Source organism: Amycolatopsis sp. NPDC089917 (genome assembly GCF_040684635.1).
Taxonomy (GTDB): Bacteria; Actinomycetota; Actinomycetes; order Mycobacteriales; family Pseudonocardiaceae; genus Amycolatopsis.
Window position 1 is genome coordinate 1 of record NZ_JBFBGL010000050.1, and the last position, 57,671, is coordinate 57,671.

Annotated in this window: 44 protein-coding genes (1 of these 44 running past the window's edge); 22 read left to right on the top strand and 22 right to left on the bottom strand. The window is 69.6% G+C overall.

Features of this window, described 5'->3' with window-relative positions; translation table 11 throughout:
- Nucleotides 1-261: 261 nt before the first annotated feature.
- The gene (locus AB0N89_RS29705; RefSeq protein ID WP_364211046.1) at nucleotides 262-1,074 is read right to left on the bottom strand and encodes an SAM-dependent methyltransferase; all 813 of its coding nucleotides are present in this window, start codon (nucleotides 1,072-1,074) and stop codon (nucleotides 262-264) included.
- Nucleotides 1,075-1,246: 172 nt separating this feature from the next.
- Between AB0N89_RS29705 and AB0N89_RS29710 the strand changes: the two genes are divergently transcribed.
- The 5 genes from AB0N89_RS29710 to AB0N89_RS29730 all read left to right on the top strand — a co-directional run bounded on the left by AB0N89_RS29710 (nucleotide 1,247) and on the right by AB0N89_RS29730 (nucleotide 9,376).
- The gene (locus tag AB0N89_RS29710) at nucleotides 1,247-2,590 is read left to right on the top strand and encodes a cytochrome P450 (RefSeq protein WP_364211049.1); all 1,344 of its coding nucleotides are present in this window, start codon (nucleotides 1,247-1,249) and stop codon (nucleotides 2,588-2,590) included.
- Between the two features lie 76 nt (nucleotides 2,591-2,666).
- Nucleotides 2,667-3,716, top strand: a complete 1,050-nt coding sequence (locus tag AB0N89_RS29715; protein WP_364211052.1) for an alpha/beta hydrolase — start codon at nucleotides 2,667-2,669, stop codon at nucleotides 3,714-3,716.
- A 105-nt stretch (nucleotides 3,717-3,821) separates the two neighbouring features.
- Nucleotides 3,822-5,936: an EAL domain-containing protein gene (locus AB0N89_RS29720; protein ID WP_364211055.1), complete on the top strand. Its 2,115-nt coding sequence runs from the start codon at nucleotides 3,822-3,824 to the stop codon at nucleotides 5,934-5,936.
- 102 nt (nucleotides 5,937-6,038) lie between these two features.
- The gene (locus AB0N89_RS29725; protein WP_364211058.1) at nucleotides 6,039-7,622 is read left to right on the top strand and encodes a substrate-binding and VWA domain-containing protein; all 1,584 of its coding nucleotides are present in this window, start codon (nucleotides 6,039-6,041) and stop codon (nucleotides 7,620-7,622) included.
- 8 nt (nucleotides 7,623-7,630) lie between these two features.
- A complete protein-coding gene (locus AB0N89_RS29730; RefSeq protein ID WP_364211061.1) occupies nucleotides 7,631-9,376 on the top strand; it encodes a hypothetical protein in 1,746 nt (581 codons plus the stop codon).
- Here the strand turns inward: AB0N89_RS29730 and AB0N89_RS29735 are convergent.
- The gene (locus AB0N89_RS29735) at nucleotides 9,370-10,074 is read right to left on the bottom strand and encodes a class I SAM-dependent methyltransferase (protein WP_364211064.1); all 705 of its coding nucleotides are present in this window, start codon (nucleotides 10,072-10,074) and stop codon (nucleotides 9,370-9,372) included. The two genes, AB0N89_RS29730 and AB0N89_RS29735, sit on opposite strands and share 7 nt — an antisense overlap.
- A 39-nt stretch (nucleotides 10,075-10,113) precedes the next feature.
- Between AB0N89_RS29735 and AB0N89_RS29740 the strand changes: the two genes are divergently transcribed.
- On the top strand, nucleotides 10,114-14,052 hold the full coding sequence (locus tag AB0N89_RS29740; RefSeq protein ID WP_364211066.1) for an alpha-(1->3)-arabinofuranosyltransferase: 3,939 nt from the start codon (nucleotides 10,114-10,116) through the stop codon (nucleotides 14,050-14,052).
- On the opposite strand, the gene AB0N89_RS29745 is transcribed toward AB0N89_RS29740, so the two are convergent.
- Both AB0N89_RS29745 and AB0N89_RS29750 read right to left on the bottom strand, forming a co-directional pair.
- Nucleotides 14,020-14,955 carry a hypothetical protein gene (locus tag AB0N89_RS29745; RefSeq protein WP_364211069.1) on the bottom strand — a complete coding sequence of 312 codons (936 nt, stop codon included), beginning with the start codon at nucleotides 14,953-14,955 and terminating at the stop codon, nucleotides 14,020-14,022. The genes AB0N89_RS29740 and AB0N89_RS29745 overlap by 33 nt on opposite strands.
- Nucleotides 14,956-15,068: 113 nt before the next feature.
- Nucleotides 15,069-16,265: a polysaccharide biosynthesis protein gene (locus AB0N89_RS29750; protein ID WP_364211071.1), complete on the bottom strand. Its 1,197-nt coding sequence runs from the start codon at nucleotides 16,263-16,265 to the stop codon at nucleotides 15,069-15,071.
- Nucleotides 16,266-16,335: 70 nt separating this feature from the next.
- Between AB0N89_RS29750 and AB0N89_RS29755 the strand changes: the two genes are divergently transcribed.
- Both AB0N89_RS29755 and AB0N89_RS29760 read left to right on the top strand, forming a co-directional pair.
- Nucleotides 16,336-18,027: a hypothetical protein gene (locus tag AB0N89_RS29755; RefSeq protein WP_364211074.1), complete on the top strand. Its 1,692-nt coding sequence runs from the start codon at nucleotides 16,336-16,338 to the stop codon at nucleotides 18,025-18,027.
- Between the two features lie 3 nt (nucleotides 18,028-18,030).
- Nucleotides 18,031-18,210 (top strand): hypothetical protein, encoded by a 180-nt coding sequence (locus AB0N89_RS29760; protein ID WP_364211077.1) that lies wholly within the window; start codon nucleotides 18,031-18,033, stop codon nucleotides 18,208-18,210.
- A gap of 925 nt (nucleotides 18,211-19,135) precedes the next feature.
- Here AB0N89_RS29760 and AB0N89_RS29765 read toward each other — a convergent pair.
- Nucleotides 19,136-20,368 carry a glycosyltransferase family 4 protein gene (locus AB0N89_RS29765; RefSeq protein WP_364211165.1) on the bottom strand — a complete coding sequence of 411 codons (1,233 nt, stop codon included), beginning with the start codon at nucleotides 20,366-20,368 and terminating at the stop codon, nucleotides 19,136-19,138.
- 163 nt (nucleotides 20,369-20,531) lie between these two features.
- Between AB0N89_RS29765 and AB0N89_RS29770 the strand changes: the two genes are divergently transcribed.
- A complete protein-coding gene (locus AB0N89_RS29770) occupies nucleotides 20,532-21,227 on the top strand; it encodes a class I SAM-dependent methyltransferase (RefSeq protein WP_364211168.1) in 696 nt (231 codons plus the stop codon).
- Here the strand turns inward: AB0N89_RS29770 and AB0N89_RS29775 are convergent.
- Nucleotides 21,224-22,258 carry a DUF3068 domain-containing protein gene (locus AB0N89_RS29775; RefSeq protein ID WP_364211079.1) on the bottom strand — a complete coding sequence of 345 codons (1,035 nt, stop codon included), beginning with the start codon at nucleotides 22,256-22,258 and terminating at the stop codon, nucleotides 21,224-21,226. The two genes, AB0N89_RS29770 and AB0N89_RS29775, sit on opposite strands and share 4 nt — an antisense overlap.
- Nucleotides 22,259-22,495: 237 nt before the next feature.
- Here AB0N89_RS29775 and AB0N89_RS29780 point away from each other — a divergent pair, with 237 nt between their 5' ends.
- Nucleotides 22,496-22,879 carry a hypothetical protein gene (locus tag AB0N89_RS29780; RefSeq protein WP_364211082.1) on the top strand — a complete coding sequence of 128 codons (384 nt, stop codon included), beginning with the start codon at nucleotides 22,496-22,498 and terminating at the stop codon, nucleotides 22,877-22,879.
- Here the strand turns inward: AB0N89_RS29780 and AB0N89_RS29785 are convergent.
- The 5 genes from AB0N89_RS29785 to AB0N89_RS29805 form a co-directional block, all read right to left on the bottom strand.
- The gene (locus AB0N89_RS29785) at nucleotides 22,876-24,054 is read right to left on the bottom strand and encodes a helix-turn-helix domain-containing protein (RefSeq protein ID WP_364211084.1); all 1,179 of its coding nucleotides are present in this window, start codon (nucleotides 24,052-24,054) and stop codon (nucleotides 22,876-22,878) included. The genes AB0N89_RS29780 and AB0N89_RS29785 overlap by 4 nt on opposite strands.
- A 146-nt stretch (nucleotides 24,055-24,200) precedes the next feature.
- Entirely contained in the window at nucleotides 24,201-24,971 is a 771-nt protein-coding gene (locus AB0N89_RS29790; RefSeq protein WP_364211087.1) for a hypothetical protein, read from the bottom strand.
- Between the two features lie 95 nt (nucleotides 24,972-25,066).
- Nucleotides 25,067-25,756: a sigma-70 family RNA polymerase sigma factor gene (locus tag AB0N89_RS29795; RefSeq protein WP_364211090.1), complete on the bottom strand. Its 690-nt coding sequence runs from the start codon at nucleotides 25,754-25,756 to the stop codon at nucleotides 25,067-25,069.
- 144 nt (nucleotides 25,757-25,900) lie between these two features.
- Nucleotides 25,901-26,410 (bottom strand): hypothetical protein, encoded by a 510-nt coding sequence (locus AB0N89_RS29800; RefSeq protein WP_364211093.1) that lies wholly within the window; start codon nucleotides 26,408-26,410, stop codon nucleotides 25,901-25,903.
- Between the two features lie 202 nt (nucleotides 26,411-26,612).
- Entirely contained in the window at nucleotides 26,613-27,482 is an 870-nt protein-coding gene (locus AB0N89_RS29805) for an alpha/beta hydrolase (RefSeq protein ID WP_364211096.1), read from the bottom strand.
- Between the two features lie 116 nt (nucleotides 27,483-27,598).
- Here AB0N89_RS29805 and AB0N89_RS29810 point away from each other — a divergent pair, with 116 nt between their 5' ends.
- The gene (locus AB0N89_RS29810) at nucleotides 27,599-30,682 is read left to right on the top strand and encodes a BTAD domain-containing putative transcriptional regulator (protein WP_364211099.1); all 3,084 of its coding nucleotides are present in this window, start codon (nucleotides 27,599-27,601) and stop codon (nucleotides 30,680-30,682) included.
- Between the two features lies 1 nt (nucleotide 30,683).
- Here the strand turns inward: AB0N89_RS29810 and AB0N89_RS29815 are convergent, their stop codons facing one another.
- From AB0N89_RS29815 to AB0N89_RS29825, 3 genes are read right to left on the bottom strand one after another with little or no spacing between them, the layout of a single operon-like run.
- Nucleotides 30,684-30,980 (bottom strand): hypothetical protein, encoded by a 297-nt coding sequence (locus AB0N89_RS29815; protein ID WP_364211102.1) that lies wholly within the window; start codon nucleotides 30,978-30,980, stop codon nucleotides 30,684-30,686.
- Entirely contained in the window at nucleotides 30,977-34,372 is a 3,396-nt protein-coding gene (locus tag AB0N89_RS29820) for a TM0106 family RecB-like putative nuclease (protein WP_364211104.1), read from the bottom strand. Before AB0N89_RS29820 ends, AB0N89_RS29815 begins: the two co-directional genes overlap by 4 nt.
- A gap of 52 nt (nucleotides 34,373-34,424) precedes the next feature.
- The gene (locus AB0N89_RS29825; protein ID WP_364211107.1) at nucleotides 34,425-35,135 is read right to left on the bottom strand and encodes a GntR family transcriptional regulator; all 711 of its coding nucleotides are present in this window, start codon (nucleotides 35,133-35,135) and stop codon (nucleotides 34,425-34,427) included.
- 121 nt (nucleotides 35,136-35,256) lie between these two features.
- On the opposite strand from AB0N89_RS29825, the gene AB0N89_RS29830 reads away from it, so the two are divergent.
- The 3 genes from AB0N89_RS29830 (at nucleotide 35,257) to dgt (ending at nucleotide 38,554) form a co-directional block, all read left to right on the top strand.
- A complete protein-coding gene (locus tag AB0N89_RS29830; protein ID WP_364211110.1) occupies nucleotides 35,257-36,171 on the top strand; it encodes a glycoside hydrolase family 16 protein in 915 nt (304 codons plus the stop codon).
- Nucleotides 36,172-36,205: 34 nt separating this feature from the next.
- Entirely contained in the window at nucleotides 36,206-37,069 is an 864-nt protein-coding gene (locus tag AB0N89_RS29835) for a sigma-70 family RNA polymerase sigma factor (RefSeq protein WP_364211113.1), read from the top strand.
- A gap of 126 nt (nucleotides 37,070-37,195) precedes the next feature.
- The gene (dgt, locus tag AB0N89_RS29840; protein WP_364211116.1) at nucleotides 37,196-38,554 is read left to right on the top strand and encodes a dGTP triphosphohydrolase; all 1,359 of its coding nucleotides are present in this window, start codon (nucleotides 37,196-37,198) and stop codon (nucleotides 38,552-38,554) included.
- 49 nt (nucleotides 38,555-38,603) lie between these two features.
- Here the strand turns inward: dgt and AB0N89_RS29845 are convergent, their stop codons facing one another.
- The 3 genes from AB0N89_RS29845 to AB0N89_RS29855 form a co-directional block, all read right to left on the bottom strand.
- Nucleotides 38,604-39,851: a DUF222 domain-containing protein gene (locus tag AB0N89_RS29845; RefSeq protein ID WP_364211118.1), complete on the bottom strand. Its 1,248-nt coding sequence runs from the start codon at nucleotides 39,849-39,851 to the stop codon at nucleotides 38,604-38,606.
- 174 nt (nucleotides 39,852-40,025) lie between these two features.
- The gene (locus AB0N89_RS29850; protein WP_364211121.1) at nucleotides 40,026-40,238 is read right to left on the bottom strand and encodes a hypothetical protein; all 213 of its coding nucleotides are present in this window, start codon (nucleotides 40,236-40,238) and stop codon (nucleotides 40,026-40,028) included.
- A gap of 147 nt (nucleotides 40,239-40,385) precedes the next feature.
- Entirely contained in the window at nucleotides 40,386-40,859 is a 474-nt protein-coding gene (locus AB0N89_RS29855; protein WP_364211124.1) for a GNAT family N-acetyltransferase, read from the bottom strand.
- A 115-nt stretch (nucleotides 40,860-40,974) separates the two neighbouring features.
- Here AB0N89_RS29855 and AB0N89_RS29860 point away from each other — a divergent pair, with 115 nt between their 5' ends.
- A complete protein-coding gene (locus AB0N89_RS29860; protein ID WP_364211127.1) occupies nucleotides 40,975-41,751 on the top strand; it encodes a cyclase family protein in 777 nt (258 codons plus the stop codon).
- On the top strand, nucleotides 41,748-43,358 hold the full coding sequence (locus AB0N89_RS29865; RefSeq protein ID WP_364211129.1) for a thiamine pyrophosphate-binding protein: 1,611 nt from the start codon (nucleotides 41,748-41,750) through the stop codon (nucleotides 43,356-43,358). The genes AB0N89_RS29860 and AB0N89_RS29865 overlap by 4 nt, the downstream gene beginning before the upstream one ends.
- A 2-nt stretch (nucleotides 43,359-43,360) precedes the next feature.
- Here the strand turns inward: AB0N89_RS29865 and AB0N89_RS29870 are convergent, their stop codons facing one another.
- From AB0N89_RS29870 to AB0N89_RS29880, 3 genes are read right to left on the bottom strand one after another with little or no spacing between them, the layout of a single operon-like run.
- Nucleotides 43,361-44,623: a class I SAM-dependent methyltransferase gene (locus AB0N89_RS29870; RefSeq protein ID WP_364211132.1), complete on the bottom strand. Its 1,263-nt coding sequence runs from the start codon at nucleotides 44,621-44,623 to the stop codon at nucleotides 43,361-43,363.
- 24 nt (nucleotides 44,624-44,647) lie between these two features.
- Nucleotides 44,648-46,033 carry an FAD-binding oxidoreductase gene (locus AB0N89_RS29875; RefSeq protein WP_364211135.1) on the bottom strand — a complete coding sequence of 462 codons (1,386 nt, stop codon included), beginning with the start codon at nucleotides 46,031-46,033 and terminating at the stop codon, nucleotides 44,648-44,650.
- 58 nt (nucleotides 46,034-46,091) lie between these two features.
- Nucleotides 46,092-47,312 (bottom strand): SGNH/GDSL hydrolase family protein, encoded by a 1,221-nt coding sequence (locus tag AB0N89_RS29880; RefSeq protein ID WP_364211138.1) that lies wholly within the window; start codon nucleotides 47,310-47,312, stop codon nucleotides 46,092-46,094.
- Nucleotides 47,313-47,424: 112 nt separating this feature from the next.
- Between AB0N89_RS29880 and AB0N89_RS29885 the strand changes: the two genes are divergently transcribed.
- From AB0N89_RS29885 to AB0N89_RS29900, 4 genes are all read left to right on the top strand, one after another.
- The gene (locus AB0N89_RS29885) at nucleotides 47,425-47,796 is read left to right on the top strand and encodes an MmcQ/YjbR family DNA-binding protein (RefSeq protein WP_364211141.1); all 372 of its coding nucleotides are present in this window, start codon (nucleotides 47,425-47,427) and stop codon (nucleotides 47,794-47,796) included.
- A gap of 112 nt (nucleotides 47,797-47,908) precedes the next feature.
- On the top strand, nucleotides 47,909-49,075 hold the full coding sequence (locus AB0N89_RS29890; protein ID WP_364211144.1) for a histidine kinase: 1,167 nt from the start codon (nucleotides 47,909-47,911) through the stop codon (nucleotides 49,073-49,075).
- Entirely contained in the window at nucleotides 49,072-49,734 is a 663-nt protein-coding gene (locus AB0N89_RS29895) for a response regulator transcription factor (protein ID WP_364211147.1), read from the top strand. Before AB0N89_RS29890 ends, AB0N89_RS29895 begins: the two co-directional genes overlap by 4 nt.
- A 20-nt stretch (nucleotides 49,735-49,754) precedes the next feature.
- A complete protein-coding gene (locus AB0N89_RS29900) occupies nucleotides 49,755-52,640 on the top strand; it encodes a BTAD domain-containing putative transcriptional regulator (protein ID WP_364211150.1) in 2,886 nt (961 codons plus the stop codon).
- Here AB0N89_RS29900 and AB0N89_RS29905 read toward each other — a convergent pair.
- Both AB0N89_RS29905 and AB0N89_RS29910 read right to left on the bottom strand, forming a co-directional pair.
- Nucleotides 52,612-53,052, bottom strand: a complete 441-nt coding sequence (locus AB0N89_RS29905) for a hypothetical protein (protein WP_364211153.1) — start codon at nucleotides 53,050-53,052, stop codon at nucleotides 52,612-52,614. The genes AB0N89_RS29900 and AB0N89_RS29905 overlap by 29 nt on opposite strands.
- Before the next feature lie 420 nt (nucleotides 53,053-53,472).
- Nucleotides 53,473-54,129: a helix-turn-helix domain-containing protein gene (locus AB0N89_RS29910; protein WP_364211156.1), complete on the bottom strand. Its 657-nt coding sequence runs from the start codon at nucleotides 54,127-54,129 to the stop codon at nucleotides 53,473-53,475.
- A 116-nt stretch (nucleotides 54,130-54,245) separates the two neighbouring features.
- On the opposite strand from AB0N89_RS29910, the gene AB0N89_RS29915 reads away from it, so the two are divergent.
- Nucleotides 54,246-56,945, top strand: a complete 2,700-nt coding sequence (locus tag AB0N89_RS29915) for an MMPL family transporter (RefSeq protein WP_364211159.1) — start codon at nucleotides 54,246-54,248, stop codon at nucleotides 56,943-56,945.
- Nucleotides 56,945-57,671, top strand: the 5' end (the start) of a protein-coding gene (locus AB0N89_RS29920; RefSeq protein WP_364211162.1) for a YhgE/Pip domain-containing protein. It continues 1,334 nt past the right edge of the window; the window shows 727 of its 2,061 coding nt (coding positions 1-727); its start codon is at nucleotides 56,945-56,947; its stop codon lies beyond the right edge, outside the window. Before AB0N89_RS29915 ends, AB0N89_RS29920 begins: the two co-directional genes overlap by 1 nt.

A 57,671-nucleotide genomic window follows, 5' to 3' on the forward strand; every position in this document is an offset into this window, starting at 1 on the left:
CCCGCCGCTGTTCCGTTCGCCCCTCCCCCCGGGCGTGGGGTGTGGGGGCGGCCGGGGTGCGCCGCCACCCCCACTTTCGGGACATCTGACGTCCCGAAAGTGGCTTTCGCGACACCGAGGGCGATGGGAGGCAAGCGGCAGAACACGCGCGCGTGATAAGGCAAGCGGCAGAACACGCGCGCGTGATGAGGCGCCGCACACTCGAGTGCGGTGTCGAGTCACGCGAGTCACGCCCCGGATCGTCACTCGCGAGGCACGCCGCTAAGGCTTCCGGCCCACCCCGGCGTACGGCAGCGAGTTGATCTCCGGATCGTTCGACATGTCACCGGCGCCCTGGGGGTTCCACATCGCGCAGCCGACGACGCCGGGCTCGACGACGTCGAAGCCGTCGAAGAACGAAAGCACCTGGTCGTGGGTCCGGGGGATGGGGTCGTTCTGGGTGCTCTTGTACGCCTCGATGGCCTCGTCGAGTCCACTCGAGTCCGCGTCGGCGGCGACGTGCGAGAGGGCGAGGAAGCTGCCGGGGGCGATGCGTTCCCGGTACCGGGCCAGGATCGCGTGCGGATCCCAGGAGTCCGGCACGAAATGCAGCAGCAGCAACATGAACAGCCCGATCGGCTGGTCGAGGTCCAGCAGTTCCCGGGTTTCGGGCGCGTCGAGGATGTCGTTGGCGTCGCGCAGGTCGGCCTGGATCGCCGCGCACCGGTCGTTGCCGCGTAGCAGCAGTTGGGCGTGCGCCACGGCGACCGACTCGCGGTCGACGTAGACCACCCGGCACGTCGGGTCGATCTGCTGGACGATCTCGTGGAGGTTCCCGACGGTCGGGATCCCGGAGCCGATGTCGAGGAACTGCCGCACCCCCGCCTCCACCATGTGCAGCGCGGCGCGGCGCAGGAAGGCGCGGTTGAGCCGGGCCGCGTCGCGGATGCCCGGCATGATCTTCAGGATCTGTTCGCCCAGGTCACGGTCGGCCTGGAAGTTGTGATCGCCGTTGAGCCAGTAGTCGTAGACCCGGGCGGGATTCGGCACCGTCGTGTCGACCTCGGGAGGTACCCAGCTCAGGTTCGAAGTCACCGTGGTCGCCGCCGTTCGGTTGGGAATCCGTTGGGGCACAGGAGTCTATCCGGTCTCGGTGAAGCGCCTGCCATCGTCCGATCGTGTGGATGTGCGGCGGCGGAACCCCGTCGGCGGCCACCCGGTCCTAAGGTGACCGGGTTCAGCGTCCAGGCACCGGGAGACGAGCACGATGGCACCACCTCCGGACGTCGCTGTCGCACCGGGCCGCTGGCCGCTGCTCGGGCACACCGTGCCGATGCTGCGTGACCCGCTGAAACTGCTGTCGTCACTGCGATCCCACGGCGACGTCGTCCGCCTCGACTTCGGTCCGATGCCGGTCTATCTCGTCACCACCCCGGAACTGGCCTGGCGGCTGCTCGCCGTCGACGCGGGGAAGTTCGACAAGGGCATCGTGTTCGACAAGATGCGGCCGTTGTTCGGCGACGGGCTCGCGACCTCCAACGGCGCCTTCAACCAGCGGCAACGGCGGATGATGCTGCCCGCCTTCCAGCGAAGCCGCATCGCGCTCTACGCCGAGACGACGATGACGAAGCTCGCCGCCGACCTGGCCGATTCGTGGAAACCCGGTGAAGTGGTCGAATTCGACCGCCGGATGCAGGACCTCGCGCTGACCATCTCCGGGCGCACGCTGTTCTCGACCGAACTCGGCGACGAAGTGCTCGCGGAGATCCAGCGGTCGATCCCGATCATGCTGAAGTACGTCATGGTCCGGGCGTTCTCGCCGAAGTTCGTGGAACGGCTGCCGATCCCCGCGAACCGCGAGTTCGACGCCGCGGCCGCGCGGCTCCGGCGGGTTATCGGCGACGCCGTCCTCAAGGCACGCGAGAAGGGCGGTGATCAGGGCGATCTGCTGTCGATGTTGTTGCTGGCCAAGGACGACGAGACCGGTGAGAAGATGACCGACCGTCAGGTGGAGGACGAGGTCATCACGATCCTCACCACCGGCGCCGAGACCACCGCCGTCGCGCTGGCCTGGTTCTTCCACGAGATCGGGGCGCGGCCGGACATCGAGCGCAGGTTCTACGCCGAGGTCGACGAGGTGCTGGACGGCGGCCCCGCGCGGTTCGAGCACCTGTCGCGGTTGGTCTACACGCACCGGATCGTCAACGAGGTCGTCCGCCGGACCCCGCCGGTGATCCTGATGCGGCGCGCGCGGGAGGACGTCGAACTAGGCGGTGTGCGGATCCCCGCCGGTACCGAGGTCGCGGTCAGCCAGCACACGCTGCATCGCGATCCGCGCTGGTTTCCCGTTCCCGAGCGGTTCGACCCGGATCGCTGGGAGCCCGAGCGTGCCGCCGGACTGCCGAAGGGCGCCTTCATCCCGTTCGGCGCCGGCGCCCGGTTGTGCCCGGGACATCAGTTCGCTCCGACCGAGATCGCTTTGGTCGCGGCGACGATCGGCGCGCGATGGCGGCTGGAGCCGGTACCAGGGGTGAAGGTCTTTCCCAAGATCAAAGCGACGATGCAGCCGAACCGGTTGCCGATGACCGTGGTGCCGCGAACCTCAGCCTGACGGTGAGCGTTCGGTTACCAGGTGTAGGGTTCGTGCTCCTTCCGAGCGTTCCGATTCCGGAGAGGGTTCTGTGAGAATGCCGCTCAAACTGGCCACCGCGGTGGCCGCGTGCTGCGCGCTCCTCGGTGGTTTCCTGGTGGCCGCCCCGGCGGCGGCCGTCGAAATCCGGTGCACCGACGTGGATCTGCCGGTCACCGGACCGCTCGGCGAGCCCGCCACGGTGCACGGCCGGTTCTGCCTGCCCGGCGGCCCGACGCCCGACGCCGTCCAGCTCCTGGTGCACGGCGGCACCTACAACAGCGCCTACTGGGACCTGCCCTACGACCCGGATCGCTATTCGTACCAGCGAGACATGGCCAAGCACGGCTACGCGACCTTCGCGGCGGATCAGCTCGGTTCGGGCGGGAGCAGCAAACCGCCCAGTCTCCCGCTCCTGCTGCCGGCGCTCGCGCGCTCGATGCACGAGGTGGTCGGTCACCTGCGCGCGGGACGGGTCGGCGGCACCGCCTTCCGGAAGGTCGTGATCGTCGGGCATTCGGTCGGTTCCGGCATCGTCGCGGCCGAGGCGTCGACGTACCAGGACGTGGACGGCGTGATCCTCACCGGCATCACGCATCTGCCTTCGGTGCCCGCCTTGACCCTCGGCGTGCTCTTCGGTCTGCAGCCCGCGTTCGCGGACGACCGGCTCGGTTCGCTCGGCAGTGATCCGCTTTATTTCACGACGAAACCGGGGGCGCGCGCCGGGCTGTTCTACGCGAAGGAAGATTCCGACCAGCAGGTCATCGACGCCGACGAGGCGACCAAGGATCAGGTTTCGGTCCCGGGAATGGGGACCGTCGCGGTGTTCGGGATCATTCTGCCCGCGACGAAAGGGATCCGGGTACCCGTTTTCCAGGCGGTCGGGGAGAAGGACATCCTGTTCTGCGGTTTGTTCGCGCTCCGGGACTGTTCGAGCGGGGAGACGCTGCGTCCGGCGGAAGCTCCGTACTACGGGCCCGGGGCCGAACTTTCCACGTATGTTCTGCCCGGTGCCGGACATTCGCTGGCACTGCACCGCAACGCGTCGCTCTATCGGGACGCCACACGCGATTGGCTGAGGGATAAGGTCGGTGTTGCGGTACCGTAGCGTTACCACCCGATTGGGTGGCCGGTAAACCGTGAGTAAGGCCAGGGAATCGTGGAGGATGTTCCTCCACCACGGAATGCGAAAACGACCACAGGACCGGCGGACGTGACTGTCCCACTTCCGAACGGCGATGAGTTCTCCGTATCGCCGGACGCCCCGGAGAGAACTGCATCCTCCGCATCTCCGAAGCGGAAGAACGCCGCGCCGACCAGGGCCACGCTTGCCCGCAAATGGGCGTACCTGGTCACCGGAACGGCGTATCTTCCGTACACCCATGCCCAGATCGAAGAGCATTTCTCCGCTCTGCTGGACGAGGTCTTCGCGGCGATGCTGAGCGACGACGCCGAGCCCGCGCAGGCCACCGAGGCCGGCGCGCGGCTCGTTGCGCTCAGGTGCGTCGGGCCGGACAGCCTCCGCCGCACGATGGAGGTACTCGGCAAGGGGCTCCTGCACGAACCGGAGTTGCGGAGCGTGAGGTCGCTCCCCGAACGGGTGTTGCAGGTACTGGGCGCGCTCGCGTCCGGCTACGGCGAAGCGCTGCGCGAGAGCATCCAGACGCAGCAAGAAGATCTGAGCCGGACGCTGGTCACCCTCGAACGCGAGACGCGGCGCGAGCTGGTGCTCACGCAGGCGCGCTTCGAGCAGCTGTTCGCCGGGTCGAAGACCGGGGTGGCCGTCACCAGGGTGGACGGCCGCGTGCAGCGGGTGAACCCGGCGTTCGCCGACATGCTGAACCGGCCCGTCGCCGATCTGAGCGGGCTCAACCTCTACGACCTGGTCCATCCGGAAGACGCCGACGGCCTGCGCGAGGGCTACCGGAAGCTGCTCGACGGCGAGAGCCATCGGCTCGAGCTGACGCGAAGACTCGTCACCGACGACGAGGAGCCGACGTGGGCGGGGTTCACCGGCGCCGTCATCCGCGATCCGGCGGGTGAAGCCCAGCAGCTGATCACCCTGGTCGACGGCGACACCGACGTCTCCCTGCTCCAGCGGCAGCTGAGCCGTCAGGCTCTGCACGATCCGCTGACCGGCCTGCCGAACCGGCAGTTCTTCGGCACCCGCCTGGAGCGGGCGCTGCGGCACGCGGACCCGTCGTTCGGCGTCACGGTCTACCACCTCGACCTCGACGGGTTCTCCCTGATCGCGGCCGGTCTCGGCCAGAAACAGAGCGACGACCTGCTGAAGAACGTCGCCGCGAAGCTGCGGGCCGTCGTGGGCGGCGAGGACGCGCTCATCGCCAGGATCGGCGGGGACGAGTTCGGCATCCTCATCCAGAACACCGCCACCAGCCCGGACGTCGCCACCGTCATCGGCATGATCAACCAGGAGCTGTCCGAACCGGTCTACCTCGAAGGCGGCAGCGGGGTCGCGGTCTCGGCGTGCGTCGGGGTCGTCCACCGGCCGCCCCGCGACATCGCGCCGAACGAGCTGCTGCGCGTCTCCGACATGACGCTGCGCCGGGCGCAGGTCAACGGCTACCGGCAGTGGGCGCTGTCCGACTCCGCCCTCGACACCAGGGAACGGCACGAGTTCGGCTTGGCCGTCTCCATGGCGGGTGCCTGGGAGACCGGCGAGATCGAGGTCCACTTCCGGCCGCTGACCTGGCTCGAAGACAGCAAGCCCGCGGGCATCGAGGCGCGGCTCGCGTGGAACCATCCGCGCCACGGCCGGATCGGGCACGACACCTGCGTCCGCTTCGCCGACGAAACCGGTCTCATCATCCCGCTCGGCGAATGGCTCATCCGCACCGCGTGCGAGGAATCGGACGCCAGGCTCCCGATGGTCGTGAGCCTGACGCCGCACCAGGCCGCCGATCCCGACCTCGTCGGGTCGGTGCGGAACGTGCTCACCGCGACCGGGCTCGGGCCGTCCCGGCTGCGGCTGGGTTTTCCGGCCGGCGCCGTGCTCGCCGAACTCGGGGAGACCGTCGACAACCTGCACCTCCTCGCCGAGATCGGGGTCGACGCCGAATTGCAGGACTTCGGCGTGGCCGGTGACGTCGTCTGCCTCGTGGACGTGCCCGTGCGGACGGTCCGGATCGCGCCCCGGCTCGCGGAGCGGCGGACGGAACCCCTGGCGGAACGTGCGCTGCGGAACCTCATCGAGACCGCGAACATCGCGGGCGCGACGGTGATCGCGGACGGGATCGATTCGACCGGCGACGCCGGATGGTGGAAGTCGGCCGGTGCCCACATCGGGGCCGGCCGCTACTTCGGTTAGGCCATTCGCCGCACCGGAGGGCGCTAAGTTACCCGAGGGTTGACGTGCGCGGGCTGATTGGGCAACATCCCAGATCCCGTACCGCACCTCGGAGGCAGGCACATGCAGGTAGGCCCGAGGCGTGGTGGGCGTTTCACCGCGCCCGTCGTCGTCCTGAGCCTGTTGCTGGTGATCGCGCTCGGTGCCTGGTGGGGCGTCGACTACCTCCGCGCCCGGTTGGCGGGCAACGATTGTGACGCCCTGACGCCGGTCCGGATCACCGCCGCGCCCGATGTCGCCCCGGTGCTCACGCGGCTCGCGACGACCGTGCCGCAGGAGGAATGCTTCAGCGTCGACGTGACCGCGAGCGAGTCGGCCAAGACCGCCGACCTGCTCGGGACCACCACCTCCGGCGGACCCGACGTCTGGGTCCCCGAGTCGAGCACGATGTTGTCGCAGGCCAGGGACGCCGGGGCGTGGAATCTGCCCGAATCCGGTCAGTCGGTGGCGAATTCCCCGGTGGTGCTGGGACTTCCCGACGAGACCGCGCGGCGCTTCGGCTGGCCGGGGAAAACCCCCGGCTGGCAGGAGGTCCTCGACGGCTCCCCGGTCGGGATGCCGGATCCGGCGCGGGATCCGCTGGGTGTCGCCACGCTGCTCGGACTGCGGAAGCTGACCGAGAAGGCGCCCGATCCCGCGGCGGCTTTCACCGCCGCCTTGCGGAAACTGAATCCGGCGCCCGGTCAGTTCCCGGCCGCTTTCCCGGTGACCGAACAGTCCGTCCTCGCCCGGAATCTCGTGGCAGCGTACCCGGGTGTCCCGGCGCAGGGGTTCGACTACCCGTATGTCGTGCTGCCCAAGGCTTCGGAGGCGTCAAGAGGTGCGGCGGAACGTTTTCTGCGGCTGCTGCTCGACCCGCTCGCCGCCGCGACCTTCTCCGACGCGGGATTCCGCGCGCCCACCGGCCAGTTCGCCGTTCCGCGGGCGCGGGACAGCCGGACGGACCCGGCGCCGCGTCCGCCGGGGCCTCCGCCCGTGACGGATCTGTACGCCGCGTTGCAGGCCTGGGCGGGGACGAACCTGAGCGCCCGGGTCCAGGTGCTGCTCGACGTCTCCGGTTCGATGGCCGCCGCCGTGCCGGGGACGGGGAAAAGCCGGATGGAACTCACCCTGCAGGCCGCGACGCAGGGCCTCGGGCTGTTCAAACCCACCACGGAACTGGGGTTGTGGCTGTTTTCGACCAAATTGGACGGTGACAAGGACTACCGGGTCCTGTTGCCGATGAAGACGATCGCCGAGCAGACGGCCTCGGGTGGTGTCGAACAGTTGCAGGCGGTGCGGCCGAAAGCGGGCGGGGCGACCGGGCTCTACGATTCGATCCTCGCCGCGTACCAGAACGCCAGGCAGAACTGGAAACCCGGCCGGATCAACCTGGTCGTCGTCCTCACCGACGGACGCAACGAGGACGACGACACGATCGGGCTGCCGCGGTTGCTTCAAGAGCTGGGCGAACTCCAGGACCCGCGGAAACCGTTGCCGGTCATCGGGATCGGCATCGGACCGGACATCGACGCGTCCGAACTCCGGCAGGTTTCGGCCGCCACCGGCGGGGAATCGTTCACCACCCCCGATCCGCGGAAGATCTCGGACGTCTTCTACCAGGCGCTGAGCAAGATCATGTGCCAGCCGCCGACCTGCAAGAATTGAGGCCAGCCTTGGTTGTCCCGGGGAAGAGACCTGCGCCGGTCACGATCGCCGCGATCGTCGCCGGCGTGATCCCGTTCGTCCTGCACGGATGGGCGGCGCTGCGCGGCAGCCTCGCGCAAGACGATTTCGTCATCACCTACCACGCCGCGAAGTCCGGCCCGTTCGACCTCGGCTACTTCTTCCAGGACTACCACGGACACTTGGCGCCGGGCGGATTCCTGCTCGCGGATCTGCTGACCGCGTGGGCTCCGCTGAACTTCGCCGTGCTGATGGCGCCGGTCCTGGTGATGCAGGCGGCGGCCTCGGCGCTGTTGTGGTCGGTCCTGGTGCGCTGTTTCGGGCGCCGCTGGGGGATCCTCGTCCCGTTCACGCTGTTCACGACGTCGACCTTGCTGCTCGTCCCGACATTGTGGTGGGCGTACGCGATTCAGCTCGCGCCCGTCCTCCTGGCCGCCACCGCCGCCCTGCACGCGCACGTGCGATACCTCGCCGACGGCGGCCGCTGGGCGATCGCCACCGTGGCCTGGACCGTCTTCGGCCTGGCGTTCTACGAGAAAGCGGTGTTCATCCCGGTGCTGGTCGCCGGGATCACCGTGCTGCTCGGTGTTTCCCTGCGTCGCCATCTCGTGCTCATGGGCGTCTTCGTCGTCGTCCTCGCCGGCTACGCCGCCGCGTTCCTGGCGCTGACCACGAGCCAGGTCGGGCAGGGCGGCGGCCCGGTCACCGTCGGCACGGTCGCGGACCTGACCGGCCGGATGCTCGGCGACACCTTGGTGCCGGGACTGGCGGGAGGTCCTTGGTCAGGCCCGGGGCCCGGTGCGACGTTCGCGGCTTCCCCTGTCGTGGTGCGGGTTCTGCTGCTGCTCGTGGCCGTCGCGGTGCTGGTGCTCGGGATCCGCGTGGGTGGGGTCCGGGCGCGGAAGGCGTGGGTGCTGCTGGCGCTGGTGTTCGCGGCGGACGTCGGGCTTTCGGCGGCCACGCGGCTCACCGAGGTCGGTCCCGAACTGGGCAGCGATCCTCGCTATGTCGCCGATCTGACGCTCGTCGCCGCGCTGTGTCTCGCTTTCGCCTTCCTGGAACCGAAACCGTTCGACCGGCCTTCGGAGCCCGTGCCGTCGACGGCGAAACGTCCGCTCGCCCTGGCGTTGTGTCTTGCCCTGATCGCGAGTTCGGCCGTGGGTTTCTCCCGCCTGGCGCCGGGATTGCGGTTCGAGCACTCCCGGGAGTTCCTCGCCAACGCGCGGGCGTCGATCGACCGGGATCCCGATCTCGTCCTGTACGACACGACGGTGCCGAACGACATCCTGCACGGCTGGTTCGGCGAGAACGCCCGCGCCTCAAGGGTCGTGGGCCTCATTCCGGGCTTCCGGTTCGACCAGCCGACCGGCCGGATCTCTCTTCTGGACGATTCCGGCACCGCGAAGACGATCACCGGCGTGGAATCGATTTCCCGCGGCCTGCCCGGTCCCGTGACGGGCTGCGGGTACGCCGTCGGCGAGCAGCTCGTCCGGGTTCCGCTGGACGCACCCGTTCTCGGCCGCCATCTCCTGAGGATCGACTACTTCACCTCGGACGGCGGTGAGGGTGTCGTGGATCGGGACGGAACGCGCGTGCCGGTGTGGTTCCAGCCCGGTCTGCACACGATGTACCTGCCGATCGAGGGCCTGTTCGACAAGGTGGGCTTCCAGTTGTCCGCCAAGGGGGCTCCCGTCTGCCTCGCGAAGATCGACGTCGGGAGGCCGCTCACTCAGTAAGGGTCGTACGGGCTGTCGTGGCCGAAGATCTTCGCCACGGGCGCCAAACGCAGCCGCAGCAGGATCTTGATCCCGACGTTGCGCAGGAACCACGGCAGCTGGGCGAGCACGCGCAGCCTGTCCTTGGCCGACGGCGGGGTGAGCCTGAACCTCGCCATCGACGTCGCGCGGTCGAGATAGGTGTAGCGCCGTCCGAAGAGGACTTTCGCGATCGTGCCCAGGGTGACACCGATCGAGGAAAAGCAGTCGTGGACCAGGATTTCCTTACCGTCGTCCAGGTTCGTCGACCAGCGCAGGTCGTCGGTGTAGGTCCAGTAGTCGTGTTTGCCGTCGATGTAGAGCAACTGGATCGGACGGTCCCAGCGAGGCCGCAGTTTCGTGCTGTACTCCGCCACGAGTTCCACGACGTCCTCGACGCCCGCCTTCTTCAGATTGGCCTCGAACCGTTGGCGGGTCGGGGATCCGCCGAACAGCCGTCCGTCGACGAACGGGTCGACCGCGACCACCCGCGCGCCGACCGTGCGGGCGGCACTGGCGAGCACGATCGTCGAACGGCCCTGATGGCTGCCGATTTCGACGATCAGATCGCCCTTTTCCAGCCGGGACGCCGCGTTCCACAAGGACAGGCCCTGATCCCGCGTCATCCAGCCCTTGACGGGTTCGGCGAGCGACCACGCTTCTGCGAAACCGTCTGTCATAGGCGCATAGTAGCCACGTTTCCGCCTAGTATCTACCGGATGGTAACCCCCGGCGCCCTCGCGAAGAAGCCGAGCACGTGGATCGTGCTGGCGCTGACGGTACTGTCCTTTTTGCAGCGTCCTGGCAGGACGACGTTCGACACCAAACTCGACCTCGCCGTGGATCCGCTGGCGTTCCTCGGCCGCGCGCTGCACCTGTGGAATCCCCAGGCGACGGCGGGGGAGTTGCAGAACCAGGCGTACGGCTACCTGTTCCCGATGGGGCCGTTCTTCGCGGTGTGCCAGGCCGTCGGGATACCGGTGTGGATCGCGCAGCGGCTGTGGTGCGCGATCCTGCTGTCGGTGGCGTTCGGGGGCGCGCTGCTGGTGGCCCGCGCGCTGAAAATGGGGAACGAACGGACTCGGCTGATCGGAGCAGTCGGTTACGCCCTCGCGCCGAGGATGGTCACCGAAATCGGTTCGCTGTCCTCGGAAATGCTTCCCGCCGTCCTGCTGCCGTGGGTGCTGCTGCCGCTGATCCTCGCCGATCGGATCGGCTCGCCGCGTCGCGCCGCCGGACTGTCCGCGCTGGCCGTGCTGTGCATGGGCGGGATCAACGGCGCGATGGTCGTGATGGCGCTCGTCCTGCCCGGTTTGTGGCTGCTGACCCGGAAATGGCGGAGCACGCACGTCGAACTCGTCATCTGGTGGTTCGTCTTCGTCGCCGGTGTGATGCTGTGGTGGATCCTGCCGCTGGTGCTGCTCGGCCAGTACAGCCTGCCGTTCCTGGACTACATCGAATCCGCGACGAACACCACGGCGCCGATGTCGTTGTTCGAGGTGCTGCGGGGCACGAACCAGTGGGTCGCCTACGTCGTCCAGGGGACGCCGTGGTGGCCGTCGGGCTGGGCGCTGATCGACAATCCCGTGCTGATGGCGGCCACCGGGATGGTGGCCGCGGTCGGGTTGTTCGGCCTCGCGTGGCGCGGTCTGCCGGAGCGGCGGTTCCTGGTGCTCGGCGTCCTGGCCGGGTTGACGCTGCTGACCGTCGGCTATGTCGGGACGCTCGACAGCCCGCTGGCGGAACCCGTGCGGCATCTGCTCGACGGACCGCTCGCGCCACTGCGGAACGTGCACAAGTTCGAGCCGGTGCTGAGGCTCCCGCTGATGCTGGCGTTCGTCCACGGCATCACGAGCGCCGCGCCGGCACTGCGCCGCCATCTGCGGCCGGCGCTGGGCGCGCTGCTGGTCGTGGTGATGGCGGCGCCGGTGTGGCTGCTCACGTTGCGGCCGGGGCCTGGCTGGGACGAGGTGCCCGGGTACTGGTACGACGCGATGGGGTACGTCGCCAAGACCGACGCGACGGCGCGCACGCTGCTGCTGCCCGCGACCGGGTTCGGCGAGTACGACTGGGGCCGCACGGTGGACGAACCGGCGCAGGCCATCGCGGACAGCCCGTGGGCCGTGCGCAACCAGGTCCCGTTGGGGTCTGAGGGCAACACTCGCCTGATGGACTCGGTCGACGCGGCACTGGCCGACGGCAGAGGCGATCCCGGGCTCGCCGCCCTGCTCGCGCGTTCGGGCTACCGGTTCCTGCTGCTGCGCGGGGACATCGACCGCGCCAAGGTCGGTGCCCCCGACTTCACGACGTTGCGCGCCGGGCTGGCGGGTTCACCGGGGATCGAGAAATCGGCCCAGTTCGGGCCTTTGGAGATCTTCGAGGTGAAACGGCCGGTTCCGCTGGTCACCGCGACGTCCACGAAGGACGTGCCGACGGTGAGCGGCGGCCCGGAGAACCTGCTGCCGCTGATGAACTCCGGGCAACTCGATCCCGGCACGCCGACGGTGCTGACCGGGGACGGCGGTTCGCCGACCGGACCGAGACTGGTCACCGACGGGCTGCGCCGCGCCGAACGCAACGTCGGCGGGGTGCGCGACAATCTGAGCCAGACGCTGACCGCCGGGGAGTCGCCGCGACAGCAACGAGCGGCGCTGGACGTCCTGCCGTTCCCGGGCGAGCAGCACCAGACCGTGGCCGCTTACCGGGGGATCCGTTCGGTGACCGCGTCGACGGCGGCGTCGTTCGCGGACGCTTTCGGCGGTTCGGATCCCAGTCGTCAGCCGTTCGCCGCGCTCGACGGGGATCCGCGCACCGCTTGGCATTCCTCGAGTTTCACCGGTCCGATCGGGGAATGGCTCGAAGTCGAACTGGACACCCCGCGGCTGGTGAACACGGTCGATCTCGCGATGGTCGACGACATCCGCGTCGGCTGGCCGCCGACCCGGATCCGGATCACCACGGACAACGGTTCCGTCGATCACCAGGTCGTCCGGGGCGAGGGAGCGCACACCTACCCGGCGCCGGCGGGAGTGACGCGCAAGGTGCGGATCACGCTGCTGTCGCTCGTGGTCGGCAGGCAGGACGGGAACGTCGGGATCTCGGAGCTGAAGATCCCGGGCGCCGAACCGCAACGCGCTCTCGAAGTCCCGGCGGATCTGGGGCCGGGCACCGCGCCGGGGTTCGCGTTCACCCGGGGCCAGCAGCCGAGGTACGCGTGCGTGCCGGACGACGGGCACGTCCGGTGCGACGCGTCCGCCGCCCGCGACGGCGAGGAACCGGACGGGATCCGTCGGTTGTTCTCGACGACGTCGCAGAGCGCCTACGAGTTCGGCGGTACCGTGCTGCCCGCCGGAGGTGGCCGCGTTCCGGTGACGCTTCCCGGCGTGCAGGTGTCGGCGACTTCGCAACTGGGCGGCGACCCGGCTGCGAGCGCGTTCGCCGCCGTGGACGGGAATCCCGCGACGGCCTGGCAACCCGACATCACCGATCTGCGGCCGGCGATGACCCTGGACTGGGCGAAACCGCAGACGATCTCCGGGATCCGCGTCGCTGCCGATTCGCGCGCGCCCAAGCGGGTGGAACTGACCACACCGACGTCGAGCCGCTCCGTCGAACTCGACGCTTCCGGCGCGGCCACCTTCCCGCCTCTGGACACTTCACAGCTGAAGATCGCGTTCGCCGGACTCGACGACGACCAGCGGACCCGGAACTCGCTGGGAATCGAGAGCCTTTCCCTGACCGGCGCCGAACTTCCCGCTCCCGCCACGGAGTTCACGCTGCCGTGCGGATCGGGTCCGAACGTCCGGCTGGACGGCCTCGGCTACGACACCTCCGTGCGCGGCACCCTCGCCGATTTCACCGCGCACCGGCCGTTGAAGCTGTCCGCGTGCCCCGACTCCCAGGGCGGCGTCGAGCTGGCCGCGGGCGGACACGAACTGCGCACCGACCGGTCCGAGTCCTTTGTGGTCCAGGACCTGTGGCTCAAGCCCGCCGGTGTTGTGCGGGCTCCCGCCGGACATCGCGCCGTCACCGTGGATTCCTGGGAGGCGACGTCCCGATCGGTCACCGTCGCGGGTGGCGACGAGTCCGTCCTGGCCGTCCCGGAGAACGCCAACGCGGGCTGGACCGCTTCGCTGAACGGGACCCCGCTGGTGAAGACGCGCGTCGACGGCTGGCAGCAGGCGTGGATCCTGCCCGCCGGTTCGGGCGGTGTCGTGCAGCTGGAGTTCACCCCGGACTGGAAGTACCGGTCGGGCCTGCTGATCGGCGCCGTCGCGATCCTGGCGGTGCTGATCGGCGTGCTGTGGCCGGTCCGCCGTCGCCGCGTGTCCTCCGAGCCCGGCTCGGGGCGGGTGGTCCCGGTGGTGCTCATCGGGCTGCTGGCCGTCCTGGGCGGGATGCTGCCGATCGTCCTGCTGATCGCCGTCCTGCTGGCCCGCCAATTCAGCGAACGCGCGCCGCGGTATCTCGCTTTCGGCGGGATGGTCGTGGGGACGCTCTTCGCGGTCGTGGGGCGGCTGCTGGGGCACGGTCAGGAGTGGGCCTACGGGCCGGTGACGCAGGCTTCGCTGCTGCTGGCCGCGGCGGCGATGGTGGCGATGTGCGTGCCCTGGTTCGCGGGGCGGTCACCTGAGACGGACGTCGGGACGAGGTCGTAGTCGCGCGCTGTCCAGCGCCGCCCGGAGTTCGGCCACGACCTGGCCGGGCTCCGAGCGCAGGCGTGAGGGCAGCGTCTGGAGAACGACGATCCCGGCCGCGGCATAGCGGGCGTTGCGGGCGAGTGTGTCGCGGAAGCCGTCGTCGCCCGCGTGGTAGCCGAGGGAATCGATTTCCCACGCGAAAGCGAGCTCGTCGCACCAGCCGTCCGGTTGCGCGATGTAGTTGCCGTTCGCGTCGAAGATCTTGACGTTCCATCGGCACTCGGGAAGGTCGGACCGCTGCCACAGGTTCCATGCGTCGGCTTCGGCGACCGAACGGGCGCCGCCGAGGATCGGGACAAGGGCGCTTCGCAGGCTGCTTCCCCGGCGAACTTCGTCGAGTTCGTCGGCGAGGGCCCGCGGCAGGCAGAAACCTCGCTGGACGGACTCGGCCATCATCGCCGTCACGCCGTCTCTGTCCAGTGTTCTCCGAGCCGCGTCGATCACCGCCCGAGGGACCGGGGCGGTCGGGATACCGGACCTTACGCGTGCTCTCGGCAAGCGGCGCGATCGCTCGATGTGGGCGAATCCGCTGTCGGCGACCGACCGTTCCGCGGGAACGAGAACGTGGACCTCTTCGGCGTCCGGAAGGTTGCGTAGCCCGTATCGCTCCAAGGCGCGCACCCCTGTCAGGATCGAGTCTTCACCGGCGTGGAGAAGCGCGGCTTGGATTTTCTGTTCGTCCGCCGGCTCGCCGTTCCGGAGCAGCACGACGCCGGGCAGCAACATCCGCCAGGCCCCGCCGGGCTCGCAGCGTCGCGAGATCGTGCTGCGTGCCATGCCGATGGCTTCGAGTTGCTTCGCCGCGATCACCGGCGAACCGGTGGTGATCAGCGGGTGGCGCGCCCAGTCTCCTCTTCGCACCGACGCAGCATGGAATCGATCACCGACAAACCCGGCGGTCCAGTCTCGTGAGCGGACCTTTCGTGCGTGACTGTGTGGATTTTGGAGCGTTGGACGCAACAAAATTCACACGGTCACCGGCGCGACCGGAACTCCAGCACGGCCCCGGACAGCGCCAAACTCCCGGCACAGCAAGCGGCCACCGTCACCACCTGAGCGGCCGAAGCGTGCAGCCAAGTGGTCACCAGCACCGTTTCGACGACGACGGTCGCCCACATCAGCACGGTCACCCGCCGGTCGCCCGCGGCGAGGCGTGAGAACAGGAGGATCTGCACCAGCGCGAGCATCGAGCCGGCGAGCGCGAACGGCCAGACGGGCATGGTGCTGGCGGCGTAGCCGGAGCCGCCGATGAAGGAGAGCAACCGCGGGCCGACGACGAGGGAGACGAGAAGGACGAGGGCGTCCAGGGCGGCGCAGACGGCGAGGGCGGCAGGCAGGATGCGGCGGCGGTCGTCGCCGTTCGCGAATCGGGGGAGCACCAGGACACCGACGGCTTGGGGGAGCCAGTACGCGATCTTCGTGACGATGGCGCCGAGCGCGTATTCGCCTGCCTCGTTCGCGGGGAGGGTGTGGCGTGCCAGGACGAGATCGAGGTTCACCAGCAGGACGAGCGCCAGCATCGCCTGCGCCGCGTGGAGCACTTCGCCCGCGTGCCGGCCCGCCTTACGTGGTCGCGGCCGCCCACAGAGGAGCCAGCCGCAGAAGATCACCAGGTACGAGCCGATCGCGGTCCCGGCCAGCGCGCCGGTGGCGTCGCCGCCGATGACGAGTCCGATCAGCGATCCGCCGACCTTGCCCGCGCCTTCGAGTGACATGAGCCCGGCGAGCAGCGCGAACCGGCCGCTGCCTTGCAGCAGGCCGTGGAAGAGACCGAGCAGGGTCAGCGGGCCGAGGGTGACGGCGAGCAGCAGCGCGGGCACCACGGAACCCAGGTGCAGCACGAAGACCAGCGCCGGCGCCAGGATCAGGCCGACGGTCGCGACGATGGCGCTCGTCGTGAGCCCGAGCGCCAAGAGCGTCCCGTCGTCCTGTGGCTTGCGCGCCACTCGCAGCGCGACCACGGTCTGCAGGCCCATCGCGGGTACGACGCCGATCACCAGGACCGCCAGCAGCGAACTCAGCTCACCGAACGCGCCGGGCGCGAGCAGCCGCGCGGCGACGATGCTCAGCGCGTAGGCGCCGGCGTTGTTGGCCGCCAGCGCGAGTGAAACGAGGATCGCCGCGACACGCTTGCCGGTCCTGGTCCGATCGGCCTCGACGTCTACGCTCAACGGTGCTCCCATTACCGGCGGGTAATCTCCGCGACCATAGCCGCGATCGAGGCGGAAAGGGAAGAAGCATTTGGACGCAAGGCGTGAACGTCTCGTCCTGACCGCGGTGTCGGCCGGGCTGGCGTTGCTGGTGTTCTTACCGGTGCTCGGACGCGGCTTCGTCCTGAGCTACGACATGGTGTTCGCCCAGCGCCAGTCCCTGGTCCCGGACGCGCTCGGCCTCGGTTCCGCCTTGCCACGTTCGGTCCCCGCCGACGCCGTGATCGCGCTCGCGACCACGGTCGTTCCCGGCGACATCGTCCAGAAGATCGTTCTGTTCCTTTCGCTCTTCGGGGCGGCATACGGCGCAGCGCGGCTGGTTCCGGCGGAGCAACTCGGCACGCGGGTCGTCGCCGCCACCGGTTACGCGTGGACGGCCTATTTCGCGGAACGGTTGTTCATCGGGCATTGGCCGCTTTTGCTCACCTACGCCTGCCTGCCGTGGATCGTGCGCGCCGCGCTTTCCCTGCGCGGAAACGAGCCGAAGGCGCTCGCGCGGCTGGTGCTCGCGTGCGCCCCCGCGGTGCTCACGCCGCCCGGTGGTGTGCTGGCCGGGCTGACCGCGATCGTCCTGGCCGGACCGCGAAAACTGGGCCATACCGTCGGTATCGCCGTCCTGCTCAACCTGCCGTGGCTCGTGCCGACGCTCCTGCACGACGGCGGAACGCTGTCCGATCCCGCCGGGGCGGCCGCGTTCAGCGCCCGCGCGGAGAGCTGGGGGCCGGCGATCCTGAGCGTGCTCGGGCTCGGCGGCATCTGGAACGGCGACGTCGTCCCCGGCAGCCGGGGCGCGCCGATGGCCCCGGTGCTGATCGTCGTCATGATCGCCGTGGCGGCGGCCGGACTTCGTCCCCTGGCCCGAAGGTGGGGCGCGGCATCGGCGAGAGCGTTGCTGTTGCTGGGAGTTCTCGGCGTCGTTCTCGCCGCTTTGGCGACCTTGCCGTTCGGTGAACCCGCGCTGTCCTGGGCGATGGGACACGTTCCCGGCGCGGGACTGCTGCGGGACGCGCAGAAATGGGTGGCCTGGTGGGCGCTTCCGGTCGCGCTCGGATTCGCGCTCGCGGTCGAGTACGCCGTCGCACGGCTGCGGACCGGGGCGGCCCGCAAGGCACTCGTCGTGGCCGCCGCGCTCTTTCCCTTGCTCACCATGCCCGATCTCGCCTGGGGCGGCTGGGGAAGGATCGAGGCCGTGCGGTACCCGGAGGACTGGAACGCCGTCCACCGGGTGCTCGCCGAGGACGACAGGCCCGGTGACGTCGTCGCACTGCCGCTGTCCACGTTCCGCAGGTTCGCCTGGAACGACCAGCGCACCCAACTCGACCCGGCGCCGCGGGCGCTGCCCGAGACCGTCCTCGTCGACGACACGTTGCGGGTCGGCGGCGAGGTGATCGCCGGTGAGGACTCCAGAATGGACCGTGTCCGCGCCGCGAAGTCGCCCGAAGACCTGTTGGGCGCGGGAATCGGCTGGATCCTGGTCGAATACGGGACACCGGGACGGGTCGACCCGCGGTTGCTGACCGGCGCGGAACCGGTGTGGTCCGGTGAGTGGCTCACGCTTTACCGCACTCCCGGTGCGCCCGTCGTGACGGAGACGCGATCTCCGATCCCCGCGGTGCTGGCAAACGGAGTAGCGCTGCTGTCGATCGCGGCCGCACTGTTGTGCCTTAAGTTACCGGTGCGTACATTGAGCCGACGCAGGAATTCCCTGTCGCGGAAGGAGTAGGTCTTGGGCACCCTCATCGGCGCGGCCGCCGCCGTCATCATCGGGCTCGCAACGGCCGCAGGGGGGAGTTACGCGCTGACGAACTCCGCCGATCCGGACGCCACACCCCAGGTGCAGGCGAAGATCAAGGAACAGTTCAACCCGAACTCGGGCCCCGAGGACGTCATTTACGGCAACCGCTGAGCCGGTGTCCCAGCTCGCCTCCGACCACGCGAGCCGGGTCGTCGGGCTCTACGGCGACCCCACCGTTTCCTGGAGCATCCTCCTGGAAGCGAGGCTTTCTTCGGTCCTGACACCGGAAAAGGCGCGAATGCGGCTGGCTGTCGCGGTCGAGGAACGACCTTGGCTCGGCGCCGCTCCCGACGTCGAAGCCGTTCCCGGGAAAGAACTCGCGGCGACCCGTGACCGGTTCGCCGAGGCGGCCTACGAACGCGGCGCGCCTTTGCTCCGCGTCGCCGTCGGCACCGACGAACCCGTCGTGCTGATCGCCGCGCACCACGGCGCGCTCGACGGTCTCGGCCTGCTCGCCGTCCTCGGGCTCGCCCTCGACATCCCGATCTCTTCCGCCGCCAAGGGAATCGGCGCGCGCACGGCGGATCGGTCCTTTCTCGCCTCCGCCTTCCACAGGATCGCCGAGGCGCTTTTCGCGCCTCCGGCGAGGATCACCCCGGAACGGGCCGAAAGTGGCTCAGGGGACGTGTTCAGCGCCAGGATCCTCCCACGCTCACGGCTCGGCTCCGCGGCCTTCGCGGCGGCGGCCGCCCGGCTGACCGAGACGTGGAACGCCCGGCACGGCGAGAAAACCGCCCGGGTCGTGGCCGCCGTGGGGGCGTCATGGCGAGGTGGCGCGGCGCCGGAACCCGAGCACGACAGCGCGTTCTTCCGGCTGCGCCTCGGCAGGAGTCCCGCCGTCGCCGAAGTCGGCGCGTTGCTGGCCACGCAGCCGCCGGAACCCGATTTCCCCGCCCGCAGCAGCAGGATCGCCCGGCTGGGCACGCGACTGCTGGCGGGCAGGCTCGGTTCGACCTACCTGGTCTCCAATCTCGGCGTCGTTTCGGCGGCGGACACGGTCACCTCGATCGCGTTCCATCCCGCCGCCAGCGGCCGCTCAGGCGTGGCGTTCGGCGCGGCGACCGTCGGGGAGACGAGCACCGTCACCGTGCGCGCACGCCGCAAGGACTTCGACGCCGCCGCGGCGGCCGGACTGGCCGACGGGCTCGTCGAAGCCTTGCGGCGTCAGGACCCTGGGATGGGGGATGGCCACCCCGGCCACGTCGCGCACGAGTGATTCGAAGCGGTCCACGCTGTGTTCCCAGTCGAACAGGCCCGCCCAGGTGACGCCGGCGCGGCCCATCTCGCCGCGGCGCGCCCGATCGGCGAGCAGACCGTCCACCTGCGCGGTGAAATCGGCGAAGTCGTCGGCCAGCAGACCGGTCTTGCCCTCCACAATGGATTCCGCCACCCCGCCCGCCGCCCGGTAGGCCACCGACGGCACGCCGTGCGCGGCGGCCTCCATGATGACGATTCCCCAGCCCTCCTTGACCGATGGGCACAGGTGCAGCCAGGACCGTTCCAGGATCTCGTGCTTCCCGTCCTCGTCCACCCAGCCGTGCAGCCGCACCCGGTCTTCGACGCCGCGGTCACGGGCGTGTTTGCGCAGGACCTCCTCCCACGGGCCTTGCCCGACCACCTCCAGCCGCAGTGTCGGCCAGCGCCGCGCCAGTTCCGCGACGACGTCGATGGCGTGCTCGATCCGCTTGTGCGGCACCAGCCTGCTGACCGCGACCAGGGTCGGCTCGGCCTCGCGGACGGCCTTGCCGCGCGGAGGAGCGTCCAAACCGTTGGGCACCACGGTGATCCGTGATCCTTCGATGCCGAGTCCGGCCAGTTCGCCCTTGGTGATCTCGGAAACCGTGACGTAGCGGCAGTGCCGGAACAACCACGGCGCCAGCCGGGACTCGATCCACCAGCCGATCCGGCCCGCCGTCTCGCCGAGCGCGCTGATCCACTGTTCACGGTGGACGTGGTGCACCAGCACGAGAACCGGGCAGCCTGCCACCAGCCTGGCGAAGAACGGCATCCCGTTCTGCACGTCGACGACGAGGTCTGCGTGCGCCTTGCGGATCGCCCGGAGCGCGTGGAGATAGACGCCGAACTTGTTGCCACGACGGCGATAGCGGACGCCGTCGCGCCATTCGCCCGCGTTCGCGCCCGGATAGGCCGCGCACTGGATCTCGACCCGGTACCCGGCCTTGGCGAGCCCTTCGGCCATCCGCTCGACGTACCGCTCGGATCCGCCACCTTCCGGATGCCCGGTGTCGCGCCAGTTGACGAGCAGCACACGTGGCCGTTCCATCGTGGTTCTCCCAACCTGTTAGCGACAATGCTAGGTTACCGGTGCGTACACGGTAGAGGAATCATTCCCGGAAAGCGATGGTTCGATGGTCGGTAATCGATCGGTGGTCCCCGCAACGTCGTCCCATCGTGCCGACTTGCGCAGATCGGTGACGTTGTTCCGGGCTTTTCTCACCGAGCAGACGGATCCGGACGGCTTCTATTCCGTGCTGGCCGAGGATTCCGTCCGGCAATTGGCGCAGCACACTCCGTTGAACGGCCGAACCATCGTCGACGTCGGCGGCGGGCCCGGCTATTTCTCCGACGCGTTCCGTGCCGCGGGCGCCGCCTACCTGGGTATAGACCCCGACGTCGGGGAGTTGACGGCACGCGGCGAGGCAGGGGAGAACATGGTCCGCGGCAGCGGCACGGAACTGCCGGTGCGCACCGGATCCGTGGACGTCTGCTATTCGTCGAACGTCCTCGAACACGTTTCCGAACCCGAGGTCATGCTCGCCGAGATGTGCCGCGTGACCAAACCGGGCGGGACGGTTTTCGCCTCGTTCACCCCCTGGTATTCACCGTGGGGCGGGCACGAGACGGCGCCGTGGCATTTCCTTGGCGGCACCTACGCCCGGCGACGTTATCTCGAAAAGAATGGGAAGGAGCCGAAGAACAAATTCGGCGAGAGTCTTTTCGCCTTTTCGGCCGGCGCGGCCATCCGATGGGGGAAGGCCACGCCGCTCGCCGGACTCCAGGCGGTCTACCCGCGGTACCACCCCTCCTGGGCCCAGTGGATCGTGCGTGTCCCCGGCGTCCGGGAAGTCGCGTCGTGGAATCTGGTGATGGTGCTGCGCAGGCGTTAGTGCCGTGAAGGGGTGGGGCGTCGCTTCACCAGGAGGAAGACGCCGAGCGCGAGGAAGACCGCGCCGACGATCCCGAGCACGAGCGGCCCGGTGCTCCCGATGAAGTCGAGCTTGCCCTTGTTCTCGTCGACCTGCTTGACCATCGCGTCGACGGTCGCGTCGGTGAAGGCCAGCTTACCGTCGAAGACCACCGTGGGCGTGGGGTTCGCGGCCGACCGGAGTTCCTGGTGCGACTGCTGTTCCTGTTTGACCTGGATCCCGGTCACCGGTTCGATCCAGCTGGTGATGGTGCCCTGGTAGAACTGGCCCGCCTCGACCGAGTCCCCGGCGGCGCCGATGAGCGAACCGGGCACCTTCTTCGTGGAGATCTTCGTGTCGGGGATCTCCTGGACGAACTTGTAGACCTCGACACCCTTGATCTCGTCGACACCCTTGAACCGGGCCTGGACCGCGCGGCCGGTGTTGTCGTCGTAGACCTGGTAGTCCTTCTGCTCGGTGCCGAAGGGGAACTTGAAGTTCAGGCCGGGCTGCGGCTTGTACTCCTGGATCTCCTTGGGCTTCTCGTTCTCCTTCTCGGCCTTCTCTTCGAGCTTGGTGACGAAGCTGCTCTTGTCCGAGCACTTCGACTCCTGGTCGCCGCCCGGCGGCACGTAGCCCTCGGCGGTGCGGCGATCGAAGCAGACCTGGCGCTTGCTCGCGCTGACCACGGTGTCGTCGGCGGTGTCGACGACCGAGACGGCCATCAGCCACACGGCGACGTCCGTGCCCTCCTGCATCTCCGGTGGCGCGAAGTTCGCCACCACGTGGGCGGTCGCCTTCAGCTTGGCGTCGTCGCGGATCTCGGTGACGGTCTTGCCGTCCACGGTCTTCACCGCGAGCACCTTGGACGCGGTGCCTTCGAGGACCGACGTCGATTCCTGGTTCAGCGGCACCTTGGCGAGTTCGGGTTTCACGTAGGTCGGCAGCAAGACCGCGCCGGCGACGGCGAACACCCCTAGGGCCAAGAAGATCAGGCTCAACGCTCGTCGCAACGGTCCTCCTGGTGAAACCACGGAAACAGCCACATTACCCATCGGTAATCGGTCGCCAGATAGTGGCTTGCGGGCCGGTCAGCGTCAAAGGTGTGACCAGCGGTCACAGGAATGCCGTGCGACCGGAAGGCGGTACGGGAGCGGCCATTCGGCGCAGGCCGCCAAACATGTTTGTTCCCGGGAACAACGTGGGCGGGACCACTATCGGACGACTTCCGGTGCGTGGAAAGGAACTCTGTGCCGCAGGACGCGAACGATCCCCGCGCGCTGGACATCGGCGCCTACTCGGATTCCATCACCGACGTCGAACTCCGCGACGCGGTCGCCGATGTGGCCGCCTTGCTTTCGTTGCACGGCAACGTGATCCGCGACCTCGACGCCAGGAGATCACGGTGGCGTCCCGGACGGCGGTCGCCGCATCCCGACATCGTCCTGTCCGCGGCCGGACGCCGTCCACAGTGGACGAGGTCCGCGAATCCCGAGGTGACCTTGCCGGTCGCCACGACCGCGCGCGGCCGCACGCTGGCGGTGCGGCTCACCGCGCGGCCCGGCCTCGGCCACACGTTGCTGGACCTCGCGAGGATCATCGACGCCGACATGACGCCGGACAGGCGGTCCTAAGGCCGATCGTCCGCCAGGCGGACCGCTTCCAGTGCGACGTAGAGCTCCCCGACGTCGACCGGGTCGGACAGGTCGCGCCGGGTCAGTTCCTGCACGCGGCGCAGCCGGTACCGGACCGTGTTCGGGTGCACGATCAGCCTGTCCGCCGCTTCCTTCGCCGAGCCGTGCCCGGCGAACCACGCGATCAGCGTGTCGAGCAGGACCTGCCGTTCGGGCTTGGGCAGCACCAGGAGCCCGGTCAGCACCGAGCGCATGACGTCCCGAGACATCTCCGGCGCGCTCGCGACCAGCGTGGTGACCGGGGAGTCGCCGAAGACGGCGACCCCGGCGGCGCCGGTGGCCAGCGAACGGCGGGCGATCCGGGCCCGGTGGACCGCGTCCGGCACGTCGAGGAATCCGTTGAACGGCCTGCTCATCCCCACCGCCAGCCCCACGGTGCCCAGGACGTCGCGCAGCCTGCGGACGTCCTCGACGCGGTCGATCACGACCAGGCCGATCTCGGCACCCGGCCGCCAGACCGATTTCCAGCGTCGCGCCCGGAGCAGTGCTTCGACGCCGGGGCGTTCGTCCGGCTCGACGGCTTCGGTCACGACGGCGACGAACGTGCCCGCCGCCGGGAGGTCGAGTTCCTTCGCCGCGTTCTCGAGCTCCGCCTGGGTGGCGAACCGGCCTTGCAGCAGGCCGTCGAGCAGGGCGAGTTTCTCCTGGGAGAGTTCGGCGGCGACCTCGCTGTACGCGGTGGTCAGCGCGTCGGAGTAGAGGTCGATGGTCTTCCACACGTTGGAGTTGATCTCTACCGTGCGCGCGGGGTTGATGAATCCCGGACCCGCCAGTTCGAGTAGTCGTTCGTAGACGAAGATCCCGCCGATCCGGAACGCGCGGAGCACGGACGGCAGCGGGATACCTCGCCTGGCCTGCGCCAGCCCGGTCTTGCGGGCCGCGTCGAGCGGGAGCCCCCGTCCCTCGACGAGCGCGGTCAGCGCCCGTTCGAGGTTCGCCCGGCAGACCTTGCGCAACTCGTCCGGCGCGGTGCTGTCCACCTGGTGGTAGAACTCGTCCTCGTCGCTGAGCAACCGGGCGAGGCGGTCGCTGAACTCGGGCAGCCGGGTGAGCATCTCCTGCATGAGCACACGCTGCTCCCGGGGTGCGGGAGTAGCGAGAGCTTCGGTGCCCATCCGTCAACTCTAACCCGACGGAGCGGCCGCTTTTTATCACGATGCGACGAAAGGGCGCTTTCCGGTGCTGAGCGTGGCTGACAAACGGGACGGACGCCGACGGACGAGGACCCCCTGCGCCCGGCGGCGTCCGAACTGGTTCCCGATCAGTGGTTGATCTTGAACCACGGCTGCGACCAGCCGAGATAGGTGTAGCTCCAGGCGCTCTTGATCTCCGAGATGGTGGTCTCGGTGAAACTGCCCTTGCCGTGGATGTCGTTCGACAGGAACTTGCCGCCGCCGATCGAGATCATCGTGTGCCCGGTCCCGCCGTTGCTGAAGAAGGCGAGCCCGCCCGCGGGGACCTGGGTGTCACCGGGGTGCTTGTACGAACTGGGGATCTGTGTCCAGTGGACGTACGCCGTCTCGGAGCCGCTGGCGGTCCAGCCGTAGGCCCACGAGTTGATCCGGTCGCACCAGCGGTAGTAGTCCGGGTCGTTGTTGGTGTGCACGTGCGCCTTCGCCCACGCGACGGCTTCGGCGCAGGTCCTCGGGTTGCCGGTGCCCGCGGTGGAGCAGGAGAGGGTGCTGCCGGCGCAGTCCGGGGCGACCCGGCCGTCCGAACCGGTGTAGACGTAGGCGTCGCTGATGTAGCCGCCCTTCGACGGCACGTAGTCCCAGATGTCGGTGGTGCCGTACTTCCCGGTCACCGTCGAGCCGTTCGTCTGGCAGTCGATCGTGACGGCGGTGCCGCTCGCGACCGTGCCGACCGAGCTCGCGCCGGTGCTGGGGCTGGACCGCACGGTCACCGCCACCCCGGAGTCGGTGTTCACCGTGCCCGACGCCGCGAGCGCCTCGCCCGCGCCGCCGAGCATGATCGCCCCGGCCAGCGCGATCGTGCCCACGGCCCCTCTGGCGATCCTGGATCGGATCTTCATTTCTGTCCTCCAGTGGTTTCCCCGATTAGGTGGACAGGATGGAGGACCGATGTACAAGCGCCGTACAAGAAAACGATCGTCCGAAGTGGACGGTTCTATACCGGGACGAGCTCCGGTTCGGGGGCGTGCCCGATGATCGGGACATCGTTCGCGTAACGGGCGTTCCGCTCGGTGAGCAGGGCGCGCAGCCGCGCCAGCGCCCGGAACTGGGCCGCGCGGACCGCCCCGGCGCCGGGCAGGCCGAGGTGTTCGGCCGTCTCCTCGGCCGAAAGGTCGAACACGAACCGGAGGGCGAGCACCTGCCGGTGCGGCATCGGCAACCGGGACAGCAGGACCCCGGCCTGCATCCGGTGCTCCAGCCGTTCGATCTCGTCCGGGTCACGGCGGGCCCAGAGGCTCAGGCTGTCGCACACCTCGGGGACGGAGGCGACCGGCTCGCGGGAGCGGCGCCGGTGGAGGTCGGCCACCTTGTGTCCCGCGATCCCGAGGACGAACGCGAGGAACCGGTCCGGACGGTACCGGTAGCGGGGCAAGGCGATCAGGACCGCCTGCAGCACCTCCTGCGCGCAGTCCTGGGCGTCGCATACGCCCGTTCCGGCACTTCCGAGCCTGCCGGCGCAGTATCGGAACACGTGCGGGGAAAGGAAACAGGCCAGTTCGCGGATCGCGTCCGGATCACCGGCGACGGCCGCCCGGACGAGTCTGCTGTCCGGGTTGGGCAGCCGTCTCGCCGTGGCGTCGGCACGGGAGTCCGCGGGTACCGTCGAAGGCGCTACCTCGTCCAAGTCTGCGCTCCTGGGTCGGGGGAACTGGCCGCCAAGGTGCGCCCGTCATCGGGGACTCGGACTTCGTGCGCGGTGGTCCAGCTTGCCCCGCCGCGCTAGGGATGTCCACACGTACGGCGGGAAGTCATCCGAACCGCGCAATGTCTACTGTGGACGATGAGGCAGCGATCCCTTGAGGCACGACAGCACCGGGGGATAGGCGGTGGTGTCGGTGCTGAGGAAATCCGACGTCCAGACGAGGCAGTGCGCCAGAACCCGGATCCGCTGGCCGAGATCGGCGTTGTCGCAGGCCTCGCCGATCTGATCGGCGCAGGTGGCCCGGTCGTCGCGGACGCTGGCGGCGATGGCGCGCACGATCGCGGCCACCGCCGGGTCGAGTTTGTCGGGCCGGACCGTCAGGCCAGCGGGGTCCCGCAGGCGCAGCGTGAACGGTTCACGGATCCGCAGCGAACGGCGGCGATCCTTGGCCGCCAAGGAGAAAGTGTCGACCAGGCGGCCGACGACGTCGTCGAGCGCCTGTCCCTGCCTGCGGGACGACGCGATGGACACCAAGGCGGTGGCGAGCCGGTCGGCCTCGCCCGCCCTGGTGAGGGAAAGGAGATCGCGGGCGATGGTGTGCGCGCGCCTGGTGGTGGTTTTGGCAGTGGTCTGCATGTCGGGCCCCTCGTCTGTCGTGCGGAGGACCGATACCCCGTGGGAAGCGGGCTAAACGCGAAGGTCTGTCGGATTGGCGCGGGTGGTCGCGAGGGTTGCGCCGTTCGGCTCACTTCGGAGGGAGGCTGAAGGGGACTTTCCCCGCATGTGACGCGGCGAAGGGCCCTTCCCCGCGTCACATGAGGTGAAGGGCCCCTTCGGCCTAGCGCGTCAGCAGGTCCCGCAGGGCTTTCACCACCTCCGACGGTGATTCCTCGGCCATGAAGTGGCCCGACGTGACAGTCCGGTGGTCGAGGTCCGTCGCCCACTCCCGCCAGAGCGCGACGGCGTCGTAGCCGAGCGCGGCGCCCCAGTCCTGCTGGAGCACGGTGAGCGGCATGGCGAGCCGGTTGCCCGCCGCACGGTCGGCCTTGTCGTGCTGGACGTCGATGCCTGCCGACGCGCGGTAGTCCGCGACGATCGAGGTCACCGCGTTCCGTGAGGCCTCCAGGTACGCGGCCCGGACTTCGTCGGGGATCGCGTCGGCGCGCTGTGTCCACGCGTCGAGGAAGTGACCGAAGAACGCGTCGGGCGCTCCGGCGATCAGCTGCTCGGGCAGCCCGGGCGGTTGCGCCATCAGGTAGAGGTGGAAGCCGACAGCAGCGCTGGTGCCGTGCATGACATCCCACATGTCCAGCGTCGGCAGGACGTCGAGGATCGCGAGGTGGCTCACCTTGTCCGCGTGGTCGAGCCCGGCCCGCAGCGCCACCAGCGCGCCCCGGTCGTGCCCGGCGAGAGCGAACCGGTCGTGGCCGAAGGCCTTCGCGACGGCGACGACGTCGGCCGCCATCGAACGCTTCGAGTAAGTCTCGCCGGTGTCGGCCGGCTTGTCGCTGTCGCCGTACCCCCGCAGGTCAGGGCAGAGAACGGTGTGGTCCGCCGCCAGATCCGCCGCGACATGCCGCCACATGAGGTGGGTCTCGGGGAAGCCGTGCAGCAGCACGATCGGGCTGCCGCTTCCGGCGACGGCGACGTCGAGTGACACGCCGTCCGCCACGGGCACGCGCTGGTAGTCGAATCCGGTGATACGCATGAGTACCTTCCTGGTCGTTCCTGGTGAACGCCAGCGTCCCCGGCGCCGATCAGCACCCGGTCAGCGACGAACGAGCGGCCGGGGCACGATGATCAGCGTCGGTGAAGGAGGTGGCGATGCGGTTCGGGGTGCTCGGCCCGCTCGTGGCCGAGGACGCGCGGGGTGACGTCGGGCTCAAGGGCCCGCGGCACCGGGCGGTGCTGGCCAGGCTGCTGATCGCCCGTGGCCGGGTCGTGCCGGTGGAACGCCTGGTCGACGACCTGTGGGAGCGTCCGCCCGAGGGCGCTGTCGGCGCCGTCCAGACCTTCGTCGGCGCCCTGCGCCGCGCGCTGGAACCGGACCGCGCGCCCCGCGCGCCCGCACGGCTGCTCGTCACGGTTGCCCGCGGTTACGCCCTGCGCGCGGACTCCGTCGACGCCTGGGACTTCGAGGCCGCCGTCACCGCGGCCCGCGAGCTGCTCGACGCCCGCCGCGCGGACGCCGCGCTGTCGCGAGTGGACATCGCGCTCGCGCTGTGGCGCGGGCCCGCGTACGCCGAGTTCGCCGAGGAGGGCTGGGCGCGCGGCGAGGTCTCCCGGCTGACCGAACTCCGGCTGCTCGCGGGGGAACTCCGCGCCGAAGCCCTCCTCTCACTCGGGCGGGCCGCGGAGGTGATTCCCGGACTGGAACCACGAGTGCGTGAATATCCGTTGCGGGAAAACGGTTCCCGGCTGCTGGCGCTCGCGCTCTACCGATCGGGGCGGCAAGGTGACGCGCTGACGGTCCTGCGCACCGCCCGTGAACGGCTCGCCGAGGAGCTCGGCCTCGATCCCGGCGCCGGCCTGCGGGACCTGGAAGCCGACATCCTGGCGCAAGCACCTCGGTTGACGCCGTCCGTGCCGGAGATCGCCGAGCGGCCGCTGGTCGGGCGCGACGCGGAGTTGGCGGAACTCGACGAAGCCGCGACCGGGTCACGACTGGTGCTCCTCTCGGGTGACGCCGGGGTCGGGAAGACCGCGCTCGCGGAGGCGTTCTCCGCTCGGCTCGCCGCGCGGGGGTGGACGACGGCGTGGGGGAGCGATCCCGACGGCGAGGGCGTGCCGCCCGCCTACGCGTGGACCCGGATCCTGGCCACGCTCGCCGACGCCGGATACGGCGCCGCGCCGACGGCGGACCCCGGCACCGAAGATCCCGTGACCGCGCGCTGGCGGTGGCATCGGGCCGTCGCTTCCTACCTGACGGGTGCCGCGCCGCTGCTTCTCGTCCTCGACGATCTGCACTGGGCGGGTGAGGAGACGTTGGCGTTGCTGACCGCGGTGCTGACCGAGCCGGTGCTGATCGTCGCGACCTACCGCGGCACCGACCCGCCCGATCGGTTGACGGAGTTCCTCGGCCGGGCCGCGCGGGCCGAGCCGACGCGGATCTACCTCGGCGGGCTGCCCGAGACCGAAGTCGCCGGGCTGGTCCGCGTCACGACCGGGGAGGACGTCGATCCGGGAACCGCCGCCGTGATCCATCGGCGCAGTGGCGGGAACGCCTTCTTCGTCCGCGAACTCGCCCGTCTGCTGGCCGCCGAGGGCCCGGCCGCGCTGGACGCGGTCCCGCCGGGGGTCCGCGACGTCGTCCGGCACCGGGCGGAGGCGTTACCCGATGACGCTCGCGGCGTGGTGCGCCGGGCGGCGGTGATCGGGACGGACGTCGACCTGGAGCTTCTTGAGGCCCTGGTCGGGGAAACCGCGCTCGACGCGGTGGAAATCGTTGTCCGGCAGGGATTCCTGACCGAACGGGCGCCGCGTCGGTTCCGGTTCGCGCACGCCCTCGTGCGGGACACGCTCTACCACGATCTCTCTCGGTCGCGGCGCGCCCGCGAACACGGCAAGATCGCCGAAGCGCTGGAAAGCCTTCGCCCGGACGATGTCGACGCCTTGGCTCATCACTTCCTCTTGTCCGAAGAACACGCCGAGCGCGCCGCGCGCTACGCCCAAGCCGCCGCCGAACGAGCGGAAAGCCGCTTCGCGCAAGCGGAAGCGTCGAGACTCTGGGACGCCGCGCTCACCGCGTACGACCGGTCCGGCGCCTCCGATCCGGAGAAGCGGCTGGAGCTGATCATGGGCAAGGCCCGGGCGTCGGCCGTGGCCGGCGGACTCGGCCAGTCCCGGCGGCACCGGGCCGAAGCGCTGGAGCTGGCGGAGAAGCTGAACGATCCGCTGCTGACCGCGCGGGTGATCGGCGCCTTCGACGTCCCCGCCAGCTGGACCGAAAGCGACGACGCTGAGCTGGCCTCCCGGATCGCGCACGCCGTCGAGCGGACGCTCGCCGCGTTGCCCGCCGAACGTGAGACCGAGCGGTGCCGTCTGCTGGCCACGCTCGCCGTCGAACTACGCAACGCCGGCGGGCACCGGGCTCGCGAGGCGGCCCGCGAAGCCGAGGACCTCGCCCGGAGACTCGACGATCCGGCATTGCTGGCGTTCGCGCTCAACGCCCGGTTCCTGCAGTCCTTCGACCGTGCGGGGCTCGCGCCTCAACGGGCCGGGATCGGCGAGGAGCTGGTCGATCTCGCGCGGCGGCACCGGCTGGTGACCTTCGAAGTGCTCGGGCATCTCGTGCTCGTGCAAGCGAAGAGCGCGCTCGCGGACTTCGCGGCCGCGGACCGGCATGCCGCGGCCGCGGACGACCTCGGGGAGAAGTACGGCCTGCCGCTCGTCGGCGTGTTCACCCGCTGGTATCACGCGATGCGGGCCGCGATGACCGGCGACGGCGGGGAAGCCGCCTATCGCGCCGCGGCGGCGGGTCTCGCCGGAACGTCGATGTCCGGAGTGGACAACGGGATCCTCGCGCTCGCCCTGTTCTGCGACCGGATCCAGCGAGGCTTGCCGCCCGAAGCACGCGAAAGTAGTTACGGTGCTTACGAAAGCTGGTGCCGTCCGGTCCACCCGATCCCGGACTCGCCCCGGGACCTGCTGTACGAGGCCCGCACCTGCCTGCACGCCGTCGTCGCGATCGAACTCGGCGACAGGGCGGCGATGGAACGCCTGTACGCCGAGCTTCTGCCCGCCGGCGGCGAGATCGCGGGAGCCGGGAGCGGGATGCTGACCCTCGGGCCGGTCGCGTACTACCTCGGCGAGCTGGCCACCGCCCTCGGCCTGCGAGAAGCGGCTGCCGAGCACCGCCGGAAGGCGCGGGCCGTCGCGGTGAAGGCCGGTTCACCGCACTGGGGTTAGCTCACTGCTCCCGCATCGCGCGGCGGATCTCGGCCAGTTTGTCCTTGGCTGCCTTGTCGCGGTCGGCGATCTTCTTGTCCAGCGAGGCCACGTCCTCCTTGCCGCCGAGACCGGCGAGCTCGGTCGAACCCAGCGACGTCGTGTAGCGCTGTTCGATCCGGTCCCGCACGTGGTCGAACGAGGGCACCCCGGATTCGCTGTAATCCGGCTCCGGGACCTCGACCGGCGGCGTCGGGCTCTCCTCGACGATCTCGGCGTCGAGGATCTCCGGCTTCTTGTCCGGGCTGTTCTCGGTCATCGTCCACTCCGTCCTGCGTGCCACGGCACGGCTTCCGTCATCAACCCGAGCATGCCCGAAACCAGGCGCATCTGGTCGACCGTGCGGATGTCGGCCTCGACCAGCCGGGGCGAGCAGACCACGATCGCGAGCGCCTGCGCCCGCGAAAGCGCCACGTTCAGCCGGTTGCGGGAGAGCAGGAAGTCCAGGCCACGCGGCAGATCGACCGCCGACGACGAAGTCATGGTGGTGATCACCACCGGCGCCTCCTGTCCCTGGAACCGGTCCACGGTACCCACCCGCACGCCGGGATACCCGGCCTGGTCCAGTGCCCGCGCGACCACGCGGGCCTGCAGGTTGTACGGCGCCACGACGAGGATGTCCTCGTCGCCCAGCGGCCGGGGATCGCCGTGATCGGTCCAGGCGCGCCCGTGGAGCTCGGCCACGAGGGCGGTGACCGCCTCGGCCTCCTCGACCGACCGCGTCGTGTTGCCGTGATGGTCGACCTCGGCGAGGTACAGGCCCGATTCGACGCCGTGGATCGCCCGCTCGGCCGCCGAGGGATGCGAGTGCAGGCGGCCCGCGTAGGACAGCCGCGAGACCGGCGCGCAGACCGCCGGATGCATCCGGCGGGTCTCGTCGAGGAAGTAGCCGAGTTCGGCCGGGATGATGTCCGCCTCGCCGATCAGATGCCCGAGCGCGGAAGCCTCGGCACCCGCGGGATGCGTGCCCTGCACGACCTGCGGCAACTGCTGCGGATCGCCCAGCAGCAGGAGGTTCTTGGCACACGTCGACACCGCGAGCGCGTCGGCGAGGGCGAACTGGCCCGCCTCGTCGATGATCAGCAGGTCGAACGGCTCCTCACGGATCGCGGCGTTCGCGAACGTCCACGCGGTACCGCCGACCAGATGGCCGGTGTCGTGCTCTTCGCGCCATTTCACCAGCGCGGGATTGGTCTTCGGCTGCTCCCAGGGCGCGGCCGGATCCGGGGTCCGCTTGGCGCGTTTGGCGCACGGCAGGTCCGGCGCGTTCTTCAGCGCGGCGGACAGCACGTTCTCCACGGCCTTGTGGCTGGTCGAGGTGACGGCGATCGTCTTGCCCGCGCGGACGAGCTTCGCGATCAGCCTGCCGGCCAGGTACGTCTTGCCCGCGCCCGGCGGACCCTGGACGGCGAGCGTGGAGCCGTCGAGCGCTTCGACGGCCTCGATCACCGTGGTCACCAGATCCGTCCCGGGCTCCGGCAGCGTCCTGTCGTCGCGAAGCCGAGGGGTCGTGCGGCGGAGCAGATCGACGCCGGGATGAGCGGGCAGCACCGGCAGCGCGTCCACGACGAGCCGGGCGAGGTCCGCGACTGCGTCGTCCTTGGGGGAGGGCCGGACCGGGCTTCCGGGCAGCACCGCGACCGGCCGGTCGGCGGTCGTCTCGTCGGGCGGGCAACTCTCCTCGAGGGTCAGTTCGACGGCGGTGGCCGAGACGACCTTGGCGTCCCGCGCGGCGGCGCCGTAGCGCAGGCGTACGTCGTCGCCGGGGGCGAAGGGATGCGGCCGGTCCGGATCGCAGCGGAGGCTCAGGGTGCGCTTCGCCTTGCGGACCCGGCCCGAAGGCGGCACCCATTCCCCGGCCTCCATCGCCACCGGGACGGTGCAGGCGTTGTCGGTCTCCAGGTCGCCGAGCGGGGCGGCGAGCTGGCGGAAGTACTCCCACCACGCCGGATTCGTCTCGCGGCGGTGGTAACCGACGGACGCGGCCAGCAGTGCGCGGGCGCGGTCCTCGCCGGTGAACTCGGCCGGATCGTCGGGCAGCCTGTCCAGCAGCGGATCGACCAGCGCGGCCAGCTGCGCCGCGCGTTCGGCACGCTTCCGGGCGGCTTCGTCCTCTTCGGTCTGCCGGAGCAGAGCGTCCACATCGGACTCTTCGGGCGGCTCGGCGAGCGCGATCCCTTCGTCCACGCGGATCTTGTGGAGGAATTCGAACAGCCGCAGCGTGGAGACGCAGTCGTATTCGTTGTAGTCGCTGATCCCGCGCAGCACTTCGGCCGCGTGCTCGGTCTCGCCGGAGGCGGTGAGCGTCAGGTACTCCTCGTAGGCCTCGATGCTCGAAACCGCCGTCTTGACGTCGCCGTCGCGGGCTTCGGGCATGTAGAGCGGTTCGAGGTACTTGATGGAGTACGACCGCTGCGAGACCCGGAGTGCCTTGCGCACCACGGAATACAGATCCACCAGCCCGCCGCTGCGCAGCAGGTGGTCGACGGCGTCCTCACGGGTCCCGTGCACGGCGGCGAGCCGCTTGATCGCAGTGACCTCGTACGGGGCGTAGTGGTAGACGTGCGAGCCGGGATGCTCGGTGAGCCGGGCGGTGGCGAAGTCGACGAACTCCTCGAAGGCGCGCTTCTCCTGCGAACGGTTGTGCGCCCAGAACGGCGTGAACTTCGTGCTGTCCTCGTCCGTCACCGCGCCGAAGAGGTATTCGAGTCCTTCGCCTGCTAAGGCGTATGGGTCGCCTTCCATGTCGAAGAAGACGTCGCCGGGCGCGGGCGGCGGAAGTTCGGCCAGCGCGTCCGGATCGATGATCTCGTAGGCGATCTGCCCGGTGGCGTCCTGCCGGACCTGGATCGCGGCCTGGGCGCGCAGCGTGGTGAACGACGTCGTCGAGATGTCCCGCGGCCGGTCTTCCGGCGCGGCCTCCGCGAGCGCGTCGATGGTGCCGAGGCCCGCGGCCACGAGCTTGCGCCGCTGGTCGCCGCGCATCCCCGCGACCAGGGAAAGGTCGCGGTCGGCCTCACGAGCGGTCGCGCAGTGCGAGGAGAAGGAGCAGCCACCGCAGGCGGGCCGTTCGTCGGCCCAGATCGGGACCGGCAGGGTCGGCGGCCGGTCCCGCAACCGGGCGCGGAGCCGGTCCACCAGCGGGAGGAAGTCGTCGACGCGGAACGAGCGGGTGCTGTGGTCGCCCAGCAGCAGATGCATCTGCGGACCGGCGGGCCAGCCCGCCCGGCGCAGGGCGTCGGCGTACGCGGTCAGCTGGACCACGGCGGCGGGCTTCGCGTGCCTGGCCAGCTTCGTGTCGTAGACCTCGTAGCGGCCTTCGTCGTCCCGCATCAGGAAGTCGGCGCGGCCGGAGAACTCGCCGTCGTGGAAGACCGCCTGGTAGATCACCGGGGCTCCGGCCCGCAGCGCCTCTTCGGTGGCCTTCGCGGCGACGACCGGGTCTCGTTCGTCGATCTCGACGACGGCGCTCCGCTCGCCGCGCAGCTTGTCCAGTGTCGCGGCCTCGTGCGCGCGCCCGTGCGTGACCGCCAGCTGATCCGGCCCGGAGCCCGGCCGAGGTGCTCCCGGGAGGCCGGCGGCCAGCGCCTGGTTCAGGAGGCTGCGGTGCTCGCATTCGAGCAGGTCGGCGAGATCGGACGGGGTGTACATCGCCCGGGAGTCTTACATGGACGCTCCGGCGGGCGTCCCCGGCACGCCGGAGTCAGCCCGAGGTGTGGTCGAACTTGAGGTGCGAGGTGATCCGGTAGCGGTCGCCCCGGTAGATCGAGCGGGTGTACTCGATCACCCGGCCGTCCGCGTCGCGGGTGGTGCGTTCGAACAGCAGCGCCGGGGAGTGCAGCGGGACGCCGAGCAGGGCGGATTCGTCCGAGTCGGTCACCGTGGGCTCGATGACCTGCACGGCCGTCGCGGGAACGACCTCGTAGCGTGTGCGGAGCAGTTCGTAGAACGAGCCGGACTCGAAGCCCGTGGCCGTGATGTCCGGCACGAGATCCCGCGGGACCAGGATCCGCTCGATCGCCATCGGCGCCTCTTCGACGACGCGGATCCGCGTGACGGCCACCAGCGTGTGACCGGGGGAGACCTCGAGCCGTTTGCCGAGCCGGGCGCCCGCCGGCGTGCTGGCGAAGTCGATCACCCGGCTGGTCCACTCGCCCTCGGCGGGCGGCGCGTACTGCTCGCCGCCGGTCGCGGGCACGAGGTCCTGGGAGATCTTGCGCGGCGCGGTGAACGTGCCCCGGCCGTGCTCGCGGACCACGAGACCGTCGCGTTCCAGTTCGTCGATCGCGGCCCGCAGGGTGGGGCGCGAGACGCCGATCTCGGTGCTCAGCGCGCGTTCCGAAGGCAGGACCTCACCCGGCAGACGCCGCTCGATGAGCTGGCGCAGCCGCTCCTTGACCTCTGTTCGCCGCATGGCGGAAGCCTACCCAGTGGTCAGCGGCAAGTGGCTGGTGGACAAGTTGTCTAGACCTATTGACTTTACCAGTTCGCCGGGAGACCTTGGTGGAAACTGACCAGTGGTAAAGGAGACAATGATGTCCGCACCGGGGAAGTTTCGCTTCGTAGCCGTCGCCGCCTTGTCGGTGGCCGCACTCGGGATGGCGCCGGGTACCGCCACCGGGGCGGCCGCCTGCGGGGCGTTGTTCGACGATTTCCACTACGCCTCGCACACCGACGGTCTCCTCTCCCAGCACGGCTGGCAGGTCCGCTCCGGAGCCGGCGGTCCCGGCGTCGGCGGCGCGCGGTGGGCTCCGGAAGGCATCACGTTCCCCACGTCCGGCGGGGACAAGGTGCTGCAACTCGCCTCCGCCACCGACGGCACGCCCGCGGGCACGACGCAGACCGAGATCACGCAGCCCGACCGGCGATTCTTCGAAGGGACCTACGCGGCACGGATCCGCTTCTCCGACGCGCCCGCGTCCGGTCCGGACGGCGACCGGATCAACCAGACGTTCTTCACGATCAGCCCGCTCCGCTACGACAACGACCCGATCTACAGCGAGCTGGACTTCTCCGAGTACCTGCCCAACGGCGGCTGGGGCGAGGTGGGGCCGGTGAATTTCCAGACCAGCTGGCACACCTACACGCCGGAACCGTGGTACGCCGAGAACAAGAGCGACAGCCAGCGCCGCAGCGTCGACGGCTGGCACTCGGTCGCCGCGACCGTGTCCGACGGGCATGTCCGGTACTACATCGACGGCGCGCTGGTGGCAGACCACGACCGAGGTGGGCCGTTCGACGTGTACCCGCGGCAGGACATGTCCCTGAACTTCAATCAGTGGTTCATCGACCTCACCCAGCACTCCGGCGGCACGAGCACCTACCTCGAACAGGTGGACTGGGTCTACTACGCGAAGAACGAGGTCCTGACGCCGCAGGCCGCCGCCGACCGGGTCGCCGCGTACCGCTCGTCGGGCGTGCGGTTCGCCGACGATCTCGGTGGCTGTTAGATGTGAACGGGGTTCTGCGGGAGCGAGGAGTGCGGTGGACCGGCTGACGGAACTTTTCGAGGAGCACCGTGTCCGTCTGCGGGCGGTGGCTTACCGGATGCTGGGCTCGGCCAGCGAGGCCGAGGACGCCGTCCAGGAGACGTGGCTGCGGCTCGACCGGACCGACGCGTCGGAGATCGAGAACCTCGGCGGCTGGCTGACCACGGTGGTGGCGCGGGTGTGCCTGAACGTGCTGCGCTCGCGCGACCACCGGCGGGAGGAGCCGCTCGACGAGTCGTTCTCCGAGCCCGCCGACTCCTCGGTCGACCCCGCCGCCGACGCGGTGCTGGCCGACTCGGTCGGGCTCGCGATGCTGGTGGTCCTGGAGACGCTGGCCCCCGCCGAGCGGCTCGCGTTCGTCCTGCACGACATGTTCGCCGTGCCGTTCGACGAGATCGCCCCGCTGATCGACCGCACCCCGGCCGCCGCGCGGCAACTCGCGAGCCGCGCCCGGCGCCGTGTCCAGGGCCGTTCCGCCGCCGCGGAACCGGACCTCGCGCGACGGCGCCAGGTCGTCGACGCCTACCTGGCCGCGGCCCGAGGGGGCGACTTCGAAGCGCTTCTCGAACTGCTGCACCCCGACGTCGTCCTCCGTGCCGACAAGGCGGCGGGTCCCTCGCGCACGCCGGTCTTCCTGCGGGGCGCCGGCATGGTGGCGCGCGGCGCGGCGGCCGCCTCGGTGCGGGCGGCCGTCACGCAGCTCGCGCTGGTGAACGGCGGCGTCGGCCTCGTGATGGCGGACGAAGGACGGCCTTCGGTGGTGCTCGCGTTCACGTTCGAGGACGGGCGGATCACCGAGATCGACGTCATCGCGGACCAGGACCGGTTGCGGACGCTGGATCTGATGATTTTGGACTGACCCCGGGTTGCGGTTCGGTCGCGAACCAGTACCGATGACTTCGCCGCTTCGGCGGAGCCGTTAACGGATCCCCGGCGTGGTCCGCCTTCTTTTCAAGGCTCTTGGAGCTACGACGAGGAGGCGACCATGTCGGAGGGGACGTTCGGAAAGGACCGGCGCCACAAAGTTTCGGAGAAGACGACCTACCGGGACGCGTACCAGCGAGACCGCGACCGAGTGCTCTATTCGTCCGCGTTCCGGAGGCTGGCGGGGGTGGCACAGGTCGCGGCGGTCAATGAGCAGCTGGTGCTGCACAACCGGCTCACGCACAGCCTGAAGGTCGCGCAGATGGGGCGAAGGCTCGTGCAGCACCTGCGCTACCAACTGGACGATCCGACGCGTGAGTTCCCCGAGGGATCGGACCTCAACGAGGACGTCGTCGAAACGGCGGGTCTAGTGCACGACATCGGACATCCACCGTTCGGTCACATCGCAGAAGAGGTCCTGGACCAGCGTCTCGCGCAGGTCAGCGGGCTGGAAGGTTTCGAGGGGAACGCGCAGTCCTTCCGGGTGGTGACGAAACTCGCCCGGCGGAAGATGGAGCACGCGGGCCTCAATCTCACCCAGGCGACGCTGAACGCGATCCTCAAGTATCCGCGCCTCAAGCCGCGTGGTTCGGCGAAACCCACAGCCCTGTGGATCGACCGTGGCTACGGCGACAAATGGGGTGCGTATCAGACCGAGAAGGTGGATTTCGAGTGGGCGAGGGAAGGCAGCCGTGGGGACTTGAGATCTGCGAACGCGGTTCTGATGGACTGGGCCGATGACATCAGCTACGCGACCCATGACCTTGAGGACTACTTCCGTGCGGGATTGATCCCTTTGCACAGCCTGTCGGTGGACAAGGAGCGCATAGTCAAGCATGGCCTCGGCCGATTGAGAGGCCACAATGGCTTCGACGAGTTCCGATTTCGGAACGAGCTCGACACGGTGATCTCCGAGTTCGGCGGGCGGTTGCACTCCCAGTGCTGGGAGACCCGTAAGAACCGGGTGCAGATGAACAAGATCGGCAGCGGCCATCTCACCCGGTTCGTGAAGGCGGTCCGGCTCCTCGACGAACCTCCGTACGTGGAGATCGAACAAAGCAGTCAGTACCGGGTCGCCGCGCTGAAGGAACTCACCTGGTTCTACGTGATCGACAGGCCGCCGCTGGCCATCCACCAGGAAGGTCAGAAGCAGATCATCGGCTCACTCTTCGACCGGTTGATGAAGTGCTTGGAGAAGTCTCCGAACAGTCCGAAGATTCCCATCCAGCTTCGCGGAATCTATCGCGACATCACGCACGACGACACGGCTGAGGGAATCCCCGAGAAGAACGAGGAAGCCCGGTGCGCCAGGGCCGTCACCGACTACATCTGCCTGCTCACCGAGGCACAGGCCGTCGATCTCGGCAAGCGGCTGGAGGGACGGTCGGAGAGCTCGATGTTCGGGACCTGGTTCAACTGAGGGCATGCCGAGGGGCCCGCCGCCGGTGATGGTGGCGGGCTCCTCGGGTTCAACGGTTGTTGCGGCGTGGCTTCTGTAGCGGGTCCAGGTAGTGCGGCGGGAGGAACTCGGGCCGGCCGTCGATGGCGATGCGGACTTTCCAGCCGGACTGTCCGTGGATGACCAGGTAGTGGTAGCGGCACAGCAGGCACAGGTTGTTCAGGTCCGTGTCGCCGAGTTCGCCCCACGGGAGTATGTGGTGGGCCTCGCAGTGCTTGGGTTTCCTGTGACAGCCCGGGAAAGCGCAGCCGTGATCCCGCAGGTTCAGGGCCCGTCGTTGCCCGGGGGTGACGGTGCGGGCGGCGCGGCCGATGTCGAGCGGTTCACTCTGGGAGCCGAGGACGGCGGGGATGATCTTGGCGTCGCAGGCCAGCATGCGAGCGTGGCGGGCGGTGATCTGTGTGACGCCGTCGACGCAGGCGGATCCCAGTCCTGAAGTCAGGGTGTCGAGAGGAATCGTGACCACGACGGTGGTCCGGTCTCCGGAGAGGGTCGGGGCTTTGTCGTTGGTCATGGCGTAGTGGATCGCGTCGAAGAGCGCGTCCCCGTTGCGTTCGCCGGGAGTGCGCGGGTCGCGGTCGCCGTCCTCGCCGACGGGTCTTCGTTGCCCCCACGTTTCGAACAGGGCATTGGCTCTCGCGCCGAATTCCGGTTCCAGCAAGCCGTTGAGCCTCCACCAGCCGTCGTCACGTTTCCGCAGATACACCTCACGCGAGGGCGGCTTGAGGTCTTCGTCCTTCGGCTCGTTACCGTCGGGATCGAGGTGGGCCAGCAGTTCCGCGCCGATCTTCCCGATCTCCTGCGGACCGGCACTACGGGCCAGGTTCACCAGAATCCGTTCCGCGCCGGAGCGATCCTCCGCTGTCGCGTCGGCGGGGATCTTCTTCAGCACCGCCAGGAGTGGATCCAGCTGCTGATGACCAAGGTCGCCCTCGGCTGCGGCGGCCCCGGCGATCGGGGCGAAAGCCGGGGCAGGGGTACCGTCCAGATTCCGGCCCTCGTTCAGCGCCACCGCTCGCGCGACGGTGGCGCTTGCCTCTTTGGGGCTGATGCGGGCGGTTTCGGCGAACCAGCCCGCGGTCGAGCCATGCCCGAACAACTCCATCGGACCCCGGGACTCGATCTCCACCAGGAATTGACCGACCTCCGCCAACGCCTGACGTGCCAGCGACAATCGCTCGACCACGCCGTGCGCGAGCTCGCGCGCACCGGCACGCCACAGCTCCTGCGGCGGTTCGAGGATTCGTTGGCTGGACACCTCATAAGAATACCAAAAATCGAACAAGTGTGCGAACGCGAAAAGTATTCTTGGGAGGATTCAAGGGGTCAGTGCGCCCACCCGCCTCCGCCAGGAGTTTGTTGAAGACTCCGGTGGTTTTGAGTCAGATCCACCCCTGCTGCAGCGCGCGTCCGACTGTATGCGTCCGATTTCTCAGCTCTCGGACGCGGGATAGTCGGTGTCGGGATGCAGCGAGGTGATGGACCGGCTGCTTCCGTATTGGATGTGGCTCATGCCGTCAGGAGCGCTGCTCGCCGCATTCGGCCAGCCGGTCTCCGCACTGGCCGCTCCGGCCAGTGACAGGACGGCGCCCGCCACTGTCGCGGCAAGCACGCTTGCTGAGGCGATCCGACGAATCATGGGCATCTCCCGCTCCTTGGCTCTTCGTGGTGATCCGGCCGTGACATCTGCCGGACACGAGAACCACACTGCCCGAGCCCGTCGCATCGCTGCTACGAGTCTGCCCTTAAAGACAGCGGGAACCGTCCAAAGATGATCTTCGGTCGAGAGGGGCTAGCCGAGACGCAGGATGGTTTCCTCGATCTCGGCATTCCGCGCCGACGCGTAACCGGTATCGGTCCCGATGACCGTGAAGCCCGCCTTCTCCAGGACCCGAAGCGATCCGAGGTTGTCGCTGGCAGCGCGGGCATACAACGGCCGGACCTCGACGATGTCGAGCAACAGCGCGAGTGCCTGGCTGGCGATTCCCCGCCCCCAGGCCGAACGATCGATCCAGTAGGTGACTTCGGTGTCGCCCTCGACAACGAAACTGCCTACGGTGCCGAGAAAACGCCCGTCACCGGTCACCGCACGCACGATGATGTCCGGCGAAGCCCTCAACTTCGCCACATGGGCGTCGAACGCTTCGCGATCGTCGGGGTCCCTGGCGGTGAACGCGGCCATCCGGACCGACTCGGGGTCACGCATTTGCTCGAACAGGGCGTCGAGATCGGAGTCCTCGACCAACCGCAGCGCCACCTCTGCCACTGTGTTCTCCTCTCTTCGTCCGAGTTCGCGGCGCAACGTAGCAGCGATGTCCGACAATCTTGTCGGACCGCACGCCTAAGGTGACCAGGACGCCAGTCACTCCCGGGAGGCACGCATGTCGTTGTTGGCCCAGCTGAACACCGCGCTCGCCACCGGCGCGGTCGAGGTCGTCGATCTCACCGCCCCGCTGAGCGAGAGCACGCCGATCCTCCAGCTGCCGGAGCCGTTCGCGAACACGATCCCGTTCGGCCTGGAGGAGATCAGCCGGTACGACGAACGCGGACCGCGCTGGTACTGGAACAACATCCACACCGGCGAGCACACCGGGACCCATCTCGACGTCCCCGTGCACTGGGTGTCGGGCAAGGACGGTCACGACGTCTCCGAGGTGCCGCTGCGCACGCTGGTCGCCCCGGCCGTGATGCTCGACGCGTCGGCCCGCGCGGCCGAGGACCCGGACTTCCTGCTCTCCGTCGAGGACATCCGCGAGTGGGAGCGCGAGAACGGGCCGCTGCCCGAAGGCGGCTGGCTGCTTTACCGCACGGGGTGGGACGCCCGGTCGCACGACCAGGAGACCTTCCTCAACAACGACGAGAACGGCCCGCATACGCCGGGTGTCTCGGGGGAGTGCGCCCGCTGGCTCGCGGAAGAGGCGCCGATCACCGGGTTCGGCGTGGAGACCGTGGGCACCGACGCGGGACAGGCATTGGCACTCGAACCGGCCTTCCCCTGTCACGAACTCCTTCTGGGAGCGGGGAAACACGGCCTGACCCAACTACGGAACCTCGCGAGCCTGCCGCCCACCGGAGCTCTGCTGGTGGTTAGCCCGCTTCCGATCGTCGGCGGCTCCGGCAGCCCTGCCCGGGTGTACGCGCTGGTCGAGCGATCGTGAACGTCGCGGAGCTGGTCGGCCGCACACTGGCGGAACTCGGTGTCGGCGCCGCTTTCGGGGTCGTGGGCAGCGGCAACTTCGAGGCCACCAACGGGTTGCGGGCGGGCGGAGTGCGGTTCGTCGCCGCGCGGCACGAGGACGGCGCGGCGAGCATGGCCGACGCGTACGCGCGGATGAGCGGCCGCGTGTCGGTGCTGAGCGTCCACCAGGGCTGCGGGCTGACCAACGCGCTCACCGGGATCACCGAGGCGGCCAAGAGCCGGACACCGATGATCGTCCTGACCGGGGACACCTCGGCGTCTTCGGTGCTGTCGAACTTCCGGATCGGCCAGGACGCGCTCGCGACCGCCGTCGGCGCCGTTCCGGACCGCGTCCACGGCGCGCCCACCGCGGTCGCCGACACCGTGCGCGCGTATCGGACGGCCGTACAGCGACGCCGGACCGTCCTGCTCAACCTCCCGCTCGACGTCCAAGCCCAGGAAGCGCCCGACTCGGTCGGGATACCGGCGGTCCGCGGTCCGGCGCCGATCAGGCCGGACGCCGAGGCGGTCGCGAAACTGGCCGACCTCCTCGCCGGAGCACGGCGGCCGGTGTTCATCGCCGGCCGCGGCGCGCGGGCGAGTGCGGCCCCTCTCAAGGCACTCGCGGAGGTCTCCGGCGCGCTGCTGGCGACCTCGGCGGTGGCACACGGCCTCTTCCACGACGATCCCTTCTCGCTCGGGATCGCGGGCGGCTTTTCGTCGCCGCGGACGGCGAACCTCGTCGGAAACGCCGACCTCGTGATCGGCTGGGGCTGCGCGCTGAACATGTGGACCACCCGGCACGGCAAGCTCCTCGGCCCGGACGCCCGGCTGGTCCAGGTCGACGTCGATCAGTCCGCGCTCGGCGCGCACCGCCCGATCACCCTCGGTGTCGTCGGCGACGTCACCAGCACCGCTGTCGACGTCCACGCGGAACTCGGCAGGCGAGGCCACCGGATGAGCCGTGACACCCCGGCGAGCACCCGATGGAACGACGTCCCGTATAACGACCTATCCGGCGGCGGGAAGATCGATCCACGCACGCTCAGCCGCCGACTCGACGAGATCCTGCCCGCCGAACGCGTGCTCTCGATCGACTCCGGCAACTTCATGGGCTACCCGAGCGCGTACCTGTCCGTCCCCGACGAGAACGGTTTCTGCTTCACGCAGGCGTTCCAGAGCATCGGGCTCGGTCTCGGGACGGCGATCGGCGCGGCGCTGGCCCAGCCTGAGCGGTTACCGGTGCTCGGCGTCGGCGACGGCGGGTTCCACATGGCGGTCTCCGAACTGGAAACCGCCGTCCGGCTGCGGATCCCGCTCGTGGTCATCGTCTACAACGATGCCGCGTACGGCGCCGAGATCCACCACTTCGGCGACGCCGACATGACCACGGTCCGGTTCCCCGACACGGACATCGCGGCGATCGGCCGCGGGTTCGGCTGCGACGGCGTCACCGTGCGGTCGGCCGACGACCTCGCCGCTGTCAAGAAATGGCTCGACGAGCCACGGGACGCGCCGCTCGTCGTCGACGCGAAGATCGCCGACGACGGCGGTTCGTGGTGGCTCGCCGAAGCGTTCCGTCACTAAGGCTAGACGCCCCAGTCCGGTCGCAGCGGCATGCCCGCGTCACCATCCGCGCCGACCTTCACCCCGAGCACCTGGTGCAGCTCGATTTCCCGCCGTTCGAAGGCGAGACGGCACGCGGCCATGTAGAGCGCCCAGACCCGGCTCCGCCCGGCGCCCGCTTCGGCGACGGCCTCGTCCCAGTTCGCGTCGAGGTTGGCGCACCACGCGCCGAGGGTGGTGGCGTAATGCTCGCGGAGGTTCTCCGAATGCCGCACTTCGAGCCCGCTGTCGTGCATCGCGGTGGCGATCTCGCCGACGGATTCCAGTTCGCCGTCGGGGAACACGTACCGGTCGATGAACCCGCGTGAACGGTGCGCCACCGAGGTGTCCGGGTTGGTGATGCAGTGGTTCAGCATGCGTCCGTGGGGCTTCAGTTTCCCGGCGAGGAAACGGAAGTACGACGGCAGGTTCCGCGCGCCGATGTGCTCGGTCAGCCCGATCGACGACACCGCGTCGAAGTCCTTCTCGGTGACGTCGCGGTAGTCGAGGTGCCTCACCTCGGCGCGGTCCGCGAGCCCCTTGGTCACGATGTCCTTCTGCGCCCACTGGGCCTGCTCCCTGGAAAGGGTGACGCCCAGTGCCTCGACGCCGTAATGCGAGACGGCGTGCTCGACCATCCCGCCCCAGCCACAGCCGACGTCCAGCAACCGCATCCCGGGCCGCAGGCCGAGTTTCCGGCACACCAGGTCGAATTTGTGCTCCTGCGCCTCTTCCAGCGACGACCCGGCGGACGGATACGCGGCGCAGGTGTAGGCCATCGACGGTCCGAGCACCAGTTCGTAGAACCGGTTCGAGACGTCGTAGTGGTTCGAGATCGCGTTGCTGTCCCGCGCTTTCGAGTGCCGCAACCCGTCGACGGTGCGCTTGAGCCTGCTCGGCAGTTCCTCGGCGGGCGGGGCGACGCGGCGCAGGTGCGTGGGGCCGAGTTTGCGCAGCAGCCACACCCGGTCCGCGGGGCTGAGCTGATCGACCTGGGCCACGAGCGCGCGCAGCGCCGAGTAGAGATCGCCGTCCACGTCGAGCGCGCCCGCGACGTAGGCACGCGCCAGGCCGAGGTCCCCGGGGGACGACATCAGGTACGTCAGCGCCAGCGGTGACCGCACCTGGATCGACACCGGAGCGTCCGGCGGTCCGCTCCTGCTGCCGTCGTAGGCGGTGATCGACACTTCGGCGCTCGGGCCGAGCAACCGCTCGAAGATCTGCCCGACGGTCGTCGTCTCAGCCATGCTCGTCTCTCTTCCCCTCCCGGATCACCGCCGCCGCACGCATTTCGCGTACAGGTCGAGCAGGCGGCCGTCCGGGTCGTAGGCCGTCTTCAGTTTCCGGTAGGCGTCGCCGTTGTACAGCCGCCAGAACTCGTCTTCGGAATAGAAACTGTCGGAATACAGCGATTTCCGCCCGCCGAGTCGCGTCACTTCGGCCTCGATCAGCCGATTGTGCGTATCCGGGGCCTCGCCCGGGTCGAGCGGGACCGCGGACCAGAAGCCGAAGTTGACGTACAGCGTTTCGGGGTCCATTTCGTACAGCGGCGAGTTCACGCCGCCCGGGCGCTGCTTCAGCGGGCAGATCCACACCGGGCTGATCGGGATCTCCCGGCGGAAGAAGTCCAGGAACTCCGCGGCGCGCGAAAGCGGCACTTCGATGTCCTGCACGACGGTCTCTTCCGGAGGGAGCCCGCGCAGCCTGAGGAGCTTCGCGGCGATCCCGAAGCGGCGGTCGAGTGCCACCGCCTTCCAATAGACCGACGATCGCAGCAGCCGCCTGCCCAGCAGCAGCCGGGGGAGACGGCGCTGCACGCCGAACGCCCGCGAGCACCAGAACCAGTCCGTGTCCCAGCGCCACAGGTAGTCCTTGACGCTCAGGTGGTCGACCTCACGGGAGCGGATCGACTTGTAGTAGATGTCGAGCCAGGTGTAGTCGCTGGTCGCGGGCGCCGACGAGGCGAACGTGCCCAGCGTCAAGTACTGCTCGCCCGGCCCGAAGACCGTTCCGTCCACGAAATCGGCCGTCCCGCCGCGGCAGGCCTCGCTGAGCGCCGCGAAGTACTCCTCGGTGTCTTCGTACCGGACGTGGTCGAGCCGCACGTACGGTTTGACCGGCTCCAGCTCGATCTTCAACCGCAGCGCGTAGCCGAGCGTGCCGTACGAGTTCGGGAAGCCGTGGAACAGATCGCCGTGCTCGTTGTCCGGCCGCGCGACGACGATCCGGCCGTCGCCGGTGAGCAACTCCATCTCCAGCACCGACTCGTGCACGAGCCCGTTGCGGAACGAGGACGACTCGATGCCGAGGCCGGTGACGGCGCCACCGAGCGTGATCGTCTTGAGCTGCGGCACGACCATCGGCATCAAGCCGTGCGGCAGGGTCGCGTCCACCAGCTGCTCGTAGGTGACCATGCCCTCGACGTCGGCCGTGCGCGCCAAGGGATCGACGTCGAGCACGTGCGTGAACCCCGAGACGTCCAGACCAGGCGTGCTGGTCGCCGTCCGCGCCCGGAACAGGTTCGACGTCCGCTTCGCCAGCCGGATCGTGCCGTGGAGATCCGCCAGCCGGGCCCGGAGCGTTTCGGCGCGTGCCTCGTGTTCGGCGAACCGGACCAGCCGCGCCGTCGCTCGGATCCCGCTGTCGCCGCTAGTCATTCCTGATCGCCATCAGCTCATCGTGCCCCACGAAAGGCCCTGGCGCAGCCCTTGATTCTCACCGGAGCCGCTGCACCGGGACGGCGTCCGCCATCACGGTGAAGCCCTTGTCCCCGGGGTGGAGGTGATCGCCGGAGTCGTACTCCGGTTTCATCCGCTGCGGGTCGGCGGGATCGCGGATCACGGCGTCGAAGTCGATGTAGCCGTCGAAGAGCTCGCTCGTCCGGATGAACCGGTTGACCGCCTGCCGGGTCTCCTCGAGTCGAGGCGTGTACGAACCCCAGCCCTTCCACGGGGTGATCGTCGCGCCGAGCACCCGCAGACCGCGATCGTGCGCCCGGCCGGCGATCTGTTTCAGCGCCGAGATGATCTTGTTCGGATCGGCCTGGTGCGGGGTCTGCTGGATGTCGTTGATGCCCTCGAACACGATCGCCGTCCGCGCGCCGGACTGGCTCAGCACGTCCCGGTCGAGCCGTGCCAGCGCGTTGACGCCGTAGTTGCCTCCGTCGAGCAGCAGCCGGTTCCCGCTGATCCCGGCGTTGAGCACGCCCATACGCGCGCTGATCTTGTCGGCGAGCTGATCGGGCCAGCGCAGGTTCGCGCCCCAGGTCGAGTTCGCGCCGTCGGTGATCGAGTCGCCGATCGCCACGACACTGCCCCGCAATCCCGCGCCGCGGACGTCCACTCCGGACACGTAGTGCCAGACCGCGGTCTTCTCCGGGAACGCGGCCGCCGACTCGTCGGCCGCCTTGTCGCCGTTCCGGGTGAAGTACGAGTTCTGCATGGCCAGCGGGTGATAGGTGACCGGGCCGGACGGCGTCGGCGTGTACGTCGTCACCAGGAGATCGCCGTCCCTCGGCACGCCCAGTGCCGTGCCGTCGCTCAGGATGTCGGCGCCCGGGGGCACGGTGACCTCACGGTCGCCGCCGAAGGTCAGCGTGCGCATCGTGCCGGGGACCGCCTGTGGCGTGTCCGGGCCGGCGGCGACCGCGACGGTCACCTTGCCGAACAGCACCGGCGTCCGGCCGAAGGCGTTGGACAGCCGCACGCGGACCTCGTGCCCGCCGGCGCTGGTGTGCACGATGTTGCGGATCGAGAAGTTCGGGTAGCCGTTGTCGGTCCCGGCCACTCCGGCCGCGGGCGCCGCCGCCCACGTGCCCACCCAGCCGTTCGTGGCCGTGCTTTCCCCTTGAGCCTGATTCGCCGGGGCCGCCGCGGCGACTCCGGGGACGACGCCCAGCAGCAGGATCCCGGCCACCGCGAGATGCTTCAAACGCATGCGTTCCGCCTCCACCCAGTCGGCTCCCCTCATCGTCAAGGAATCACCGACAGCCGGTCAATGCGCACGACAGGACAGGTTTCTGTCGGTGGTGCCGCCTAGGCTGAACGCCATGACCCCTGCCGCTCTCCGGAAGCTCTGCCTCGGCTTCCCCGGTGCCCGCGAGGAGTTCCCGTTCGACGAGAACTCCAGCGTGTTCAAGGTCGCGGGCAAGATGTTCGCGCTCAGCCCGCTCAAGGCGGAACCGCTGCGGATCAACCTCAAATGCGAGCCCGATGTCGCGGTCCGGTTGCGCGCCGAACATCCCGCGATCATCCCCGGGTACCACATGAACAAGCAGCACTGGAACACCGTCCGGCTGGACGGTTCGCTGACCGACGACTTCGTCCGGGAGATGATCGAGGACTCCTACGACCTCGTCGTCGCGGGCCTGCCGAAGCGGGAACAGGAGAAGCTGAAGTGGGTCGCGCTCAGCCAGGAGTGAACGCGCCCCGGTTCCTCCGGATTTCCTCGGTCCCGGCCTCCTACCGTGGGCGGAGACGGGTGCCGCCCGCCGCACGATGACGCGCCTTCCGGCACTTCCTAGGCTTGGAGCCGTGCTGGAGATCTTGCGGGACCGGTTCCGGGCACGGGTGCAGGTCAGTCTCACCCGGGCCGGCCTCTCCCTGCCGTGGTGGGGCGCGTTGTGCGCCAGCGCGGTGAGCTTCGTGTTCACGGTGGTCGCGCTGACGCAGCGGGACGCCCTGCTGCCGCCCGAGCCGATCGCGCTGGCCGGGCTGCTCGTGATCGCGCCGTCGGTGATCTGGGTGGTGACCGACTGGATCATGCCGTGGGTGCGGATGGTGGCGCTGATCGCCGCCACCGTGGTCCTGCTCATCGAGCCCGTGCTCCCGGACTTCGCGCCGTTGCTGCTCCTGGTCGCCGCGACCGAGGCGGGCAGTGTCCTGCGGACGACGTGGGGGATCGCGATCGTCACCGTCGCCGGTGAACTGGTCCTGGTCGTGGCGGGGATCTGGGGCGGGCTGATCGGCGGGCCCGTGTACATGGTCGCGATCCTGCTCGGGCTCAGCGGCGGGCTCATGGTCCGCTGGTACACCCGGGTGCTGGACGCCGAACGCGACAACCGTGACGCCTCCCGCGACAAGGCCTTGCTGGCCGAACGTCAGCGGATCGCGCGCGAGGTGCACGACGTCGTCGGCCATTCGCTCAGCATCACGCTGCTGCACCTGACCGGGGCACGGCACGCGCTGCAGCAGGACCGCGACGTCGACGAGGCGATCGAAGCGCTCACCGAGGCAGAGCAGGTGGGACGGGCCGCGATGGCCGACATCCGCCGCACGGTCGGCCTGCTCGCCGACACCCCGTCGGGCGACGCTCCGCTGCCGGGGGTCGAGGACATCGCGACGCTGGTGGAACGCACGCGGGTCGCCGGGCTGGCGGTGCGCTATACACAGGAAGGCGACCTCGGCCGGGTAGGCGCCTCGGAAGGATTGGGTCTCTACCGGATCGTGCAGGAATCACTGGTCAACGTCGTCAAGCACGCCCCCGGCGCGAACGCCGAGGTCCGGCTGAACGCCGGCCGCTCGGGAGTGAAGCTCACCGTCAGCAACACCCTCGCCGGGGCGGCCCGGGGCACGGCCGAGGACGGTTCGGGACTGGCGGGGATGGCCGTTCGCGCGGCCCAGCTCGGCGCCGACCTCAGCGCGGGACCGCAAGGCAGGCAGTGGATCGTGCAGGTCACCGTGCCGGGGGCCAAGTCATGACCGCCGCCGAGGTCCAGGTGCTGCTGGTCGACGATCAGGAGCTGGTCCGGTCCGGGCTGCGGCGCATCCTGCGGCGCCGCGACGGGTTCGTCATCGCGGGGGAATGCGGCGACGGCTCGGAAGTGCCCGCGGCGCTGGCCGCGCACGAGGTCGACGTCATCGTGATGGACCTGCGGATGAAGAACGTCGGCGGGGTTGAGGCGACCAGGCGGCTGCGGCGGTCGTCAGGCCATCCGCCGGTGCTCGCGCTGACCACGTTCGACGACGACAATCTCCTGGCCGACGCGCTGCGGGCGGGTGCCGCGGGCTACGTCCTCAAGGATTCCCCCGCCGAAGACCTGATCCGCGCCGTGCGGGCGGTCGCCGGGGGCGACGCCTGGCTCGACCCCGGGGTCACCGGCCGGGTGCTCGCCGCCTACCGGCAGGCCGCCGGGAACGGCAGCGGCGGACGGTCACCCGAACTGCTGACGCCGCGGGAACAGGACGTGCTCCGCGCGATCGGGCGCGGGCTGACCAACGCCGAGATCGCCGCGGCGCTCGTCATCTCGGAGGTGACGGTGAAGAGCCATATCGGCCGGATCTTCACCAAACTCCAGTTGCGGGACCGGGCGGCGGCGATCGTCTACGCGTTCGATCACGGGATCGTGGTGCCGGGCTGATGCGCAACGATGGGGGGATCATGTCCGACTCGCGCCTTCGGTTCGAAGTGCTCGGCCCGTTGCGGGCCTGGCACGGGGAGAAACGGCTGGACCTCGGCCCGGTCCGGCAGCAGGCGGTGCTGGCCGCGCTGCTGCTGCGCCCGGACGTGACCGTCAGCCACTACGAACTCACCGACGGGCTCTGGGAGAAGCCGCCGGAGTCGAATGTCCTGCCGGTCTACGTTCGCCGGTTGCGGCAATGCCTGGACACCTCCGGGGAAAAGCCCCGTGACTCGGTCATCGTGTCCGACCGCGGCGGCTACCGGTTCGCCAGCGGCGGGGTCCGGCTGGACGTCGCGCGGCTGGAAGAGGTCGCGGGCGTCGCGTCGGCCGCCGAGGAGGCGGGGGATCTCGTCGCCGCGGTGAACACCTTCGCCGAAGCGCTCGAACTGTTCCACGGCGAGCCGCTGACGGGGCTGCCCGGCGCGTTCGTCCAGGGCGAGCGGCGACGGCTGGAGGAGCGCAAACTGCTGTTGCTGAGCCGGAAACTGCGGGCACAGCTGAAACTCGGCCGGTTCGACGAGGTGATCGGCGAGCTGTCGGCGCTGGTGTCGGCCGATCCGCCGAGCGAGCCGCTGGCCGCGCTGCTGATGCGCGCGCTCTACGGCAGCGGACGCCAGGCGGAGGCACTGGAGGTGTTCACCGAGGTCCGCGAGCGGCTGGTGGAGCAGCTCGGCGTCGAGCCGGGCGAGGAACTGCGGCAGGTACAGGAAGCGGTGCTGCGCGGGGACGACGCGCAGCTCGGCGTCACCCAGCGCCGGGAGACGCCGCGCCGGGTCCGCAACGAACTGCCCGCCGCCAACGGCGAACTCGTCGGGCGGGACCGGGAGCTCGCGGTACTCGTCGAGGACGGTGACCCCGAGGCTGTCTCGGTCGACGCCGTCGACGGCGTTCCCGGTGCCGGGAAGACCACACTCGCCGTGCGCGCGGCGCACAAGCTCCGTGAGTCCTGTCCGGACGGCGCGCTGTTCGTGGATCTGCACGGCTACACCGAAGGCCGTGAGCCGGTGACGCCGGAGCGCGCGTTGCGGCGGTTGCTGCGCGCGGTCGGTGTCGAGGACGGCGTCATGCCGGACGATCTCGACGAACTGGCCGCGTCGTGGCGGGCGGCGACCGCGAACCTGCGGCTGCTGCTGGTGCTCGACAACGCCGAGTCCGCCGGGCAGGTACGGCCGCTGCTGCCGTCCGGGCCGGGCAGCCGGGTGCTGGTGACCAGCCGCCGTCGTCTGTCCGGTTTGGACGCCGACCGTCGCGTTTCCCTCGGCGCGCTGGGCCTCGAAGCGGCGGAACGGCTGCTCGGCCGGATCGTGGGCGCACCGAGGGCCGAGGGCGAACGGTTCGCCGTGCGCGCGCTCGCCGGGTTGTGCGGGCGGCTGCCGCTCGCGCTGAGGATCGCGGGCGCCCGGCTGCAAAACCGTCCGATGTGGACGTTCAAGGACCTGGTGGACCGGATGTCGGACGACGAGCGGCGGCTCGGCGAACTGACCGCCGAGGACCGCAGTGTCGAAGTGGCGCTGCGCCTGTCGTACGAGCAACTGCGGCCCGCCGAACAGAACGCGTTCAGCGTGCTCGGCCTGTCGCCGACGCCCGAATTCGACCGCCTTTCGGTCGCCGCCCTGCTGGCCTGCTCGCCCGCGGAAGCCGAGCGCAGGCTGGAAAGCCTCGTCGACGCGAGCCTCGTCCAGGAACCGGCGAGCGGTCGGTACCGGCTGCACGACCTGGTGGCGGTCTACGCCCGGCGGCTGGCCGGGGAGATGCCCGAGGACGTCGTCGAAGCGGCGCGGGAACGGGTGTACGGCCTGTACGTCAGCGCGGCCCGCCACGCGAGTGAATGGGGCGTCGCGCGGTTCCCGGTCGACTCCGGCCGAGGGCCGTTCACCGGGCAACGCGACGCTTCGGCTTGGCTGGACGCCGCCGGAGACCTGCCCGACGTGGTCACCCAGGCCGCGGAAGCCGGACTGGACGACCTCGCGTGCTCGATCGCCGAGGGGCTGGTCGACTATCTCGCGCGTCAGCAGCGGTACCACGAATGCCGGACGGCGCTGCAGGTCGTGCTGCCGCTGGCCGAACAGGCCGAGGACGAACGCCTGATCTCGTCGCTGCGGTTCTGCCTGGGTTACGCCTACGCCATGCAAGGGCAGCTGGACCGGGCGAGAGGCTGGTTCGACGACGCGCTGCGGGCGGGCCAGGCCTCCGGTGACCGCGGGGTGGAGGCGCGGGCGCTCGGCGGGCTCACCATGGCGGACCTGATCGAGGGCCATCACGAACGCGCGATCCCCGGGATGGAGCGGGTGATAGCCATGGCGGAGGAGGTCGGGGACAGGTGGATCGCCGAACGGGCGATGTCCGCGCTCGGCTACCTCGCCTATTTGCGGGGTGAGCACGAGGACGCGCTCGTCCACCTCGGCCGCGCCCGTGACCTGAGCGAAGAGATCGGCAGTCCCGGGATGCTGGCGAGGGTGCTGTGCCACAGCGGCACCGTCCGCCTCGAAATCGGCCGATTCGCCGAGGCCGCGCTGGACCTCCGGCGGTCTCTCGAACTCGCCGAGGAGACCACGGACGGCCTGCTGATCGCGACCGGGCTCGCCCGGCTCGGCGCCGCGGAACTGGAACTCGGGAACCTCGACGCCGCGTTCGAACTCCAGCGGCGGGCGCTCACGGCCGTCACCGAGGAGACCATCGTCGGGATGGAGTCCGAGATCCGCAACCGGCTCGGCCGCACCCATCTCGCCGCGGGCGAACCGGTCGCCGCGCGGGAGCATTTCGAATGGGTGCTCACCACCCTCGGACCCGACGGCGATCCCACGCAGCGCACCCTCGCGCTGGAAGGTCTGGACCTCACCAGACAGTCGGCACGCCGGCGTTGACGATCGTGAAGCGGTGCCCCGTCATACCCCGGCGCCAGCGCTCGAAGTAGGCGTCGGCGGCGTCGGCCAAGTGCACCCCGTCGCGGACTTCGTGGACGACGCAGGCCCAGTCGGCCCCGTCGCACAGCACCAGGTCCCGCGGCGCGCCGCGCGTTTCGAGGACGGACGCGCACAGGGCTCCGCGCTTGCTGACGCTTCCGTCTTCGAGGCGGCGACGGAGATCTTCGACGGCGTGGGCGGCGGTGTCGAACAGCGTCCACCGGTACTTGGGCGCCGGGCGGCCGTCCTCCCACGGGGTGGAGAACGCGGCCCAGCTCCAGCCCGGTCCGACGAGCCCGTCCCGTTCCCCGGGACTTGGCGCGTCGCCCTCGGGCGTCACCATGTTGTACGGGGTCCGGACGGCCGGGCTCATGCGTTCTCCTCGGGGAACTTCCGGTCCGCCGGTGCGGATCCGTGCCCGGACCGTAGGTCGGAGCCATGAAATCCCGATGAAACGCCGGCACCGCCGGAACGCGCTGGAGCGGAGTGGTCGCGAGCGGCGTTTCGAGTTCTGACCCGAATCGCCGCTCACGAGACCTGGAACGAGGTCCCACCGCGGCGTGATCCGATGGACGGCACGGGTGATCCGATGGACGACACACGTGACTGGATGGACGACACGCTCGTGGCCGGGCTTCCGACGCGAGTCGTCCGCCTGGACACACGTGTCGTCCATCCAGTCACGCGTGTCGCCCCTCCAAGCACACGAAACCGCCCGACCGTAAGTACCTCGGACCCGGTTGGCCCTGACCCGAATCGCCACTCACCACTCGCGAGGCTTGAGGGCGACGCCTCAGCTTCGCGCGGGGACGACGAGGGAGGCCATCACCTTCGGGATCAGTTCGCTGACGAACCGGCCGTCGGAGGGGAGTTCGCTGCCGTCCAGCAGGTAGTTCTGCAAGCCCTGCTCGTAGAGGGCGATCAGGACGAGGACCGCGTCGTCCGGCGAGATCGTCAGCTCCCGGCCCATCCGGTCGAGCGCGCCGACGAGGACCTTGCCGAGTTCGGCGTGGAAGTACCGGAACGCGGCGGCGATCCGGTCGCGGATCTCCGGCTGCCGCAGGCCCTGGGTGCGGAATTCCGCGCACAGCAGGTACCAGTTCTTGTCCGCGCTGAGCGCGACCATGAACAGGTCGGCGATCCGCCCGAGGGTGGGGGAGAGGTCTTCGTCCGCGCGGACGACCACCTCGCCGAGCACGCTTTCGGTGGCGTCGTGGAAGCGCTTGAGCCGGACCTCGGTCTCCTCTTGGAACAGGGCGAGGAAGAGGTCTTCCTTCGAGCTGAAGTTCGAGTAGAAGGCGCCGCGGGTGAAGCCGGCGCGCTCGCAGATCAGCTCGACCGGGGTGTCCCGGATGCCGTGTTCGGAGAAGGCCTCGTACGCCGCGTCGATCAGCCGTCGGCGGGTGTCCGCCCGGCGCCTGGTCATGGTGGCGCCCCGCTCCTCGGTCATCTCGCCATTCTTTCGTATGCGCCCGGTTCACCCGGCTGTGGGACAGGATACATCGTAAATCGGATACAGAGTGCATTACGATACGCCATGTATCCAACGAGCGCCGGGAGCCGATCGTGTCGTCATTCCTCTACCGCCTCGGCAGGCTGGCCGCCCGCGGACGCGTGCTGGTCACCGCGTTGTGGCTGGTCATGCTGTGTGTCGCGGGCGGGGCGGCGCTGCTGTTCGGCCAGGGCACCGATGACACTTTCGCGATCCCCGGTTCGGAGTCCCAGGAGGCGCTCGATCACCTCGGCCGGGTCTTCCCGCAGGTGAGCGGGACGTCGGCGCAGCTGGTCGTGCTCGTCCCCGAGGGACAGCGGGCCGATTCCGCCGCCGTGCGCGACGCGGTCGCCGCGGTGGTGCCGGAGCTGACCGGGGCGCCGCAGGTCTCGACAGTGGTGAACCCCTTCGACGCGGCCGTGCACGACGCCGTGTCCAAGGACGGCCGTGCCGCGCTGGTGACCGTGCAGCTCGACGTCGGGCTGGCCGACATCCAGCCGTCGACGAGGACCGCGCTCGCCGGGATCGCGCAGGACATGGAGAACCGGATCGGCCACGGCACCGAGGTGCTCACCGGCGGTGACGCGTTCTCGGACAAGGTGCCGAAGCTCAGTCCCACCGAGGGGATCGGGCTCGTCATCGCCCTCGTGGTGCTGCTGATGGTGTTCGGTTCGTTCATCGCGGCGGGAATGCCGTTGCTGACGGCGATCCTCGGCGTCGGCGTCTCGGTGGCACTGGTCTACGCGGCGACGTCGGTGGCGACGGTGTCCTCGACGGCGCCGATGCTCGCGGTCATGCTCGGCCTCGCCGTCGGTATCGACTACGCGCTCTTCCTGCTCTCCCGGCACCGCGACCAGCTCGCCGAAGGACTCGAAGTCGAGGAGTCCATCGCCAGGGCGACCGCGACCGCGGGATCCGCCGTCATCTTCGCCGGGCTCACCGTGGTCATCGCCCTGCTGGGCCTGTTCGTCGCCGGGATCCCGTTCCTGACCGTGATGGGTGTCGCGGCCGCGGGCGGGGTCGCCGTCGCGGTGATCGTGGCCATCACGCTGATTCCCGCGCTGCTGGCGTTCGCGGGCGAGCGGTTGCGGCCCAAGAAGCCGCGCAAGGCCCGGAAGGCCAAGCGCCCCAAGACACGTTTCAGCCTGCGCTGGGTCCGGCTCGCCACCAAGTCGCCCTGGGTGACGATCGCGCTGATCGTCGGCGTGCTCACGGTGGCGTCGATCCCCGCGCTGGATCTCCGGCTCGCCTTGCCGGACAACGGAACCGACGAGGACGGCACCCCGGCGCGCGTCGCGTACGACGTCGTCTCCGAGCATTTCGGACCCGGGTTCAACGGCCCGCTGGTCGTCACCGCGGACATCCTGTCGACCACCGACCCGGTCGGGATCACCGACGGCATCGCCGACGACATCCGCAAGGTTCCCGGCGTCGCGGTCGTCCCGCTCGCCACCCCGAACCCCAAGGGCGACACCGCGATCATCCAGGTCGTGCCCACGACCGGCGCCTACGACGAGGCGACCGACGAACTCGTCGAGCGGCTGCGGTCGATGGAAGGACAGTTCAAGGACCGCTACGGCGTGCAGACCGCGGTCACCGGGTTCACCGCCGTCGGCATCGACGTGTCCGCGCAACTCGGCGACGCGCTGCTGCCGTTCGGCATCCTGGTCGTCGGGCTTTCCCTGGTGCTGCTGGCGATGGTGTTCCGCTCGGTGCTGGTGCCGCTCAAGGCGACCTTCGGCTATCTGCTTTCGATCGGCGCCGCGTTCGGGGCCACGTCGTTCGTGTTCGGCCAGGGCCATCTGGCCGACGCGCTGGGCGTCACCCGCACCGGCAGCGTGATCAGCTTCCTGCCGATCATCCTGATGGGCGTCCTTTTCGGACTCGCGATGGACTACGAGGTGTTCCTCGTGTCCAGGATCCGGGAGGACTACGTCCATCACGGCGACGCGCACCAGGCGATCGAGACCGGCTTCGTGTCCGCGTCGAGAGTCGTGACCGCGGCGGCGGTGATCATGCTGGGCGTGTTCGCCGCGTTCGTCCCCGACGGCAGCGCGACGATCAAACCGATCGCGTTCAGCCTCGCCGTCGGCGTGTTCGTGGACGCCTTCCTGGTGCGGATGACCCTCGTCCCGGCGATCCTCGCGCTGCTGGGACCGCGTGCCTGGGGTCTGCCGCCGTGGCTGGACCGTAAACTGCCGGTGTTCGACGCCGAGGGCGACGGTCTCGTCCACGAACTCCGGCTCGCCGACTGGCCCGCGCCCGGCTCCTCCGAGGTGATCAGCGCCGCCGGTCTCCGCGTGGACGACGACCGCGGCCGCACCGTCTTCCGCGACGTCGAACTGCACCTCGGCCCGGGGGAGATCCTCGCCGTGCACGGCTCCGGCCCGGCGGGCAAGAGCGCTCTGCTGTACGCGCTCGCCGGTCGTGTCCCGCACGTCCGCGGTGATCTGAAGGTCCTCGGCCGGATGCTGCCGCAGCACGCGCACGCGGTCCGCCGGAACGCCGCCTTCGTCGCCTGCAAGGAAACCGACGATCCCGCCGAAGAAGTCCGCCGCGCGATCGAGGACGGCGTCGGACTCGTCTTCCTCGACGATCTGGACACCGTCGTCGCCACCGCTCAGCGCGCCGGGTTGAGAGAGGCGTTCGCGAGCAGGGCCGCGACGTTCGCCGTGTCCTGCCAGAGCCTCGCCATCGTGCGGGATCTGCTGCCCACCACCGCCGTCGCGGGCCTCGCCCTGTCGCCCGCTCCCGTCCCCGCCGAGGTCCGCTGATGTCCCGCTTCTTCACCGGCTCCGCCCGTGCGACCGCCTTCGGTCCGCTGACCTGGAAGACCTGGCTCGGGATCGTGCTCGTCCCGGTGATCGTCGCGCTCGGGCTGGCGTGGGCGTTCTGGTCGCCCGGCGACAACCACGGCGCGGCCAAGGCGGCCGTGGTCAACACCGACGAGCCGGTCACGGTGAACGGCCAGCTGATCCCGCTCGGCCGGGAACTGGCCGGAAACCTCGTGCACGGCGAGGATTCCGCGTACACCTGGGTGCTCACCGACGCCGACGACGCCAAGGACGGCCTCTCCGACGGGACGTATTCGGCGGTCGTGACCATCCCGCCGAACTTCTCCGCGCAGGCCACGTCGACCTCGGGGAAGCCGCTCGACGCGAAGCAGGCGATCATGCGCGTCGAGACGTCGCAGCGCACCGGTCTCGTCGATCCGGTGGCCAGCCGGGAAGTCGCGGACGCGACGCTCACCGCGCTCAACCGGCAGATCGTCGAGACCTATGTGGACAATCTGTACCTCGGGTTCTCCTCGATCCACCAGCAGCTGGTGACCGCGGCGGACGGCAGCGACCAGCTCGTCGTCGGGCTGCGGGGATTGTCCGACGGGACAGGGAAACTCGCGTCCGGTGCGGGGGAACTCGCCGGTGGGGCGGGAAAACTCAGCGGTGCGGCCGGGCAACTGGCGGACGGGGCTCGCAAGCTCGCGAACGGGACCGGGCAGC

Bases quoted from the DNA above. Each gene is read 5' to 3' on its own strand.
- AB0N89_RS29710 (WP_364211049.1), top strand. From the start codon at position 1,247: ATGGCACCACCTCCGGACGTCGCTGTCGCACCGGGCCGCTGGCCGCTG.
- AB0N89_RS29715 (WP_364211052.1), top strand. From the start codon at position 2,667: ATGCCGCTCAAACTGGCCACCGCGGTGGCCGCGTGCTGCGCGCTCCTC.
- AB0N89_RS29725 (WP_364211058.1), top strand. From the start codon at position 6,039: ATGCAGGTAGGCCCGAGGCGTGGTGGGCGTTTCACCGCGCCCGTCGTC.
- AB0N89_RS29735 (WP_364211064.1), bottom strand. From the start codon at position 10,074: ATGACAGACGGTTTCGCAGAAGCGTGGTCGCTCGCCGAACCCGTCAAG.
- AB0N89_RS29740 (WP_364211066.1), top strand. From the start codon at position 10,114: ATGGTAACCCCCGGCGCCCTCGCGAAGAAGCCGAGCACGTGGATCGTG.
- AB0N89_RS29785 (WP_364211084.1), bottom strand. From the start codon at position 24,054: ATGGGCACCGAAGCTCTCGCTACTCCCGCACCCCGGGAGCAGCGTGTG.
- AB0N89_RS29790 (WP_364211087.1), bottom strand. From the start codon at position 24,971: ATGAAGATCCGATCCAGGATCGCCAGAGGGGCCGTGGGCACGATCGCG.
- AB0N89_RS29800 (WP_364211093.1), bottom strand. From the start codon at position 26,410: ATGCAGACCACTGCCAAAACCACCACCAGGCGCGCGCACACCATCGCC.
- AB0N89_RS29805 (WP_364211096.1), bottom strand. From the start codon at position 27,482: ATGCGTATCACCGGATTCGACTACCAGCGCGTGCCCGTGGCGGACGGC.
- AB0N89_RS29810 (WP_364211099.1), top strand. From the start codon at position 27,599: ATGCGGTTCGGGGTGCTCGGCCCGCTCGTGGCCGAGGACGCGCGGGGT.
- AB0N89_RS29815 (WP_364211102.1), bottom strand. From the start codon at position 30,980: ATGACCGAGAACAGCCCGGACAAGAAGCCGGAGATCCTCGACGCCGAG.
- AB0N89_RS29820 (WP_364211104.1), bottom strand. From the start codon at position 34,372: ATGTACACCCCGTCCGATCTCGCCGACCTGCTCGAATGCGAGCACCGC.
- AB0N89_RS29825 (WP_364211107.1), bottom strand. From the start codon at position 35,135: ATGCGGCGAACAGAGGTCAAGGAGCGGCTGCGCCAGCTCATCGAGCGG.
- AB0N89_RS29830 (WP_364211110.1), top strand. From the start codon at position 35,257: ATGTCCGCACCGGGGAAGTTTCGCTTCGTAGCCGTCGCCGCCTTGTCG.
- dgt (WP_364211116.1), top strand. From the start codon at position 37,196: ATGTCGGAGGGGACGTTCGGAAAGGACCGGCGCCACAAAGTTTCGGAG.
- AB0N89_RS29850 (WP_364211121.1), bottom strand. From the start codon at position 40,238: ATGCCCATGATTCGTCGGATCGCCTCAGCAAGCGTGCTTGCCGCGACA.
- AB0N89_RS29860 (WP_364211127.1), top strand. From the start codon at position 40,975: ATGTCGTTGTTGGCCCAGCTGAACACCGCGCTCGCCACCGGCGCGGTC.
- AB0N89_RS29870 (WP_364211132.1), bottom strand. From the start codon at position 44,623: ATGGCTGAGACGACGACCGTCGGGCAGATCTTCGAGCGGTTGCTCGGC.
- AB0N89_RS29875 (WP_364211135.1), bottom strand. From the start codon at position 46,033: ATGACTAGCGGCGACAGCGGGATCCGAGCGACGGCGCGGCTGGTCCGG.
- AB0N89_RS29880 (WP_364211138.1), bottom strand. From the start codon at position 47,312: ATGCGTTTGAAGCATCTCGCGGTGGCCGGGATCCTGCTGCTGGGCGTC.
- AB0N89_RS29885 (WP_364211141.1), top strand. From the start codon at position 47,425: ATGACCCCTGCCGCTCTCCGGAAGCTCTGCCTCGGCTTCCCCGGTGCC.
- AB0N89_RS29895 (WP_364211147.1), top strand. From the start codon at position 49,072: ATGACCGCCGCCGAGGTCCAGGTGCTGCTGGTCGACGATCAGGAGCTG.
- AB0N89_RS29900 (WP_364211150.1), top strand. From the start codon at position 49,755: ATGTCCGACTCGCGCCTTCGGTTCGAAGTGCTCGGCCCGTTGCGGGCC.
- AB0N89_RS29905 (WP_364211153.1), bottom strand. From the start codon at position 53,052: ATGAGCCCGGCCGTCCGGACCCCGTACAACATGGTGACGCCCGAGGGC.
- AB0N89_RS29910 (WP_364211156.1), bottom strand. From the start codon at position 54,129: ATGACCGAGGAGCGGGGCGCCACCATGACCAGGCGCCGGGCGGACACC.